Here is a 43,458-nt window from a genome sequence, read left to right on the forward strand (position 1 = left end):
TTTTGAAAATGATTGAGTATCAATATACTATCAATAAATAATATTATAGAAGCAACAATAATTATAATTTCACCTATCTGCGTCATTCTATTTCGAACTTTAAATATATGTTCTATCAAAAATACTTGAATCACACACATTATAGGAATGAATGTTTTTGAAATTGAAAAATATCCCAATAAATAAACTATAAACAACAATAATAGAACTATATTATATTTCTTATTCAAAACATTCCTCTCTATATTTTTGATTACCAATCTTAATCATTTACAACTACATTCTAACAAACTATAAAAGCATTTGTCGAATTGAATTTATCAAGCAAGCGACCAACTAGCTCATCTTTTTTCTATTTCTGCCAATATGCGTGACAGGTAGTAATGATAGCCAAAAATAGCAAGAGCAAGCAAGAGGATAAGAACTCCTACTCCCAAGCTGATGGCAAGGACAGGGACGAGAGACCGAACCAAGAATAAGCTCCCTATTACAAGGGCCATTAAGATTGCACTATAAATAAAAATCAAAACTATTGCTACTATACGATTTGAACGGTTTACCAGGTCCGTAATGCTACTCCAATTGGTTGACAGATTTTTCACGTCCTTAAAGTAATTGTGGCAAGAAAGGATGACACTGGCAAGGATCCATGCCACAAGGAGGTAAATCATCGAAAGAATGGGCAAGCCTAGATATAGAGAAAGGCCAAGTAAAGTCAGAACTGGTAAAAAGGACTGGACAGCAAATATAATCCAAAATTTCACTTTCACATAACGAGCAAAGTCAAAGGGTAAACTCTTAAGAAAATCAACATTTTCCCTCTCCAAGGACAAGGCAATTGAATGCAGGCTGGTGATATTGTTATTGACAACTGCTATAAACACTCCTACAAAAAACAAAGGTAACCAGTATGGAGGATGAATGTCTGGAACTATCTGAGAATCTCGGATTTTGGAAATCAGACCGATCATCATGAGATAAGGAAGGAAAGCACTTGTAAAAAGCACTGTAATCACGCCAGTCCCCTGTCCCAAGAGGGTGAGGTGGTAGCGTAAAACCATACGGAAAAATCCCTTTTTAGTAGTTGAAATTCTCTCCTTACTGCGACGTTCTTTCTTGACCTTCTCCTCACTGTTAAGCAGAATCACGTCATAAAAACGAGGAAAAACCTTCTTTTTGCTCAAGTAAAGCAAGAAGACAGTTAGTCCTATCCAAGCAAGCAGACCCAGGATGGCTTCTGTCGAAAAAGGCTCCACTGCTATTTTGTAAAAGAGATGAATAGGATAAAGGAGAAATGGAATGTCTCTAACTTTGTCAACAATACGTCCAGAAGTCGACTGTAGAAAGAAGACATATATTAAAGGTATGAGAACTCCTATCCCAATCATCACATTCGAAAAAATAGACTGATACTTTCTGAAGACCCTAGTCTGAGCCAAGAAATGTACTGCCACTACCATCACTAAAGTAACAGAGACAAATAATAGGGCCAAGGACAGTAGCATCAAAGGCAAGCCCAGCCAAAGAGAAGGTGCTAGCCTAATATAGAGGGCTAGAAAATAAGCTGGGATTGGTAAAATTCCAGTTAGAGCTGGCAAGAGAACAGACAGTCCTTTAGCGATTATAATCTCTGATTCTTTAAAGGCATAGGGCCTATAAGATGCCAAGTCCTTACTCTCATAAAAGACATTGTAAAAGGCAGTTAAAGAAGTTGAAAAGGCAAGCACTAGTAAAATAGCAACCATGAAACTAAAATAAACAGGCATTTCCTCAAAAGGAAAATGAATGGCTATAGTACTAAAAAAGATGAGCATCAAGAGACTGAAAAAAATGTAAGAACTTAGGACTCTAGCGGAAACATTTACTTTTTTCCCAGGATTCTTAGCCTGCTTCTTTCGTAGGTTAGCCAGATTAGCTTCTTGAGATGAATAGAGGATATTGATATCAACTAATTTTTTAATGACCTTGAGACGCATCTGAAACCTCCTCTTTTCTACCAGCAAGGCTAAGATAGATACTTTCTAAAGACTGGTCTGGATGGTCTTTTTGTACATGTTCCTTCATCATTTGCTTCAAATCAAAGGCAGCCTGGGGATCCAAACCAGTCAAGGGTTCGTCCAAAACCCAAATATCGGGATCAGACAAGAGTGCCCCAATGACAAAGACTTTTTGACGCATTCCGTGAGAAAGGGTTTCAATAACCTGATAACGATTTTCAGCAAAATCAAAAACGTTCAATAGCCTAGCTAGACTAGCCTCCAAGTCAGAGCTAGTCAGATCATAGGATGAAGCAATCAATTCCCAAAATTCATTGGCCGTTAAACGTAAAAATAAGTCAGGCGAGTCTGCTACGTAGCCAATCTTTCGTTTAATAGCCAAGCGATTTTCCGATAACTCCTGACCGTCTACCAAAATACGACCACTGCTGGGTGAAATGATACTGACTAGGGATTTTATAGTGGTCGATTTTCCAGCCCCATTATGGCCAATCAAGCCCATAATCTCCCCATTTTCAATCTGCAAATTGAGATTGCTCAAAGCCTCTTTATCACCATACAACTTACTAACATTTTGAAATTCAATCATGGGATGACTCCTATCTTTATCTATATCACATACTATTATACTAGCACTTTGATACAAAAAAATCAACACTTTATTTTAAGTAGATACAATAGTTTCCTTCTATTCTTACGCAAACGTTTGCGCCAAGAGATACTTTATGATAGAATAAAGAACAAGATTGACAAGTAAGAGGAAACATCATGCAAAATCAAACACTCATGCAATACTTTGAATGGTATCTGCCCCACGACGGTCAGCACTGGACACGTCTGGCTGAAGATGCTCCACACCTAGCTGATCTCGGTATCAGTCACGTCTGGATGCCACCAGCTTTCAAGGCTACCAATGAAAAAGATGTAGGTTATGGTGTCTATGACTTATTCGACCTAGGAGAGTTTAACCAAAAAGGGACTGTCCGCACCAAGTATGGTTTCAAAGAAGACTATCTTCAAGCCATTCAAACTCTAAAAGCACAGGGAATTCAACCTATGGCTGATGTGGTTCTCAACCACAAGGCTGCTGCCGATCACAGGGAAGCCTTTCAGGTCATCGAAGTGGATCCTGTAGACCGTACAGTTGAACTTGGAGAACCCTTCACCATCAATGGCTGGACTAGTTTTACCTTCGATGGTCGCCAAGATACCTACAATGACTTCCACTGGCACTGGTACCACTTCACAGGTACAGACTACGATGCCAAACGTCGTAAGTCTGGGATTTATCTCATCCAAGGGGATAATAAGGGCTGGGCCAACGAGGAATTGGTTGATAATGAAAACGGAAACTACGACTACCTCATGTATGCTGATCTAGACTTTAAGCATCCTGAAGTCATCCAAAATATCTATGACTGGGCTGATTGGTTCATGGAAACGACTGGTGTAGCTGGTTTCCGCTTGGATGCCGTTAAACACATTGACTCTTTCTTTATGAGCAATTTCATCCGTGATATGAAGGAAAAATACGGTGAGGATTTCTATGTTTTTGGTGAATTTTGGAACCCAGACAAGGAAGCCAACCTAGACTATCTTGAAAAAACGGAAGAACGATTCGATCTTGTCGATGTTCGTCTCCACCAGAATCTCTTTGATGCTAGTCGAGCAGGTTCCAACTACGATCTTCGTAGCATTTTCACAGATAGCTTGGTTGAACTCAAACCTGACAAGGCTGTGACTTTTGTCGACAACCACGATACCCAACGAGGTCAGGCTCTTGAGTCTACCGTTGAAGAATGGTTCAAACCAGCAGCCTATGCCCTCATTCTGTTACGTCAAAATGGCCTTCCATGTGTCTTTTACGGAGACTACTATGGGATTTCAGGGCAGTATGCTCAAGAAGATTTCAAAGAAGTCCTTGACCGCCTCCTAACCATCCGAAAAGATTTGGCCTATGGAGAGCAAACAGACTACTTTGATGATGCTAACTGTATCGGTTGGGTACGTTCAGGTGCTGAAAATCAATCCCCAATCGCAGTCTTGATCTCAAATGACCAAGAAAACAGCAAGTCAATGTTTATCGGCCAAGAATGGGCTAACCAAACTTTCGTAGATTTACTTGGAAACCACCAAGATCAAGTTACAATCGATGAGGAAGGTTATGGACAATTCCCAGTCTCAGCTAGATCCGTAAGTGTCTGGGCAACCAATACAATCTAATAACTCATAATAATCCAGCCAGATCCAATCGGATTTGGCTTTTTTGCATTCACAAAAAGACCTACCCAAATGGATAGATCTTTACTTGATTACAATTTACCTGCTACTGCATCCAACAATTCTTGGATTTTAGCTTGGTTGCTTCCTCCTGCCATGGCCATGTCTGATTTACCACCACCACGTCCATCGACGATTGGTGCTAATTCTTTGACAAGGTTTCCTGCATGAAGGTCTTTTGTCTTGCTGGCTACAAGGACATTGACTTTGTCACCGATAGCGGCAACTAGGACAAGAAGATCAGAGTAGTCTTTTTGTTTCCAGTTATCTGCAAAAGTACGAAGGGCACCGGCATCGGATACAGACACTTGACTAGCAATGTAACAATGACCGTTGACTTCCTTAACATCTTTGAAGATATCGCCTGCGGCTGCAGCTGCGGCTTTTTCTTTCAACTCAGCATTTTCTTTTTGAAGTTGACGAAGTTGTTCTTGAAGTCCTTCTACCTTGTGAGGTACTTCCTTGACTTGAGGTGCTTTCAAGGTTGCTGCGACAGCTTTAAGAGCATCCTCTTGTTCACGATAGGCTTCAAAGGCTTCCTTACCAGTCACTGCCAAGATACGGCGAGTTCCTGAACCGATTCCTTCTTCTTTGACAATTTTGAAGAGACCAATCTCAGAAGTGTTGCCAACATGAGTACCACCACAAAGTTCAATAGAGTAGTCACCGATAGTCACGACACGAACTTCCTTGCCGTATTTCTCACCAAAGAGAGCCATAGCTCCCATTTCTTTAGCAGTGTCAACATCCGTTTCAACTGTCTTCACTTCAAGTGCTTCCCAAATTTTCTCGTTAACTTGCTGTTCAATCGCACGCAATTCTTCAGCAGTCACTGCTTGGAAGTGGGTAAAGTCAAAGCGAAGGAATTCAACTTCGTTAAGAGATCCTGCCTGTGTTGCGTGGTTTCCAAGGATATTGTGAAGGGCAGCGTGAAGCAAGTGAGTAGCAGTGTGGTTTTTCATAACACGGTGACGACGATTTGTATCAATTGCTAAAGTATATTCTTGGTTCAAGGCAAGCGGTGCAAGGACTTCAACAGTGTGAAGAGCTTGTCCGTTTGGTGCTTTTTGAACATTGGTCACAGTAGCCACAACCTTACCTGACTCATCCAAGATTTGTCCGTGGTCAGCTACCTGTCCACCCATTTCAGCATAAAATGACGTTTCCGCAAAGATAAGAGAGGCAGTTCCTTCTGAAACAGCTTCTACTTCTGCATTGTCCGCCACGATAGCTACCAATTTAGAAGACAATTGGCTAGCATTGTAGTTGAAGACACTTTCTACAGTGATGTTTTGAAGAGTTTCATTTTGCATACCCATTGAGCCACCCTTGACAGCTGACGCACGCGCGCGTTCTTGCTGTTCTTTCATGGCTGCTTCAAAACCTTCACGGTCTACAGTCATACCAGCTTCTTCAGCGATTTCTTCAGTCAATTCAACTGGGAACCCATAAGTATCATAGAGTTTGAAGACATCTGAACCAGCGATAACAGATTGACCTTTTTCTTTCAAGTCTGCTACAATGCCTTGGGCAAAGTGTTGACCTGAGTGAAGGGTACGGGCAAATGATTCTTCTTCGCTCTTAACGATTTTCTCAATAAAGTCACGTTTCTCAAGCACTTCTGGGTAGTAGCTTTCCATGATTTTTCCAACAGTTGGAACGAGTTTGTAAAGGAAAGGCTCGTTGATACCCAATTTTTGACCATGCATAGAAGCACGACGAAGAAGACGACGAAGGACATAACCACGACCTTCATTTCCTGGAAGGGCACCATCACCGATGGCAAATGAAAGTGAACGGATGTGGTCAGCGATGACCTTGAAGCTCATGTTGTCGCCATCTTGGTCATAAACCTTACCAGACAATTTCTCGACTTCACGAATGATTGGCATGAAGAGGTCTGTTTCAAAGTTTGTCTTAGCCCCTTGGATAACCGCCACCAAACGCTCCAAACCAGCGCCCGTATCAATGTTCTTGTGTGGCAATTCCTTGTACTCGCTACGAGGAACAGCAGGGTCTGCGTTAAATTGTGACAAAACGATGTTCCAGATTTCGATGTAACGGTCGTTTTCAATATCTTCTGCAAGTAAACGAAGACCGATATTTTCTGGGTCAAAGGCTTCTCCACGGTCAAAGAAAATCTCTGTATCAGGTCCAGAAGGTCCCGCACCGATTTCCCAGAAGTTGTCCTCGATCGGAATCAAGTGACTTGGGTCCACTCCCACTTCAATCCAGCGGTTGTAAGAATCTTTATCATCTGGATAGTAAGTCATGTAAAGTTTTTCAGCAGGGAAATCAAACCATTCAGGGCTTGTCAAAAGCTCATAAGCCCAAGTGATAGCTTCGTCACGGAAGTAATCTCCAATAGAGAAGTTCCCCAACATTTCAAACATGGTATGGTGACGTGCAGTCTTCCCTACGTTCTCGATGTCGTTGGTACGGATAGCCTTTTGAGCATTGGTAATACGTGGATTTTCAGGAATAATGGTCCCGTCAAAGTATTTCTTAAGGGTTGCTACCCCAGAGTTGATCCACAAAAGAGTTGGGTCATTTACAGGAACCAAGCTCACTGATGGTTCTACTGAGTGACCTTTGGTCGCCCAGAAGTCAAGCCACATTTGGCGTACTTGTGCACTAGATAGTTGTTTCATATCGTCTCCTTATTTACTTGTTTAATGTGATTGGCTTTCTAGCATTTCCACATAGTCAATCGCGACACAGAGGGAAATGACTAGGTCTGCATAAGCGTCCTCCAGAACCGTTACGGTATAGGTAGAGGTCAGATGGAAGAGTTCCTTCTTAATTTCCGCAATCAGCTGATCGCGATCATCCAGCAATTTGAAATTCAAATCCCAGATATTGCCCTCGATACGAAGACCCAGATTATCAAACTCATACTTATCTCGCCAGAAGGTCAACTTCTTGCGAATGACAAAACTCGAGCCATCCCGAAGATGAATTTCAAATCGAGGAAGCAAGGTCAAGATTTCTTTACTGATCTGACTAACCTGTTCACCATTAGCGTCATAAATAGTAAAGGTTTTAGGAATCTTAAAGAATGATCCCTCCACCTGATAGGTGATTTCTCCTCTGTCATCCTTGATAGCGAAGCGTTCGCCTCCAAGACGAAACTTTTGTTTGACAAGAAATGTTTTCATCAACACCTCCAAAAATCAAAAGACAAGCTCATATCACGAAGGGCGAAAAACCGCGGTACCACCTTCATTCAATGAACTTGTCATTCTCTTGTTCTTATGCAATTGTTAAATTGAGTAGCATGACTTCCTAGCTTAGATGGCTCGCAGCACCGCCATTTCTCTGGACTAAGACAAGAGAAAATCAATTCTCAACTTTCTTATTATAACGTTTTTTTAAGCTGGCGTCAACTGGGAATGATTCTAACCAATAGTAGTGTGGTAGGAGAGAAGATATTTTGCAAATTTAACTACTATTTTCAAAATGTAAGTAGTAATATTTAATTTATTTCTAGTACAGTTCCCCCACATTCATACGCTTCCACTCAGAAAACTCTACCTTGAACAATTCTGGAGCTTTTTTAGTCTTATCATACACCACAATATAGTAACCTTTTTTATTCCAGAACTTACCCAAAATCTCAGCGTCTTCCAGTTCAGCCTCATAGTCTAACATCTCATATCGTTGTGTCTCTTTGGCTGTTTCTACCTTTTTATCACTATCAACCCCAACAGTCACGAAGTTGACTCCAATAAATATAACCATGTAAAACAATACCAAGGCAATGCCCAAACCCTTTAATAACTTCATTCTCTTTTCTCTACTTTCTTCTTTTGTGTTCTCTAAATATTAAATAATCTTATAAATAGTGTCTTTCTTTATTTGAATCTAATTTCAAATCCAATTTTTTCAATCACTTCTTGGATTTCATCTAGCGATACTAGAAACCATTCTTTAAAGTTAGGTAGGGATTTATATTCTTTCCATAACTTTCTCCCTTATCACTATATATAATTCTTTTCTTATCATTTTTATTTGAAAATCCAATAATAGTAACTGTGACCCCTGCATTATGGGCCGCACTATTGTTCCATTTAAAAGATTGATACGCAAAGGAAATTTGACCATATCGTAGAAGAACATTCCACAAAATTGAAACTTGTTCACCTTGATTTATTGAATTTGTTGTTACAAAAGCATATTGAGCATTTTTACCATAAATAAGGTGAGTTGCCTTATAAAACCATCCCGAAATATAATCTAATTTTTTAGAAGAAATTTCTGAACAAATCACATTTTCTAGTTCCTTCTTTTGTTCCAAGGTCATTTTTTTAGAGCCTATATACGGCGGATTTCCAAATATATAAACTTCGTCATCTGCCTTGACATTCAACACAGTTTCCCATTCAATTCTTAGAGCATTCCCACAAACGATATTTCCAGCTTCTCTTAAAGGTAATAGTCTTGGATGGACATCAGCAAGAGCTTCTTCCATTTCCACATTCATCTGGTGTTCTGCTATATACAAGGATAGCCTTGCTACTTCATGAGCGAAATCATCCAATTCAATTCCTGAAAACTGGGATAGAGAAATCTTAGATGCATCAGCAATCAATTCTCCTTGATAAACAGCTTTTTCATTCAAGGAGTCACGAATTTCACGCTGTTTGACTAAGATATTAATCTCTAAACGACGAAGTTCTTTATAGGTAATGATGAGGAAATTTCCAGAACCACAAGCAGGATCTAAAAACTTGATAGAGGCCATACGAGTGAGTAACTCTTCTAACTTGGGTAAGATTTATCGTAATTCCTTGCGACGATGTTCCTCACTAAAGTCACCACCTCCTATATAGTAATCAGCTCGTTCTTCTAATTCCGTAAATGTTGCTCGTAGATTATCTAAAAATAGTGGTTTGATGACCTTCATAATATTAGGCACGCTAGTATAGTGCATACCCGATGTTGATCTTGCTTCTGCATTTGCCACGGTTTGAATCATTGATCCCAAAATATCTGGATTGATTTCATTCCAGTTTAGCAATTCTCCTGCTTCAATGAGTAATTGACGAGTTCTTTTATTGAAAATAAGGTCATGATGTGGCTCTGAAAAAAGCTTACCATTTACATAAGGAAAATCTGATAACCATGACTCCAAATTCTGACGACTAAATTCAGGCATATCTAAAACAGTAAATAGTTTTCTAACACACTCATTCAAGTCAGAACCATCTTCGGATGTCCTCATCTTAATAACATTTGTGAAAGCTCCCTTGGAGATAATATTTGTATCTTCTGCAAATAGTAGAAAAAGAACACGAATCAAAAATAGATTAAATGATTTACCATCAGTTTCAGTGATTGCTAGTTCAGGATTGATAGAAATTAGTTCATCATAAAGTTTGGTGAAACGCTCTGCCGCTTTTACATCAGCAGGATTTTCCTTATCATAATCAATCTTTTCAATACCATTCCAAGGTAAGAAGAAATCACAATGGGCTGGTAAATCATTAAAAGAAATTGCTAGAGTTAGCCCTGTCTGTGTATCCTTTGCATATAATTCTTGAAAATCTGTTGTAATAATAAATCGAGATTTACGAACCTGATCCTCCAACTCTTTATCAATCTCAGTCAGAGTAAGTAATGGCTGATTTTCAACTTTACGAAAATACAATTTGTTTTTTATTATAAAATCATCAGATGCCACTTTACTTGCTCTTGTTATGGTCGTTTTAGTAATGTCAAACAATGAAACAAATTCAATAATGAATGTCGATTTATTAAGATTCTCTACTAAAACCTTAGTTCTATCCTCAATCTCAGTGATATTTAATAACTTTTTAGCCATTAGATACCTCCAAGAAACGCAAAAAGCCTACTGAATTTTCAGTAGGTTTCAATCTATATTTTTTGCATTTTTTATTAGGTTATATATATATATATATATATATGCATTTGCGTAGTCTGGCTCATTTTGAACTCCTTTGGAATTAAATTTTCAGAGATGCTATAAACAATACTAATAACTCTCTGCCTAAAACTATTATACCATAATTTCTATTTTTTCTAAAAAACGAACCAGCTTGACTGATTCGTCTTCTTACGTTTATCTCCTACTTCCGATACATTTTAAACTGTAGGAAGAGGTCGCTATATTTCCCTGTCCATTTATGGTCAAATTTCTCATAAATTTCTAGGTGTTTCATGGTTTCAACATCGGGATAGAAGGCCTTATCTTCCTTTGTTTCCTCTGGGAGCAGTTCCTTAGCTGGTAGGTTTGGTGTTGAATAGCCGACATACTCTGCATTTTTGAGGGCATTTTCGGGTTTCAACATAAAGTTGATAAAGGCATAGGCTGCGTCTTGGTTTTTGACTATTTTGGGAATGACCATATTGTCAAACCAAAGGTTGCTAGCCTCAGTCGGTACCACATAGCGTAGATTTTCGTTTTTTTCTAGCATTTGGCTAGCTTCCCCAGAGAAGGTCACACCGATAGCAGCGTTGTTCTGAATCATGTAGCCCTTCATCTCGTCGGCAACGATAGCCTTGATATTGGGAGTCAGTTTGTAGAGCTTATCCACTGTCTCTTCCAACTGCTGGGGATCCTTGGAGTTGAGGCTGTAGCCGAGGGAATTGAGCCCTAGACCCAGCACTTCACGCGCCCCATCAAAGAGCATGATAGAGTTCTTATACTCTGGCTTCCAGAGGTCATCCCAATGCTCAGGCGCTTCCTCTACCATGGTTTCATTGTAGACAATTCCCAGTGTTCCCCAGAAGTAAGGGATAGAGTATTTATTTCCTGGGTCAAAGGACTGGTTGAGGAACTCCGGTCCGATATTTTCAAGACCTTCAAGTTTTGAATAATCAAGCGGTACCAAGAGGTCTTCGTCCTTCATCTTGTTAATCATGTATTCACTAGGAATGGCAATATCGTAGGTCGTTCCACCCTGCTTGATCTTGGTATACATGGCTTCGTTGGAGTCAAAAGTCTCGTACTGAACTTGGATTCCTGTTTCTTCTGTGAATTGCTCCAAGAGTTCTGGATCGATATAGTCTCCCCAGTTATAGATAACCAGTTTTTGACTATCTCGGCTATTGATTTTACTGTCTAGATGCGTCGCAATTCCCCACAAGACCAGGATAATCGCTACAATTCCTGCTAAAAATGAATAGAGTTTTTTCATGCTTGCTCCTCCTTCTCACGTGAGATAAAGTAATATCCAACAACTAGGATAATACTAAAGAGAAAGACAAGGGCAGACAGGGCATTGATTTCTAGTGAAATCCCCTTTCGAGCACGAGAGTAAATCTCGACTGACAGGGTTGAAAAGCCATTTCCCGTTACAAAGAAGGTCACGGCAAAGTCATCTAACGAATAGGTGAAGGCCATGAAATAACCAGCAATGATAGACGGAGTCAGGTAAGGAAGCATGATTTCCTTAAACATCTGAAATTGACTAGCTCCCAAGTCATAGGCCGCATGAATCATGTCACCATTCATTTCCTTGAGTCGAGGCAAGACCATCAAGACCACGATAGGAATGGAGAAGGCCACGTGACTAGATAGAACGGTCAAAAAGCCAAGTGAAAACTTGAGTTGGGTAAAGAGAATCAAGAAGCTAGCACCAATCATAACGTCAGGCGCAACCATGAGGATATTATTGAGTGATAGAAAGGCTTCTTGGTATTTCTTACGAGACTGGTAGATGTAAATGGCACCAAAAGTCCCGATAATGGTCGCTATCAAGGCTGATAGGAAGGCCAAGAAAAATGTCTGAGCCAAAATCAGCATGAGTCTCCCATCTCCAAACATGGTTTCAAAGTGAGTCCAGCTAAAACCTGTAAAGCTATTCATATCATCACCAGCATTAAAGGCATAGCCAATCAAGTAAAAGATAGGCAGGTAGAGGACCAGAAAGACCAGTCCCAGATAAAGGTTGGCAATTTTTTTCATCGTTCTCTCCTTTCCTTGGTCACCCACATGGTGATGAACATGGTCAAGATGAGAATTACACCGATGGTTGAACCCATACCGTAGTTGTCATTGGTTAGAAAATTCTGCTCAATGGCTGTACCTAGTGTGATAACGCGGTTCCCACCAATCAAACGGGTCAGCATGAAGAGACTCAAGCTGGGGATAAAGACCGATTGGACCCCACTTCTCACCCCATTCATCGATAGAGGGAAGATGACATGACGGAAGGTCTCCCACTTGGTCGCACCTAGGTCATAGCTGGCATTGATGAGATTGTTGTCCATATCATCCAAGACATTGAAAATCGGCAATATCATAAAGGGAAGCTCGATGTAGCTTGCGACAAAGATAAAGGAGAAATCGGTAAAGAGCAACTGTTGTGAACCAATTCCGATGAATTCCAAGAATTGGTTAATAGAGCCATTTTGACCAAAAATCCCGATAAAGGCATAGGCTTTAAGAAGAAGGTTGACCCAAGTAGGCAGAATAATCAGCATGAGCCAGAGTTGACGGTGCTTGAGACGAGTCAAAAAGAGGGCTGTTGGATAGCTGATAAGCAAGGTCACAAAGGTCACAATTCCTGCATAGAGTACAGAGTTGAAACTCATTTTGAGGTAGGTCAAGTTTTGTGACGCAAAGTAAGATTTATAGTTTTCTAAACTAAACTGGCCTTCAATATTGAAAAAGGATTGTCCGAAAATCAAGACCAAGGGTGCGAGTACAAAGAGAGCAATCCAGAGCATGTAGGGCACTACAAAGAGTTTAGAGCTTGTTTTCTTCATCTCTTTCCTCCTCGATTGCATTGATCAAACCTGCTTCTTGCTCTTCGATTTCCACGTATTCTTCGATACGGGCATCGAACTCTTCTTCTGTTTCATTGAGACGCATGATGTGGATATCTTCTGGTTCAAAGTCCAGACCGATTTCCTCACCAACAATAGCCTTACGGGTTGAGTGGATCATCCATTCATTCCCAAGTTCGTCATAGGCGATAATTTCATAGTGCACCCCACGGAAGAGCTGGGTATCGACCTTAACTTGGAGCTTGCCTTCTTCAGGAAGGGTAATCCGCAAGTCCTCTGGACGAATAACAACCTCAACAGGCTCATTTGGTTTCATCCCACCATCGACCGCTTCGAAGCGTTTGCCGTTAAACTCAACCAAGTAGTCCTCAATCATGGTTCCTGACAAGATATTTGACTCGCCGATAAAGGTGGCAACAAAGTGGTTGATTGGCTCATCGTAGATGTCCACAGGGGTTCCAGACTGGACAATCTCGCCATCATTCATAACAAAAATCCAGTCACTCATGGCCAAGGCTTCTTCCTGATCGTGAGTGACAAAGACAAAGGTAATGCCCAATCGTTGTTGCAATTCACGGAGCTCGTACTGCATGTCTGTCCGCAATTTCAAGTCCAGAGCTGACAGAGGCTCGTCCAACAAAACCACACGGGGTTGGTTGATGATAGCACGGGCAATGGCTACACGCTGACATTGTCCTCCAGAGAGTTTACGGATGGAACGTTTTTCATAACCTTCCAACTGAACCATCTTGAGAACTTCCGCTACGCGTTTCTCGATTTCTTTCTTGTCAATTTTACGCAAGCGAAGTGGAAAGGCAACATTTTCAAACACATTCATATGTGGAAACAAGGCATAGGATTGGAAGACAGTATGAACGTCTCGCTTGTTGGTTGGGATGTCATTGATACGAACACCGTCCAGCAAAATATCTCCTGTCGTCGCATCCAGTAAACCTGCAATAATGTTTAGGATGGTTGATTTTCCTGAACCAGATGCGCCTAGAAGGGTGTAGAATTTCCCTTCTTCCAACTCAAAGTTGATGTCTTTGAGAACCTTGGTGTTGCTGTCTTCAAAAACTTTAGAGACGTTTTTGAATTCGATAATTGGTTTTTTCAATTGTCATTTATTCCTTCTTTTTCATAGATTAACAGATCAGGGCTCTGTCAGGCCGCCACTACCTCGTGTAGGAGATTAAACTGCCTACATTCTTCTGCACTAACGATAGGCTTTCACCCCCTTTCCATGATATAGCAGCAGCTTTTCAAATACAGCTTCCTACTTGCTTTCACCTAAAATACGGACTTCTCTCTCAAGAGTGACGCCAGAGTGTTCCTTGACTTTTTCAATCACAGACTCAATCAAGTCTTCGTAGTCTTTGGCCGTTCCATCAGCAACATTGATCATAAATCCTGCGTGCTTTTCTGACACTTCTACGCCACCGATACGATAGCCTTTCAAGCCAGCTTCTGAAATTAACTGACCTGCAAAATGCCCTACTGGACGCTTAAAGACCGAGCCACAAGATGGGTATTCCAAAGGTTGCTTGAGTTCACGCAGGTGCGTCAAGCGATCCATTTCTTGCTTGATGACCTGATGGGTTCCTGGGGCCAGGGCAAATTTAGCTGACAAGACAACTGCACCAGACTCCTGAATGGCTGAATGGCGGTAACCAAAAGCCAAATCTTTGGCAGATAGGGTCTCGATTTCTCCATCCTTGGTCAAGACCTTACAAGACTGCAAGATGTGGGCGATCTCGCCACCATAGGCACCCGCATTCATAAAGACAGCACCACCAACGCTTCCAGGAATGCCACAAGCAAACTCAAAGCCAGTCAAACTATGACGGAGGGCAATGCGAGTTGTTTCAATCAAGTTAGCTCCTGCTTCAGCTTCGATGGTATAGCCATCAACGGAAACATTATTGAGCTTGTCACACAAGATGACAAATCCACGAATCCCACCGTCACGAACAATGATGTTACTAGCATTTCCAAGAACCATCCAAGGAATATTTTCTTGGTTGGCAAATTTAACAACGCGCGCCAACTCAAAACGATTTCGTGGAAAGACCAAATAATCGGCCTCTCCACCTACTTTTGTATAACTATAGCTATGCAAGGGTTCCTTGAAACGGATATCAATCCCTTCTAAGATTTCAAGCATGTTTTCTCTTACAGACATGTTACTCTTCCTTTTACAAAATTCATTCCATTATACCATTTTTAAGACCATTTGACGACCCTAAAAAATCTTGGGCTTATTTTAAACAAAAAAGAGGTTTCCCCTCTTTTTATGATTTTTTACAAAAGATTGCCTTGGTTCCATAGGCAACTAGGATCAGTTCAACTAGTAGAATCACTTCAACCAAGACTGGATTTGTCAACCAGCCTACTTGGGAAAGAGATGGTGCCAGATCAAAGAAGGCATGCAAGCCATAGGCTGCTAGGAGATAAATCCATTTCTTCTGGCGAACAGCTTGGTAAACCCAAACAGTCAAGAGTAATTGGAAACCTAGCGCCAAGATTCGCTCAAAACCAAGCAAATAAATCTGCCAGACTGATAGCGACTGAATAGTTTTCAACATATTTTCAGACAGTAATTGCATGACCTGTGGATCCTGCGTTTGAACTGCTGAGAGAACGATGTAGAGATTAAGCAAACTAGCAAGACCTAGGAAAATCAACTCCAAACCACCATGCCCTAACCCATAGGCCAAGGCGTCTGCCTTTTCCAAACTTCTCTTTTTCTCCAACCATTTGAAGAAAATAAGACGAGCCGTTTCCTCAAAAAAATGCTGCCATGGCTAGGCCATAGATGATATAGACAAGCGGATGATCTTGCAAGAGAGCAATACTACCGTCTTTTTGAGGATGTAAAACTAAGATATGCACCAGTTTTTCCAAAATCTGCGAAGAAACAAAGAAAGCGACTGCACCCAATCCCAAGGCAGCTAGATTAGTCTGGTATTTCTTTTTGGCATACCAAACGCTCCCTAGCAAGAAAGCCAGCAACAGCACCATGGTAATGATAATATGAATGATCATTTTCTTCTCCTATTCTGCCTTTTCAATATCTTTTTTCATCTCGTCAACATTGAACTTAGCAAACAAGTATTGACGGTCTTGGACTGGGAAACGTTGGTCCAACTGGTCAATAGCTCCCACCTCGATAATGCCTTCCTTGATAACAAAGTCCATAACATGCCCACCGAAGGTCAAATCATCTGAGATAAAATGTAGATGATATCCTGCCAAACTGACCCCATTGAAAATCTCTGGCGTCCAGAAACCAACGATGGTTCCTCCCACATTGTCACGACTATATTCAGGTTGATGGGTTGCGACATCAGCAAACTTGGTATCTGGTGCCGACTTAGGAATCATGCGCACATGCATATGTGAAAATTCCCCACGAATCTTGATAGAGCGGAAAAGATTTTCCCCGTCATAATAAGACTCAATCCGTTCTTCCAATTCCTTGTCTGTCATCTCAAAGCGCTGGCGGAAAATGACCTCTGCCTGATGTGGTACTACTGCTGCGTAAGGAATAAGGGCATCTGGTGATACTTCTACAATTTCCGGTTGCTCTCCTGAGCCTTTGGCTTGATAAGCCTTGCCATCCAAGACAATCAATTCCCCATCAATGGAATCCAAGGTTCCCAAACCAAGGTCTCCATGCTCTAGCAATTCTCCTACTGTCATGGTGCCACCATAAAGGCCAGCCATCAAGGCTCCAAGGGTATTGTATTGAAATAATTTCACTGGTTCCTGCACGTTCTTATCCATTCTCTTTCTTATTTGTTATTCTATAAATGTTACTCCTAAGTATACCACATTTAGCTTTATATGTGAACGAGAAAAACACCTTAGACATTGCCAAGAAAGAAAAAAGGGTGCAATGTAACAAAATCAAGGGAGGTCTGGAATGAAGAAACAAAGCAAGTACCAAGAGGTCGTAGCTTATCTGAAAAATGGCATCGAGTCTGGACGCTTTCCGACGGGTAGCCTGAGATTTTGACAGAAACAAAACTTGAACTGGCACAACAACCCCTAAGGAACACACTTCCCTAGGGGCCTTTTTTTATTTAACTAAATCATTATTTATTTTTTGTTCCTAGCAAACATAAATATTGTATTAATAATTGCAAAAATAAATGCAAACAAAAGGATTTTCCAAAGGATAAATTTTTGTAACACTAAATATGCATATACAAATCCAATCAAAAAGCTAATAATCCCATCTTTTATTAAAAAGTTTTTATCACGCATTATTCCAGACCACACTGAACTGCCCAAATAGCCAACTGACCAGCAATGATATAAATATTTGTTTTAAGTCCATTAGCTTTAACAAATCTTAGTACCACTTTAGCTAATTCTAACCAAGCCTTTTTCTGCGCATACTTAACAATTAGCGAAACATTGGTCATAGCAAAAAATTCTTCTCGTATTTTTCTCGCTATACATCCTCCCATCTCATCCCAAGGGACTCTGTCATAGAGATTATTAATATTAGTTTCTAATTTATTTTCCGCAAGAGCAATATCTTTTTGAGAAAAGTTTTTATAAACATATTCAGTAAAATTTTTTTCATTAACTCCATTTCTAAACATTTGATCAAGAACATTAGCTACATCATCTATTTATTTTTGTTCTTGGGTACTAATTTCAGAAACTTCCGTAGTAGTTACATCATCAGCAAATACTCTAACAGAAACTATAGAAGGAGACATAATAGAAAATAGTGATAATACAACAAGAGCTGAAGTTACAGTTTTTTTAAATTTCATAAAAAACACTCCTTCAAGTCACAAATATATATTACTGATAAAATAACTTGATTTTCTGATTTAAAACTCCTTTCTAACAAGTCATTCGTATACTTTTATTTTTCAATTCTATTATACCACAACTAGAAAACGGTTTCAAGTTTTTTCCTAAAAATATGTGCAAGTAATACGGGGAAATTAGCATGAAAACTTTTTAAAACAAACCAACCCCAGATAAAAATACATATTTTGTTTTAAAGAGAAAAAAGTTCCGAAAAACTGTCACATCTGCATTTGGTTGCTCTTTGATTTCAAAAAAAGTATTAAAGATGGGAATATACCACATTTGCTCTTAGATGTGAACGAGAGAAACACCCTAGACATTGCCAAGAAGGAAAAAAAAGGGTACAATGTAACAAAATCAAGGGAGGTCTGGAATGAAGAAACAAAGCAAGTACCAAGAGGTCGTTTCCTATCTGAAAAATGGTATCGAGTCTGGACGCTTTCCGACGGGAAGTCGCCTGCCTTCTATCCGTCAACTAAGCCTTGACTTTCACTGTAGCAAGGACACCGTTCAGCGCGCCCTGCTGGAATTACGGTACGAACAATACCTCTATGCCAAGCCCCAGAGTGGCTACTATGTCCTAGAACAAGGGCAACACCAAGACCTCGAAATCGAGGTTACGGATGAACACGCCAGCGCCTATGACGATTTCCGACTCTGTGTCAATGAAACTTTGATTGGCCGGGAAAACTACCTCTTCAACTACTATGAAAATCAAGAAGGTTTAGAAGACTTAAGACAATCCATTCACCAACTCCTCTTTGACCAAGCCCTCTACTGCAAGGCTGACCAACTGGTACTGACTTCTGGAACCCAACAAGCCTTGTTTATCCTTTCTCAAATTTCCTTCCCTAGCCAAGCCAAGGAAATCTTGATGGAACAACCGACCTACCATCGAATGAATCGCCTCTTGATTGCTCAGGGTCTGGACTATCAAACGATTGAACGAGGCATTGATGGGATTGACTTGAAGGAACTGGAAGGCCACTTCAAAACAGGAAAAATTAAGTTTTTCTATACCATTCCTCGATTTCACTATCCTCTAGGCCATTCCTATTCTGAGCAGGACAAACGAGCTATTCTTGACTTAGCAGCCAAGTATGATGTCTATATCGTAGAGGACGATTATCTGGGTGATTTGGACTCCAAGAAGGGCCAAACCTTCCACTATCTTGATACAGAGGAGCGTGTCATTTATATCAAGTCCTTCTCGACCAGCCTCTTTCCAGCCCTTCGTATTACAGCACTCATTCTTCCAAATGCTATCAAAGAAGCATTTGTGGCCTACAAAAATATCCTAGACTACGACAGCAACCTCATCATGCAAAAGGCCTTATCACTCTATATCGATAGTCAATTGTTTGAGAAAAATCGTCTGACTCGCTTGAATAATCAAGAAACTTACCAAAAACAAATCAAGGAAAGACTAGCTTACAGCCCCTGTCCTCTTCCTCATTTTCCTCTTCACGATGGTTTATTGCTAGACCTGAGACAGTATCCTAAAATCGCCAATCTCAAACACAGTCAACTAGGCTTGGACTTCTTTGAAGAGGCCTATTTAAGCACCTGTCCTTATCAATTTGCCAAGGTGTCCCTAGACAATCTGGAAAAGGTTTTAAACTATTTAAAAGCAGAATTGGAATGACATCCAACTCTGCTTTTTCTTATTCTTCAACTTCAGTTAGACTTGCTGCTTTTTCAAGATAGCTTTGGTAAATTCCTTCATCCTTGAGTTTTTGGATGACCTTGTCTACCACTTCTCTCAAATCATCACTATTTTTTCTAAGAGCAACGGCATTGGCGTCGCCGTCCTTCATCTTCAAGCTGACAATTGCGACAGCTAAGTCAGCGTTTTTAGCAGCATAACTAAGTGCAACAGGCTCATCCATATGAACAGCATCTACTTTTCCAACCTGCAATTCATTGACTGCTTCACCCATATTAGTTAGGGAAGTTAATTGAGCTTTTGGCAATTGTTCCTTGACCATTGATTCTGGAACAGTCCCTTTTTGAGCCGCAATATTAGCACTTTCAAGGCTAGTTAAATCCTTGTATTTTTCTACATCAGCCTTACGAACCAAGAAACTAATCTTGTTTTCATAGTAAGGGATTGAAAAATCAAAGACTTCTTTTCTCTCGTCAGTAGCGCTAATTCCCGCAACTGCCAGGTCAGCCTTACCTGTTTGAAGACTGGTCAAAACATTGTCAAAACTCATGCTTGAGATTTCCAACTTAACCCCAAGTTCATCAGCGATAGCCTGAGCCATGTCGATGTCTGCACCGACTACCTGGTTCTTTCCATCAACCAATGATTGAAATTCAAAGGGTGCATAGTCAGGACTTGTCGCCACAACCAATTTCCCCTTTTGCTTAATGGCCTCAACAGCTGACTGAGAACCATTAGAACCTGACTGGCAAGCTACTAAGAAGAAACTTGCAAGAAAATTACATAAAACAAATATCCATTTTTTTGATTTCATAAATAAACAACCCCTCTGTTAATTTTGTATAATTATAACGATATCTAAGTTGCTTGTCAAGTGTTTTCTTGCATTTTCATAAAATATATTTACTAAAAAATAGAAATACAGTGGTTAGTTTATCTATCTATTGGGAACTTATTTTCAAAAAAATCATTTATCATATCTTGATGCTGCTGGTTTACAATTGCAATATTTTGTATGTCACTATGATCAAAAAATCCTAATTCTAAAGTTTCATCACTTGTAAAAAAATTTGTAGAGATAGAAGTTTCAGATGAAACTAAATACAAGATTGTAAGAACTTGAGCCTCATCACCATTCGGATAACTGTCTGAATATTTTGTATAAACATTTAAGAGTTTTTCCACCCTCACTTCGACTCCTGTTTCTTCATAAAACTCTCGCACTAAAGCTTCTAAAGCCGATTCTCCTAATTCAAGAGCACCACCTGGTAATCCCCACGTTCCTTTATCTGCTCGTTTTTGTAATAAAATTTTTCCTGATTGACTTAATATTCCACAGGTAAAATTTAAAATAATCTTATCTTTTCCAACTTTTTTCTGATATTCTGTATGTAGTTCATTATTCACCTCTGACAAAGTAAACTATCTATACAATGAAAGCTTACTGTATTAAAAAGTAAGCTTTCACAATAATTTTATCCTTTGAATACTTTATAATTCGACAATCTTACCTGTTTCAAAGTAAACAACCCATTCACAGATATTTTTAGCATAGTCACCGATACGCTCCAAGTAGGAAATAACTTGGAAATAATCACGACCCGTAACAATGGCTTCTGGATTTTTCTTAATCTCTTCAGTCGCAAGGTCACGGATAGTTTCAAAATAGTGGTTAATTTGCTCATCCATGGAGGCTACCCGGTATGCGTCGTCAACAGAACCATTAAGATAAAGATCAAGTGCTGCTTCAACAACGCTTTTAACTTCACGTCCCATTTTTTGAATTTCTTCCTCTACAGCTGGGATGCGCTCTTCCCCCTTCATACGGATGGTTGCCTGGGCAATGGCTACAGCGTGATCCCCCATACGCTCCACATCTGATACAGCCTTAAGGACAGTCAAGACTGTACGCAAATCTTGAGAGACTGGTTGTTGGAGTGCAATCATTTCAAATGATTTCTTTTCCAGTTTCACTTCGTATTCATTTACTTCTGCGTCATCTTCGATGACCTCTTTTGCCAGGTCACGGTCATGCGTGACAAAGGCACGCACCGTACGATTGATTTGTGAGAGCACTTCTTGTCCCATAGCGTAGAACTGGTTATGTAATTTCTCTAAATCTTCTTCAAATTGAGATCGTAACATCTTTCATCTCCTTATCCAAATTTTCCTGTAATATAGTCTTCCGTTTCCTTGTGTTGGGGATCAAGGAACATCTGCTTGGTATCATTAAATTCAATCAAATCTCCATCTAGGAAAAATCCTGTCTTATCAGAGATACGTGAAGCTTGTTGCATGGAACGGGTTACCAGAAGCATGGTGTACTTGTCTTTTAGACCATACAAGGTTTCCTCAATTTTACCAGCTGAAATCGGATCCAAAGCCGAAGTTGGCTCATCCAAGAGGATGATTTTAGGACTGGTTGCCAAGACACGGGCCACACAGACACGCTGCTGTTGACCACCTGACAATCCAATAGCTGAATCATGTAGACGATCCTTGACCTCATCCCAGATAGAGGCACCTTGCAAGGCTTTTTCTACGGCTTCATCCAGAACCAGCTTATCCTTAATTCCATTGATACGAAGCCCGTAGACAACATTCTCATAGATAGTCATAGGGAAAGGATTAGGTTGTTGGAAAACCATTCCGATTTCCTTACGTAATTCAACCGTATCTGTACGCGGACTGTAGATGTTGTGACCATTGTACACCACGGATCCAGTTGTGGTCACCTCTGGATTGAGATCTCCCATGCGGTTGAGAGACTTGAGGAGGGTTGACTTCCCTGATCCAGATGGACCAATCAAGGCTGTAATTTCCTTAGGTTGGAAAGATAGGGAAACACTATTCAAAGCCTTCTTTTTATTATAATAAACGGACAGGTCTGATACCTGTAAAATCGCATCTGTCATACGGTTTCCTTTCTAACCAAAGTGACCAGATACATAGTCATTGGTGGACTGTAGCTTGGCATTTTGGAAAATAGTTGCAGTTTTGTCATACTCAATCAAATCACCCAAGTAAAAGAAGCCTGTATAGTCACTTGCACGAGCAGCCTGCTGCATATTATGCGTTACAATGATGATGGTAAAGTCTTTCTTGAGCTCAAACATGGTCTCTTCTAGTTGCATGGTCGCAATCGGATCCAAGGCTGAGGCTGGCTCATCCATTAAGAGGATATCTGGCTTAACAGAGATGGCACGAGCAATACAGAGACGTTGTTGCTGACCACCTGATAAGGTCAAGGCTGACTTGTGGAGATCGTCTTTAACCTGATCCCAGAGGGCAGCCTGACGAAGGGAGGTTTCTACGATTTCATCTAGGACTTGCTTATCCTTAACTCCAGCACGTTCATGCGCAAAGGTAATATTACGGTAAATTGACTTAGCAAATGGATTAGGGCGTTGAAAAACCATTCCAATGTGTTTACGCATTTCATAAACGTTGATTTCTGGACGGTTGACATCAATTCCACGATAGAGAATCTGCCCAGTTACTTTAGCAATATCAATAGTATCATTCATGCGATTGAGACTGCGTAAGTAGGTAGATTTCCCCGATCCCGACGGACCAATCAAAGCTGTAATTTTATTTCTTTCAAATTGCATATCAATCCCCTTAATGGATTCATTTTTACCATAGTAAACATGGACATCCTTAGTAGAAAGGGCTACTTTTTCTTCAGGAAAGGTAAGGATATGCTTCTCATCCCAGTTATATGTTGACATGGCTTCTCCTTTAGACAGCGGTTAATTTCTTGTGTAGATAGTTTCCGAACTTACGAGCTCCAAAGTTAAAAATCAGGATAAAGATTAGGAGCACAGCGGCAGAACCTGCTGATACAATAGTTCCATCTGGAATAGTGCCTTCACTATTGACTTTCCAGATATGGACAGCCAAGGTTTCTGCTTGACGGAAGATAGAGATGGGGCTAGTCACACTGAGGATATTCCAGTTAGACCAGTCAAGAGCTGGCGCCGATTGCCCTGCTGTATAAATCAGAGCTGCAGCTTCGCCAAAGATACGACCAGATGCCAAGACGACACCCGTTACAATACCTGGAAGCGCTTCTGGAATAACAACATGAACCACTGTCTCCCAACGAGAAATCCCAAGAGCCAGACCAGCCTCACGTTGGGTATGGTGAACATGTTTCAAACTATCCTCTACATTACGCGTCATCTGAGGCAAGTTAAAGACTGTCAAGGCCAAGGCACCTGAAATGATTGAAAATCCATACTCAAACTGGACTACAAAGATCAAGTAACCAAAGAGACCCACCACCACTGATGGTAAAGAGGACAAGATTTCAATACAAGTCCGCACAAAGTTGGTAACAGGACCTTTTTTAGCATACTCAGCCAAGTAAATCCCAGCTCCCATAGAAAGAGGTACAGAAATAATCAAAGTAATGACCAATAGGAAAAAGGAATTGTAAAGCTGAATGCCAATCCCACCACCTGCTTGAAAAGCAGAAGACCTTCCAGTCAAGAAAGACCAAGAGATATGGGGCAAGCCCCGAACCAAGATATAGAGAATCAAGGAAGCCAAGATTGTCACAATGATGCTAGCAATCGTATAGAGGACAGCTGTTGCAAGTTTATCTAATTTCTTAGCGCGCATAATTTTTCTTTCCTCTTTCTTTCGTAATCAATTTAATCACACTGTTAAAAACTAAACTCATCAAGAGCAGTACCAAGGCCAGTGACCAGAGAACATTATTATTTACAGTTCCCATGACAGTGTTCCCAATTCCCATAGTTAATATAGAAGTTAAAGTTGCAGCTGGTGTGGTCAAGGAAGTTGGGATAACAGCTGAGTTTCCGACAACCATCTGGATAGCTAGAGCCTCACCAAAGGCACGCGCCATCCCAAAGACCACTGCAGTGAAAATACCAGAACGGGCCGCCTTCAAGATCACACGCCAGATAGTCTGCCAGCGAGTGGCTCCCATAGCGAAACTGGCCTCACGATAATAACGAGGAACCGCACGCAAGCTATCCGTTGTCATAAAGGTTACGGTCGGCAAAATCATGACAAAGAGGACGGAAATCCCTGACAAAATCCCAAAACCAGTCCCACCAAAGACACTGCGAACAAAGGGAACGACGACTTGCAAGCCAATAAATCCGTACACTACTGAAGGAATCCCAACCAGGAGTTCAATAGCTGGTTGCAAAATCTTCGCCCCTTTTGGTGATACTTCGGTCATAAAAACTGCTGCACCAATAGCAAAGGGTGTTGCGATAAGGGCTGAGAGAATGGTAACGATAAAGGAACCCAAAATCATAGGAAGGGCACCAAATTCTTTACTAGAAGGATTCCAAGTTCCTCCCAAAAGAAAGTCAAAGATATTCACACCATTGACAAAGAAGGTCGACAAGCCTTTTTGCGCTACGAAAACCAAAATCATGGCCACAAGGATGACTATCAAAGAAAGACAGGCAAAGGTCAAACCTTTTCCTAATTTCTCCAGACGAGAATTCTTTGATGGAAGCAACATTTTCTTAGCTAATTCTTCTTGATTCATTATTGTCTCCCTTCCAACACTGTCACAGTTCCGGCAGCATCTTTTTCAACCTTCATTTCCTTAATCGGAATATACTTCAATCCTTTGACAATCCCTTCTTGGGTCTCATCCGAGAGAACAAAATTGAGAAATTCTGCAGCTAACTCATTGGGCTGCCCCAATGTATACATATGCTCATAAGACCACAAGGGCCAATTATTGCTACTTATATTTTCTGGACTTAAGTCATAACCATTCAACTTCATGCTTTTGACCGAATCATCTATATAGGTAAGAGATAAATAAGAGATAGCTCCTGGACTTTTTGATACGATTGATTTTACCGCTCCATTTGAATCCTGCTCCTGACTTTGCATGGCAGACTGACCTTCCATAATGACAGTATCAAAGGTAGCACGAGAGCCAGAGCCGGCTGCCCGATTGATAACAGAGATGGGTAAGTCCTTACCACCAACCTCTTTCCAATTGGTTACCTCACCTATGAAGATTTGACGAAGTTGCTCTGTCGTTAGGTTATCAACATCAACCTCCTTATTGGCAATCAGAGCCAAGCCAGCTACCGCGACCTTGTGGTCAACAAGAGCAGAAGCATCAATTCCGTCTTTTTCCTCAGCAAATACATCTGAGTTTCCTATATCAACTGCCCCAGACTGAACCTGGGACAAGCCTGTACCAGAACCTCCCCCTTGGACATTGACCGTTTTTCCAACATGGATCGTGCCAAATTCATCTGCCGCTACTTCAACCAAGGGTTGCAAGGCAGTTGAGCCAACAGCCGTTATGGATTCTCCACGATCAATCCAGCTAGCACAGCCTACTAAACAAGCCGTCAGCCAAAAAGCGATAAGAGACAGAGCAAGCTTTTTTCTTTTTTTCACTGTTTTTCTCCTCGAAAATAATTATGAATACTGTGAATTTTTTAAGTAGTTCTTTATGAGTTGACGCATGAATTCTTACCAAATTTCTGCGCAATTGATTATTTATATAATATAGGCTATATTACTCTTTTCTAACCTCCTTTTTTCATATGTGGATAAAATCTCTTGTCTATCCCTTCCCCCATTGTCACCCATTATAGTCATTTCGTGTCTCTTTTTCCCCTTTTTAATGCAAGGAAAAGGTTACTCTCCTTAGATGATAATCCAAAAGCTAGAAAGGTATCTCAAACCTCTCTACTCTCCCAGACTAGTTTACAACTAAAAGGAAAAGATTCTATTTTATGGGAAATCTAGTTTACAAGCGGTAAGAACGCTAATAACTAAACTTCTTGTACTCTTTGAAAATCTCTTCAAACCAGGTCAGCCTTGCCTTGTTATAGGTATGTACCTATTTGGTCAGTCCTATCTACAACTTTAAAGCAATGCTTTGTAACTGACTCCGTCAGTCCTATTTGCAACCTCAAAACAGTATTTTGAGCTATCTATGGCTAGCTTCCTAGTTTGCTCTTTGATTTTCATTGAGTAGTAAAACTACATGTGATGGCAATCAAGATATCAAGAATCATCCTACTAAAAAAATCCATACTTTCACTATAACATAGAATAAGATATTTGACTAGCATTTTCACTTGAATCTGAGGCCTTTTGGAAAATAATTTTTCAAAACATTTCCAGTAACCTTTGCAAAGCCCAAGCCATTGCCTTTAACCAAAACTTGGTACCAACCATTTGGCAGACTTTCTGCCAGCTGAACAGTTTCTCCAGCCACATACTTGACAAACGCTTCTTGGCCAATTTCAACCGATTGTTCGACCTGACTCGGTTTCAAGGCTAGACCAAGAGCAAAACTGGGCTCAAAGCGTTTCTTCTTAAAAGTGCCCAGATGTAGTCCATTGCGAGCAATCTTGAGCTTACCTAAATCTGGCAAGAGTTCTGGTAAGAGATAGAGTTGGTCCCCAAAAGTCTGCAAGATTCCCGGTAGATTGACCTTCAAATGGTTTTGGGCAAATTCTTGCCACAAGGCAACTTGTTCTCGACCAAGATTGCTCTTACTTGCCTTACATTTAGGAGTTGGATTGTTACCCTTAAACTGTAGATGGGCTACAAACTGACCCTCTCCCTTAAACTGATGAGGGTACATCCGAGCCGTTTCTGGCAGGTCAATACCAGCTACCATTCCATTGATATGCTCTACTGGCAACAAATCAAAATCATACTCTTCCAGCAACCACTTAACAATCTCTTCGTTTTCCTCGGGTGCCCAGGTACAGGTTGAATAAACCAGACGACCACCTTCAGCTAGCATGGTTACTGCATCTGCTAAAATTTCTCTTTGCAAGCTAGCACATTGACTCGGATACTCTAAGCTCCAATAGTTCATAGCATCTGGTTGCTTACGAAACATTCCTTCACCAGAGCAAGGGGCATCAAGGACAATGAGGTCAAAATAGCCTTTAAAGACCTTGGCCAAGCGGTCAGCAGATTCATTGGTCACCACAACATTTGTCGCTCCAAAGCGCTCCATGTTTTCTACTAAAATCTTAGCCCGTTTGCTTGAAATTTCATTGGAGACGAGAAGGCCCTCTCCAGCTAGATAGGCTGCTAGTTGAGTTGATTTACCTCCCGGTGCAGCTGCCAAGTCCAAGACCTTCATACCAGGACTGGGCTGGGCTACCTGAGCAACCATCTGAGCAGCAGGTTCTTGCGAATAAACTAAACCAGTAGCATGCTCAGGCGATTTCCCTGAAACCTTCCCATAATGTCCCCAAGGAGTTTGAGGAATGGTATCAGAAAAGGAAAGTTGCGCTTCTTTTAAAGGATTGACCCGAAAGGCCGAAACCGCTTCCTCCTCAAAAGAGGCAAGAAAATCTCTTGCCTCATCTCCTAGTATCTCTTCATATTTTTCAACAAATCCTTCTGGAAATTGCATTTAAGTTCTTTTCCTTTCGTAAATATAGGACTGAATTTCCTCCTGCATCTCAAGAGGTAGCATCATGACCGGTTGTCTGGTTTGAAAATCAAGCGGTTGACCAGATAGGGTCACCACCCGATAGCCCAGACTTTCCCCTAAAATACTAGCCGCAGCATAATCCCATGGTTGCAGATAAGTGACATAGGTCAACAAACGCCCTGACAAAATCTTGGCAAAACTAATGGCCGCACTCCCATAGACACGAACACCGAGGACGGCTCGACTCAAATCAGCTAGTCCCCATTCATTGGTTTCTAGCATACCACTATTTCCTGCAATGAGAAAATCTCCAAGTGGTTTTGGTTTAAAGGGAGCTAGGGGCTTATTATTTCGACAAACTGGAAAGACCCCACCACCGTGGTAACAATCCCCTTTGACCACATCATAAATTAGGCCAAACTGTCCCTGACCATTTTCAAAATAAGCCATCATAACAGCAAAATCTTCCTGCTGGGCTACAAAATTATTGGTCCCATCAATGGGATCAATGACCCAAACCTTGCCCTCTTGAACTGAAGCTCGCAGACACCCTTCTTCAGCACAAATCTTATCCTCAGGATAACGGGACAAAATCTCACCAACCAAGAGTTCCTGAACTTCCTTGTCCAGTCTGGTCACCAAATCTGTTGGAGAGGACTTGGTCTCAACACGCAAGTCTTCCTGCATGTGGTCAAGGATGTACTGACCCGCTTTCTTAATTAGCTCTTTAGCAAATTCAAATTTACTTTCCAAGAGAAATCTTTCCTTCCCCTTTTTCCTTAGCCGCCTGAACTGCTCGGTAAAGCGAATAGCCACTGACTGTTTCAAATTCTCGTCCCAAACGTTTTTCTTCACTCTTTCTTGGCACAACCGCCTTGAATCGCTTATAGGAGTCCAGTAACTTTTTAGCCTCTACCTTGCCTTCATAGGCAGCTTCAACATCATTAAAAAAAGAAAGCACTGAAGCAAGTTCTTCAGTGCTCCACGACAAATCTAGTGGGTAACTATACTGTTTGTTCATTAACTAATACCAGCTCTCATTCTTGCTTCTTTTAGTTCTTGCTTACGGTAACTACGAGGGAGAAAAGCACGAATCTCATCTTCATTAAAACCGATTTGCATGCGCTTGGCATCAATAATAATTGGACGACGCAAAAGACTAGGATACTGCTCAATCAAATGAAGCAATTCCGATACCGAAATACTCTCTACATCAATATTCAATTTTTGAAAAATTTTTGAACGAGTTGAAATGATGTCATCAGTACCATTTTCGGTCAAGGAAAGGATGTGTTGCAATTCTTTTCTTGTTAAAGGACTGGTCATAATATTGTGTTCCACAAAGGGAACCTTATGTTTTTCTAACCAGGCCTTAGCCTTACGACATGATGTACAGCTCGGTGATAGAAATAGTGTAATCATGCTTTTCTCTTCTTATCTATACTTTGCTACTTCTATTATACAAAAAAATAAAGCGCTTGACTAGAGATTTTTAGAAAAAAAGCCTATTTTTTCAAGAAAAATAGACTGTTCGCGAACGATTGCCTTTGTTTGAATTTGATTAATTCCTTCTTAACCATGGTTTCAAACAATATGCATTTTTATATACGTAAATTAAAAACAGCTTTCATTTCACTTCCTACGACTTTTCAGATAAAGATAGCCAAAGAAGCTTTCATATAGGGCAAAAAAGAGGAGGAAGGCATGAAGGAAGAAGGTCTCTGGCAAAATCAGAATCACTGGATCCTTGGCTGGGTCAAAAAGCCAGGTATCATCTCCCACAAAGAGAATTTGATGGAAAAGAGTAAAGAATTGGTCAAAACCAATCAAAACTCCCCCAAGACCAATCAGCAAAGGAAAAACCACTAGGGTCAGGAGCCCTTTACTAAATAAAGATAAAAAGCCCTTTTTTACAATCTTATTGACAAAGAAATAGAAACTTGGAAGTGTCACTAGAGCTACTAGCTGAACCAAGTGAAAGAGGTTCTTGACCACCTCAAAGTGGTGCAGACCAGCTGCTGACGAACGAAAATCTGGCATCTCTAGGACCTGACTAAAAGGATTGGTCAGGTAATTCATCAAGATATGAAAGTTGTACTGAATGGTTTCTGGTTTTAGATAAACTCGATCCGTTAAGTTCAACCACTTGATTTCCAGCGGATAAAAAATCCAAGCCAGATAAATGGTCAGAAGGATAAAAAGAGAGAGGAGAAAGAGCATAGAGCTCCAAAAGGTTAATTTAGTTTTCATCAAAGTTCCACTCCGCAAGGCTAGAAACCACATGAGTCGGTGCGATTGGCAGGTCTGCTACTTCTTCTGCCTTGGTAAAACCTGTCGTCACCAAGAGCGTTGGAATGCCATTGTCAATCCCAGCCCGAATATCAGTCAGATAATTGTCCCCAACCATGATCAACTCTTCACGTTCCAAACCTAAGTGCTCAACCGCCTTGTCCATAATGATGGCATTTGGTTTTCCAATATAAACAGGCTTCACTCGTGTTGCTACTTCAAGCAGGGTAATCAGTGAACCAGCACCAGGCAAAAGACCGCGCTCTGTCGGGATATTGAGGTCAGGATTGGTTCCGATAAAATGAGCTCCCTTTTGGATAGCTAGAGTTGCTGTGGCAAATTTTTCATAGTCGACTTGCCAGTCCAGACCTACTACCACATAGGCAGGATTTTCCTTGTCTTCCACATAGCCAGCCGCCTTGATGGCTTCCTTGAGCCCTGATTCTCCGATAACATAGACAGTCTTTTCCAGTCCCAAGTCATTCATATAGTCGATAGTTGCCAAAGTCGCTGTGTAGACAGTCGATAGAGGCGTATCGATATTAAAATTCTGAGCCAACATTTCTTGAACACTCTCAGGAGTACGGGTTGTATTGTTGGTCACAAAGAGATAGGGGATGTCTCGCTTTTGCAATTCATGGACAAAAGCCTCTCCTGCTGGGATTCTGTCTTTGCCCTTATAAATGGTTCCGTCTAAATCAATTAAATAGCCTTTATATTTCATCTATTTCTCCCTAAGCCTTTTTTATTTCTTGCCAAGTAATAATAGCCTGTGCATTGGTAGCCCCGTCGCTTGTAATTTCATGCTTGCTTTCCAGTCCAGTCCGTTCAACAGACGATATGATTACCCCACCTGGTCGAACTTCCTTGACATACTTGAGGTTGATTTTCTTGGGAATATAGTGGGTCAAAAAATCCGCTCCCATGACCTCAAAAATCCAGTCCAAGTATTTACTGTTATTGACATGACCATTCATATCCAAGTCGTAAAAACGAACATGGTAATCCTTGCTGATCGGCTTTTCCAAGGACTCATACTTCGGTCCACGGATAAGTTTTTTATCAAAATCAGACTGGTAAGGAGCCACAATCTCAGGTTCAACAGCATGGACTTTTCGACTGTCGCGGTCCATGAGAACAAAAGTCGCCATCATGTGGATGAGTTCCTGACCTGCTTCATCATAAATGGTAAAGCGACGGTAGCAAAAGAGCCGATTGTAGCTCAAAGCTTCCGTTTCGATGGTGATTTCTTCCCCAAAACGAGGCAAACGAACCACCTCAATATCGTATTCTGTGATAATCCAGACCAGATTATGATCTTCTAAAATGGCCTTATCACTAACTCCCAGTTCAATCGACTGCATCCCTGAAACTTGTAGGGACAGCAAAATCACATCTGGAAGTTTGATATGACCGTTCATGTCAGCCATATCAAAAGGAATTTTCATGTTCATTTGATAAGTTAAGCCCATCATCCTACTCCAAAATAAATCGTTCTGCTACGGTGTCTCCTAAGAAGAGACCTCTTTTTGTCATGCGAACTCGGTCACCGTCTATTTGCATGAGACCCTGTTGAACCAAGTCTCTGACAATTTCTCCATAAAGTCCATCAAAAGACCGTCCAAATTTTTCCTCAAATCGCGCCATGGAGACTCCTGATTTCTTGCGGAGTCCCAGGAACATTTCTTCTTCCATTTGCTCTTTTTGACTCAGGTACTCCTCTGTGATACGAGCATTGCCTTCCTCAACCGCATTAAGATAATGGCGAATGGGACCATGATTTTTATATCGAATACCATTGACATAACCAGATGCTCCAGCACCGATGCCATAGTATTCAGCATTGTCCCAGTACATAAGATTGTGGCGACTTTCAAAACCAGGTTTGGAGAAATTAGAAATCTCATAATGCTCAAAGCCTGCTCGCTCAAGCTCAGTGATGATGTACTCAAACATCTCCGCTTCCAGTTCCTCCTTAGGCAGAGGCAATTTCCCTCGTCGCATACGGTTCATAAAGACCGTATGATTTTCCAAAATCAAGCTATACAAACTCATGTGGGGAATATCCAGTCCAATGGCCTTAGCCACATTTTCCTGGACCTGCTCCATGGTCTGACCAGGCAGCGCATAAATCAAATCAATGGAGATGTTGTCAAAACCAGCCAATTTCAGGCGGTCGATATTTTCATAAATATCCTTCTCCAAATGACTGCGCCCAATCTTTTTCAGCATCTTGTCGTCAAAGGTCTGCACGCCTAGCGAAACACGATTGACAGCCGAGTTTTTCAAAACAGCAATCTTATCCGCTTCCAAGTCGCCTGGATTGGCTTCAATGGTCAACTCTTCCAAGGCAGACAAGTCCAAGTTTTTAGTCAAGCCCTTCAATAACACCTCCAGTTGCGGAGCTGACAAGGCTGTTGGTGTCCCACCACCAATGTAGAGGGTCCGCAACTTTTGAATATCATAAGAACGAAACTCTTCTAACAGATGCTCTAAATAACTGTCGACTGGCTGATTCTTAATAAAAACTTTTGAAAAATCACAATAATAACAAATCTGGGTACAAAATGGGATGTGCACATAGGCTGACGTTGGTTTTTTCTGCATAGTACTTATTATACCACAAAAGCGAACAATACTTAGAATTCCCTTTAACAAAATCCTAGCATTGTTCGCTTTCTTTATCTAAACATTCTTTTTATTTTATGACGAACACGATTCCCAGAACCAATCTAGTTTGTCTTTACAATACAAAAGAATGAATGTTCATTTGACTAAATTTTTAGTCTTCTTTTTTCTTTCCAAGAGCAAGTCCGAGACCGCCTAGCAGACCAAGAAGTTCTAGAGATGCAAGAGTCGCATTTGATTCTGTTCCTGTATTTGGCAATACATTTTGAGAATCATTTGATTTAGCTCCGTTATCACTATCACTAGCATCTGTAGTATCTTCATGATTTTCATTCGGAGTAACTGCATCTGGAATTGGAGTTGTTGGTGCAGGTGTATCTTGATCAGAACCTCCATTAGTAGCAGGTGTGACTGGAGTTGCTGGAGTGACTTTACCTGGTGTTACCTTAGCTGGTGTTGTTATATTATTAGCAATGTGTTCTGTGATATGACCGTCCTTTGAGTCTACATCATAAGTGGTTGTAGTAACTGTTTTACCTTTAGCTCCTTCAATACGTTCATTAGGTGTGTCAACTTCTCGTTCACCATCTCTAACATATTCAACTTCAGGTTCAATCGGGGTTTCTACTACTTTGTCCTTGGCTGCGACTTTGACGACTGTATTCGTTGGTTCTTTCGTTTTCCCATAAGTTAGCACGGTTGTTGGAGTTATCTTACCTGTTTTTGGATTAACTTCATAGGTAGTGGTCTCAATCACATCACGACCTTCAGAATCTTTAGATTGTTCAACCTTAGTTTTAGCTCCTACTTTAACGATTGTCTTACCTGCTGGGGTGACGACTGGGGTGCCAACGTGTTCTGTGATATGACCGTCCTTTGAATCTACATCGTAAGTGGTTGTAGTAACTGTTTTACCTTTAGCTCCTTCAATACGTTCATTAGGTGTGTCAACTTCTCGTTCACCATCTCTAACATATTCAACTTCAGGTTCAATTGGTGTTTCTACTATTTTGTCCTTGGCTGCGACTTTGACTATTGTTGCTGTTGGATTTACTACTACTGGTTTTCCTACTGTTTCTGTAATAGCGCCTGTAGTAGAATCAACACTATATGTTGTTGTGATAGTACTTGAACCTGCTTGGCCTGCTTCTTCCACATTTGGTTGATTTTTGTCGCGTGTATCATCTTTCACATATTTCTTAGGTGATGAGATTTCTGTTTTTTCTACTTTGTCCTTGGCTGCGACTTTGACGACTGTATTCGTTGGTTCTTTCGTACGAACTGGTTTACCTTCACTTGCTGTAATCTTTCCAGTATTAGTGTCCACAGTGTAAGTTGTTGTGATAGTGTCTTCACCATCTTCACCTTTAACAGTAGTTGGGACTGTACCTTTTTCTTTCGTATCATCTTTTTCGTAAACTACTGGAGATGGTACTACCATCTTCTCAATCGTTAGTTCTTTCCTTGTCCCGTAAGTAGTTACTATTGTAGAAGTTACCTTACCTGTTTTTGGATCAACTTCATAAGTTGTAGTGTTGATAACTTCACGACCTTGGTCATCCTTGCTACTCTCAACCTTAGTTTTAGCTCCAACCTTAACTATTGTTTTACCAGCTGGGGTGACCACTGGCTTACCAACCTGTTCTGTGACTGTTCCATTATTTGGATTAACGTCATACCTTGTAGTCGTTACAGATTTTCCTTTTGCTCCTTTTCTAGGCTTGTCTGGTGTACCAAAGTCACGAGTGTCATCTCTTTCATAAACCACTGTGGGCTCAATTGGCGTTTCTACTACTTGATCCTTAGCCGCGACTTTAACGATTGTTTCTGTTGGATTTACTATTACTGGATTTCCTTCATTTGGAGTAACTTCCCCATTGTCTGGATTTACTGTGTAAGTCGTGGTGGTTGTCTTACTTCCGTCTTTTCCTGGGACAGTAATATTGGCTTGGCCTTTTTCTCGACTAGCATCTTTTTCGTATTTTACTGGAGATGGGATTGTTTCTACGTCTACTTTATCCTTAGCTCCTACTTTTACAACTCTAGCTATTGGTAGAGTTACGACTTCTGATCCCCCTTTTGTTGGAGTTAGGGCTCCATTTACTGGATTTACGCTATAGGTTGTGGTGACTTTAGATTTTCCTGATCTCCCTAGAAATTGAACGGTATCAGTACCTTTTGGACTGTTTTCATCTTTTAAATAAACTGTTTTGGGTTCAACTGAATTATACTCAACTATATCCTTCGCGCCACCTTTATTGACTACTTCTTCCTTCTTAGTCGAAGTAAGGCTGCCAGTTTTTGAGTTTACTGTGTAGCTTGTTGTCTTCTTAACAACGTCGTCTCCTTTTTTAATGTATTCTACTTCATCCTTGGCTGCGACTTTGACAACTGTTTCTATTGCCGGTTGCTTAACTACTGGTTGTCCTACATGTTCAATCAGATCTCCAGTGTTAGGATTTACACTATAAGTTGTTGTTACTGTACTAGTACCTGAAGTACCAGTTGTTGTTACATTAGCTTCACCTTTAGCTCTTGTGGCATCTTTTTCATAACGTACACTTGGCTCAAGTTGGGTAACGACAACTGTAGATTTGGCTCCATCTTTCTTAAACACTTCATCAATTGTATTGTTAGTAATCTGTCCTGTATCGAGATCTTTCATACTCACAGTTATTGACTTAATGATGTCATCTCCGCGTTTACTATATACAACAGTTTCTCCAACTTTTTCTACAGATTTAACTGTTGCAATGTTTTTATCTTGATAACCTGTCCCATCTAAGGAAATTCGTTTCCCAGATATAAACTCTGATCGTCTATTAATCATATCAGCTTCAAAATAAGAACGTGAACTGTGACCTCCACTGGTTCGTCCAACATTTATAACAACATCACTATCATTGCTGACGCCTTTTCTTATCGCCAAATCATTATCAACAATATAATGAGTCATTTTACCAGACTTGGCTATTTTTTTGCTATCTAAACCTTTTTGCCAAAATTCACGACTGGAAAGCAAATTGGTCACAACTTTTGGAGCATTAAAGGTTGTGCCTTTTTTTAATACATTATTATAAACGTTTCTATAAACCAACTGTTCTTTAGGAGACATGACTCTGCTGTCAGAATATGCCAACTGATAAGCTTCAACCATTGCCCGTTGTACTAAATATCCTCCTAAAGAATGACCTGTCAAATAAAGATTAGTAATACTCTTATCTTTAGCTAGTTCATGCATAATATTTTCTGCATCTATCCCTTGTTGAGGATTGCTTCCTAATCCAAGTGTTATATCAGCTCCTATATCTTTCGCATCACTTGTTCCACGAAAGGCTAATACTTGTGCAGTTCCATTTGGTAAATATAAGAAATCACTCTTCGTTTCATACAAGACAGCATCTAGTCCACTGGAGGTATGGTAACTTTTCTTCCTTTCCCAATAAGGCCCCAATTCCTTATTCATCATCATATACTCATAACGTGGTTTACTGTCACCATTCTTTTTATATAACTCTGACTCTGTTAAGGGTCTCTTATGATCCAGCACTCTATCAATATAATTATCATCACGGTAGGATAATTCCATGAACATAATCATATCGCGCTCACTTACATTCCATTTTAATTTTTCATCTGGCTTTTCTTTACTGTCAATAATACCATCACCATCAGTATCTTCTAATAAGGGATGACTATTATAACCTACATACTTTTTCCCACCTTTTTCATAAATATAAAGTTCTTCTTTATCCTTCAAGTAATCATCATCTGTATAGGCTTCTGGACTTAACTTAGAGCCGTTTAACAATAAACTATCAAGCTTATTACCTTCTGAACCGATTACTCCTGCTTTTATTTGCTTAGCATACTCATCAGTTAATTCATACTTTTTAACCTCGGAAGGATTTGATGCTGCTCTCACCGCTGGAGTGCTTGATCTGTCTTCACCCGCCACGAAATCCCTTGTGGTCAAGCTATTATTTTCCTTATTCCCAGATCTGACGGGTTCTGTAGTCCTTGTAGATCCTATTGGAACATCTCTGGTATCTAACTCAGAAGAAGGATTATTTTGATTATCTAGTATAGGTTGAACTTCTTCTCTTTTATCCACAGAAGATGGAGAATTTTCCGTAGAAGCAAGTACTCCCTGGGATGGTGTAAACAAAGCAATGCCTATTAATACAGAAGCCACTCCAACAGAAAACTTTCGAATCGAAAAACATTGACGTTTATTAAAAATATCTTTCATTTTACCAACTTTCTTTCTAGCTATTTTTTACAAAATAGAGAGTTCTACTATTTTCCCTTGACAAAATACTAAACCCTTTCTTGACTAAAATTTTAGAACTTTTCCTCTGCTTGATTATAAACTACCACATTGATTTCTAATCATAAAAAAATGAATTGCTTAATATTAATAAAATATCAGTACAATATAAAAAATGTAAATATTTCACTTTCAACACTGCCATTATACCATAATACTCAATGAAAATCAAAAAACGCATAATATCAGGCCTTGAAAAACCTTGATACTATGCGTTTGATTATGGGAAGATCTACTTCATTTTCTCCTAGAATTGAGTTTTTGCCCAGTCTCATCAAATCTAGATTTTTTCTTCTTTGATATCAATCACAATCTCTTCTGATTCATCAAGAATTTCGGCCTTTTCTTGCCATTGCTCTTTGAGATTATTGAATCGATATTTTGATACTTCTGTCGCTTGACGAGCACATGATTTGGCTTGAGCAAGGACGCTGTCCACAGTGATTTCACCCGACTCAACCTGTTCTTTGGTTTTAAGAACAAAATCTGTAGCCTGCTCCTTGACTTCTGTCAGTTTTTCACAGACCTGCTCCTTGGCATACTCTGGATTTTCTCTCAAATCATCCAGAAAATCTTGAGCCTGACTGCAAACTTGTTTGCCCTTGTCGCTTGTTAAAAACAAGGCAAGAGCTGCACCTGAAACGGTTCCTAAAAGGATTGAGGATAATTTACCCATAAGGATTCTCCTTTTTTATTTTTTTAAAAATTTACTTGCAAGACGAAGAGCTGATAAACTTGCCCCAGTCTTGAGTGTTTTTGAACCAGCTGATGAAGCTTTCTTGCTCAAGACACGCGCATGGTCATTGAGGTCTGAAACAGATAGAGATAAATCTGCAACAGCACTAAAGAGTGGATCAATCGTTGCCACCTTGACATTAATATCATCTGCCAAGACATTGATCTTAGACAGCAATTCATTGGTATGATGCAAGGTCACATCCACATCTGAAGTCAAGGTTTTAATCGTCTTCTCTGTTTCATCGATAACACGGCCAAGCTTTTGTACAGTAATGATTAGATACACTAAAAATACAATCAAAGCAAGGGCAACAAAAATATATGCAACTTCTAACATTTAGTTTTCCTCCTCTGTAACATAGTAAGGGGCCTTCTTTCGATTTTGATATAGAATGATAAAAATACCCAGTCCGATAAGGACAACTGATAGCCATTGAGACACTCGAAGGCCAAAGAACATGAGACTATCTGTTCGCATGCCTTCGATGACCATACGACCGAAACCATACCAAATCAAGTAAAAGGCCGTGATATGACCTCGTCTGAGACTTTTCCATTTTCGTCTAAAAATCAGAATCAAGGCAAATCCAAGTAGATTCCATAGGGACTCATAAAGAAAGGTCGGCTGACGGTAGCTCCCCTCAATATACATCTGGTCACGAATAAAGACAGGTAGATAATCCAAATTATCCACTGCTGCACCATAAGCTTCTTGGTTAAAGAAATTGCCCCAGCGACCCAAACTTTGGGCAATCATGACGCTAGGCGCCGCAATATCTAGAAAATCCCAAGTGTTAATGAGTTTACGATCAGCAAAGATATAGAGTACAAGTGCCCCAGTTATCAAACCACCGTAAATGGCCAAACCACCATTCCAAATGGCAAAAATCTCTCCCAAATTCTGACTATAATAATCAAAACGGAAAATGACATAGTAGAGACGAGCTCCTAAAATAGCCAAGGGAAAGGCTATCAAGATAAAATCTAAAATATCGTCTGGTATGATCTTCTTTCTAGGCGCTTCTTTCATGGTCAAATAAACCGCAAGAATCAAACCTGTAACAATACACAAGGCATACCAACGAATGGCTAGAGGGCCTAGTTGAATAGCAATTGGATCAAGCATTAGGCACCTCATTTCGAGCGATGAGACTTGTCAGTCGTTCTTCGAACAAACGGGTCGCATCAAAGCCCATTTCCTTGGCACGATAATTCATGGCAGCTGCCTCAATCACGACAGAAATATTACGACCTGTTTTAACTGGAATGCGGATACGAGGAATGGCTACGCCAGAAATTTCTATTTCCTCTGCATTGTTTCCAAGACGATCAAAAGTCTTATGTGTATCATAGTTTTCCAAATAGACAGCAAGTTGAACCTGTGAAGAATCCTTGACGGCACTGGCACCGTAGAGGCTCATGACATCGATAATCCCAACCCCACGAATTTCAATCAGGTGTCTCAAGATTTCAGCCGGTTCACCCCAAAGAGTAATCTCATCCTTGGCAAAGATATCGACCCGGTCATCAGCTACCAAGCGGTGACCACGTTTGACAAGTTCCAGACCTGTCTCACTCTTACCAATTCCACTATCTCCCTGAATCAAGACGCCCATCCCATAGATATCCATCAAAACCCCATGAACACTGGTACGTTCTGCCAAACGAGAATCCAGATAGCTAGATAACTCTCCAGATAAACGACTTGTCGCTGTACGGCTGGTTAAAATAGCAATCTTACATTCTCTGGCTGCTTTTAACATCTCCTCTGGAACCACCAAACCACGGGCAACAATGACCGCTGGTGTCTCAGGTAGAAACATTTTTTTCAAAACTTCATAACGGCTGTTGGAAGGCATGCTGATCAGATAAGACCACTCCTTCATCCCCAAAAGTTGAATCCGCTCTGGCGTGTAGTAGTCAAAATAACCTGTCATTTCAAGACCAGGTCGCGTAATATCTGCTGTATTGATTTCCTTTTCAAGCAATTCTGGTTCGCCATAGACAATGTCTAGTCTAAGCTTTTCAATCACTTCTTTTACTAAAACCGACATCATTTCCTCCTTCAATCGAGTTCTTCTCTCTATTATATCAAATTGTAGGAGGAAGTTTCAGATTTTTGCAGGCTTTGGAGTATTTATTTATACTCAATGAAAATCAAAGAGCAAACTAGGAAACTAGCCACAGGCTGCTCAAAACACCGTTTTGAGGTTGTAGATGGAACTGACGAAGTCAGCTCAAAGCACTGCTTTGAGGTTGTAGATGAAACTGACGAAGTCAGTAACCATATCTACGGCAAGGAGACGTTGACGTGGTTTGAAGAGATTTTCGAAGAGTATTAAAAGAAAAAGGACTAGATTTCTCCAGCCTTTCATTTCAAATTAGAATTTTTTACGTTTACGAGCTGCTTCTGATTTACGTTTACGTTTTACAGAAGGTTTTTCATAGAATTCACGTTTGCGTGTTTCTTGAAGAGTACCAGCTTTAGTAACCGCACGTTTGAAACGACGAAGTGCGTCGTCAAGAGATTCATTCTTACGTACTACTGTTTTAGACATTTTTTTCACTCCCTTCAAGTTCAATATCTATTTTATTCTACACGTAAAAGGAATAATTGTCAAGCAAAAATGCGGTTTAATTTTGATTTTTTCTTACATTTATACAAGAGTTGAAAGCGTTCAATAGAACATTGCTTTTTATTTTTCAAGTAAGCTAAGCGCTTCAGCATCCGCAATAATGGTCACATCAGGGTGATTTTGGAGACTACTTGCAGGTAGATTCTCAGTCACTGGGCCAGACACTGTTCCGGCAATGGCTTCTGCTTTCGACTCACCGTAGGCAAAGAGAAGGATTGACTTGGCATCCAAGATGTTCTTAATCCCCATTGAAATAGCTTGGGTTGGGACGTCTTCAATCTTGTCAAAAAAGCGCGCATTGGCTTCAATAGTAGACTGGTCAAGTTCTACTAGATGCGTTTGACTGTCAAATGGAGTACCAGGCTCATTAAAGCCGATATGCCCATTGCGACCGATTCCCAAGATTTGCAGGTCAACTGGATGGTCAGCCAAAATTTGGTTGTAGCGTTCAACTTCAGCTTCAGCATGATCCTTAACACCACGAGGCAAGAAACTTTCTTTAAATGGTTTTTGGTTGAACAAGTTTTCTTGCATGAAGTGACGGTAAGACTGTGGATTGTCGCCATCAAGGCCTACATACTCATCAAGGTTGACACTGGTTAGATTTGAAAAATCGAGGTCACTTTCAACAATTTCCTTATAAAATTCAAGTGGACTACTTCCTGTCGCAAGCCCTAAGGTTTGAGCGCCATTGGCTAATTTTTCCTTCAAAATCTCAAAAGCAACTTTTCCACCTTCGATTTGGTTTTCAACTTTAATAACTTTCATCTTTTCATCCTCCATTTCTATCTATTTTTATTATATGGTATAGACCAATTTTTGTCAAGTGAAAACGATTTAATTTCTAAAAAAAGAGCGTCTATACTTGAAACATGTTATAATGGATAGGATTAGAACTTAGAAAGAATGAACAGATATATGAATACAGCTGATTTTGACTTCCACTTACCTGAGGAATTGATTGCCCAAACACCCCTTGAAAAACGAGATGCCTCTAAACTCCTCATCGTCAACCGTGAGACAGGAAAAATGCAGGACAAACACTTCCACTCCATTATTGATATGCTGGAACCTGGTGATGCCCTCGTTATGAACGACACCCGCGTTCTCCCTGCCCGCCTCTATGGTCAAAAGGAAGAAACTGGAGGCCATGTGGAACTTCTCCTGCTCAAAAATACTGCTGGAGATGAGTGGGAAGTTCTGGCTAAACCTGCCAAACGCCTCAAGGTCGGTACTCGTATCAGCTTTGGTGATGGTCGCCTCAGCGCTGTCATTACAGAAGAATTGACCCACGGAGGCCGCATTGTCCGCTTCGAATACCACGGAATTTTCCTAGAAGTTTTGGAAAGTCTGGGTGAAATGCCGCTGCCACCTTATATCCACGAAAAACTGGATGACCGTGAACGCTATCAAACAGTTTACGCCAAGGAAAGCGGCTCAGCTGCTGCACCAACTGCTGGACTTCACTTCACCAAAGAACTGCTAGCAGAAATCCAAGCTAAGGGTGTTCATCTAGTCTATCTGACTCTTCATGTCGGACTCGGAACCTTTAGACCCGTTTCTGTGGACAATCTAGACGAACACGAAATGCACTCAGAGTTCTATCAACTTTCTGAGGAAGCAGCTGCAACTCTCCGCTCTGTTAAGGAAAATGGTGGTCGTGTCATCGCTGTCGGAACCACTTCTATCCGCACCTTGGAAACTATTGGTTCCAAGTTTGAGGGGCAAATCCAAGCAGATTCTGGTTGGACCAATATCTTTATCAAACCTGGGTATGAGTGGAAGGTCGTGGATGCCTTCTCAACCAACTTCCACCTGCCAAAATCAACTCTGGTCATGTTGGTTTCTGCCTTTGCAGGCCGTGAATTAGTCTTAGATGCCTACCACCATGCCATCCAAGAACACTACCGCTTCTTCAGTTTTGGTGACGCCATGTTTATTTATTGAGAAAGAATTTCTCTAAATCTTCTAATACCAATAAATCGCTAAGATATTATTTCAAAGAACATCTACAATTGAAACTCTGGCTAACTGTAGAAGACGCCTAGTACATTAAAATTAAAATGTTTCCCCCTAGCTGCGAAAATATTGCCATAGATTGCGTTGACTCTCCAAATCGATTCATCTATATTTTATTTCAGCTTCCTATATTTTCTTCGCTGTTTGTAAATCAAAATACAAGATACATGAGTAGCACCATATTTGTTACTCTTATCTGTCCTCTCAAGAGACTATTATGAGTGGTTTCAGAATCATTCACTACTTTGACCCTGACTCTCCTTAGTCTCAAAATCAAAGACTTATGGCTCTATAATATTTGTAGTGGGTAAATCCCCTATAGATATTATGGAGCCTATTTTGTGTAGAAAAAAGTCCCATATGACCTATAATGAAAAGCGACAAAATAACTCATTAGAAAGAATCATATGGAACAATTACATTTTATCACAAAACTACTCGATATCAAAGACCCTAATATCCAGATTCTAGACATCATCAATAAGGATACACACAAGGAAATCATCGCCAAACTGGACTACGACGCCCCATCTTGCCCTGAGTGCGGAAGTCAAATGAAGAAATATGACTTTCAAAAACCGTCGAAAATTCCTTACCTCGAAACGACTGGTATGCCTACTAGAATTCTCCTTAGAAAGCGTCGATTCAAATGCTATCACTGTTCAAAAATGATGGTCGCTGAAACTTCTATCGTCAAGAAGAATCACCAAATCCCTCGTATCATCAATCAAAAAATTGCTCAAAAGTTAATTGAAAAGATTTCTATGACTGATATTGACCATCAGCTTTCCATCTCAACTTCAACTGTCATTCGAAAGCTCAATGACTTCCACTTTGAGTGTAATGTTAGAAATCTGCCTAAGATT

At 40.4% G+C, this 43,458-nt stretch carries 41 protein-coding genes and 2 pseudogenes; 5 read left to right on the top strand and 38 right to left on the bottom strand.

Features of this window, described 5'->3' with window-relative positions:
• Positions 1-341 precede the first annotated feature (341 nt).
• Both B4W83_RS10485 and B4W83_RS10490 read right to left on the bottom strand, forming a co-directional pair.
• Positions 342-1,976 (bottom strand): hypothetical protein, encoded by a 1,635-nt coding sequence (locus B4W83_RS10485; RefSeq protein ID WP_001237552.1) that lies wholly within the window; start codon positions 1,974-1,976, stop codon positions 342-344.
• Complete coding sequence (locus tag B4W83_RS10490) at positions 1,957-2,586, bottom strand: ABC transporter ATP-binding protein (protein ID WP_000569199.1); 630 nt, start codon at positions 2,584-2,586, stop codon at positions 1,957-1,959. The genes B4W83_RS10485 and B4W83_RS10490 overlap by 20 nt, the downstream gene beginning before the upstream one ends.
• A gap of 179 nt (positions 2,587-2,765) precedes the next feature.
• On the opposite strand from B4W83_RS10490, the gene B4W83_RS10495 reads away from it, so the two are divergent.
• On the top strand, positions 2,766-4,220 hold the full coding sequence (locus B4W83_RS10495) for an alpha-amylase (RefSeq protein WP_001181041.1): 1,455 nt from the start codon (positions 2,766-2,768) through the stop codon (positions 4,218-4,220).
• An 89-nt stretch (positions 4,221-4,309) separates the two neighbouring features.
• On the opposite strand, the gene alaS is transcribed toward B4W83_RS10495, so the two are convergent.
• The 13 genes and pseudogenes from alaS to B4W83_RS13560 form a co-directional block, all read right to left on the bottom strand.
• Positions 4,310-6,928: an alanine--tRNA ligase gene (gene alaS / locus B4W83_RS10500; RefSeq protein WP_000811769.1), complete on the bottom strand. Its 2,619-nt coding sequence runs from the start codon at positions 6,926-6,928 to the stop codon at positions 4,310-4,312.
• Between the two features lie 21 nt (positions 6,929-6,949).
• Complete coding sequence (locus B4W83_RS10505; protein ID WP_000847073.1) at positions 6,950-7,435, bottom strand: LURP-one-related/scramblase family protein; 486 nt, start codon at positions 7,433-7,435, stop codon at positions 6,950-6,952.
• A gap of 328 nt (positions 7,436-7,763) precedes the next feature.
• Positions 7,764-8,063 (bottom strand): hypothetical protein, encoded by a 300-nt coding sequence (locus B4W83_RS10510; RefSeq protein ID WP_000770989.1) that lies wholly within the window; start codon positions 8,061-8,063, stop codon positions 7,764-7,766.
• A 151-nt stretch (positions 8,064-8,214) separates the two neighbouring features.
• A pseudogene (locus B4W83_RS13970) lies at positions 8,215-10,101 on the bottom strand (DNA methyltransferase); the annotation flags it as partial.
• A gap of 265 nt (positions 10,102-10,366) precedes the next feature.
• Positions 10,367-11,437 carry an ABC transporter substrate-binding protein gene (locus tag B4W83_RS10520; RefSeq protein ID WP_000737959.1) on the bottom strand — a complete coding sequence of 357 codons (1,071 nt, stop codon included), beginning with the start codon at positions 11,435-11,437 and terminating at the stop codon, positions 10,367-10,369.
• Positions 11,434-12,207, bottom strand: a complete 774-nt coding sequence (locus B4W83_RS10525; protein WP_000717323.1) for an ABC transporter permease — start codon at positions 12,205-12,207, stop codon at positions 11,434-11,436. Before B4W83_RS10525 ends, B4W83_RS10520 begins: the two co-directional genes overlap by 4 nt.
• Positions 12,204-13,010: an ABC transporter permease gene (locus B4W83_RS10530; protein WP_000753803.1), complete on the bottom strand. Its 807-nt coding sequence runs from the start codon at positions 13,008-13,010 to the stop codon at positions 12,204-12,206. The genes B4W83_RS10525 and B4W83_RS10530 overlap by 4 nt, the downstream gene beginning before the upstream one ends.
• The gene (locus B4W83_RS10535) at positions 12,991-14,148 is read right to left on the bottom strand and encodes an ABC transporter ATP-binding protein (protein WP_000742894.1); all 1,158 of its coding nucleotides are present in this window, start codon (positions 14,146-14,148) and stop codon (positions 12,991-12,993) included. Before B4W83_RS10535 ends, B4W83_RS10530 begins: the two co-directional genes overlap by 20 nt.
• A gap of 159 nt (positions 14,149-14,307) precedes the next feature.
• Positions 14,308-15,213 carry a UDP-N-acetylmuramate dehydrogenase gene (murB, locus tag B4W83_RS10540; protein WP_000116193.1) on the bottom strand — a complete coding sequence of 302 codons (906 nt, stop codon included), beginning with the start codon at positions 15,211-15,213 and terminating at the stop codon, positions 14,308-14,310.
• A 109-nt stretch (positions 15,214-15,322) separates the two neighbouring features.
• A pseudogene (locus B4W83_RS13555) lies at positions 15,323-16,076 on the bottom strand (YhfC family intramembrane metalloprotease).
• A 9-nt stretch (positions 16,077-16,085) separates the two neighbouring features.
• Positions 16,086-16,817, bottom strand: coding sequence for an acetolactate decarboxylase (gene budA, locus B4W83_RS10555; protein ID WP_000360310.1), 732 nt, complete (start codon positions 16,815-16,817; stop codon positions 16,086-16,088).
• 482 nt (positions 16,818-17,299) lie between these two features.
• Complete coding sequence (locus B4W83_RS10560) at positions 17,300-17,644, bottom strand: hypothetical protein (protein WP_000489503.1); 345 nt, start codon at positions 17,642-17,644, stop codon at positions 17,300-17,302.
• 30 nt (positions 17,645-17,674) lie between these two features.
• A complete protein-coding gene (locus B4W83_RS13560; RefSeq protein WP_000669513.1) occupies positions 17,675-17,821 on the bottom strand; it encodes a hypothetical protein in 147 nt (48 codons plus the stop codon).
• Positions 17,822-18,237: 416 nt separating this feature from the next.
• Between B4W83_RS13560 and B4W83_RS10565 the strand changes: the two genes are divergently transcribed.
• Positions 18,238-19,509, top strand: coding sequence for an aminotransferase-like domain-containing protein (locus tag B4W83_RS10565; protein WP_000744853.1), 1,272 nt, complete (start codon positions 18,238-18,240; stop codon positions 19,507-19,509).
• 19 nt (positions 19,510-19,528) lie between these two features.
• Here the strand turns inward: B4W83_RS10565 and B4W83_RS10570 are convergent, their stop codons facing one another.
• The 21 genes from B4W83_RS10570 to hprK all read right to left on the bottom strand — a co-directional run bounded on the left by B4W83_RS10570 (position 19,529) and on the right by hprK (position 39,991).
• Positions 19,529-20,344 carry an ABC transporter substrate-binding protein gene (locus B4W83_RS10570; RefSeq protein WP_000837363.1) on the bottom strand — a complete coding sequence of 272 codons (816 nt, stop codon included), beginning with the start codon at positions 20,342-20,344 and terminating at the stop codon, positions 19,529-19,531.
• A gap of 119 nt (positions 20,345-20,463) precedes the next feature.
• Positions 20,464-20,937, bottom strand: a complete 474-nt coding sequence (locus B4W83_RS10575) for an NUDIX hydrolase (RefSeq protein WP_033605139.1) — start codon at positions 20,935-20,937, stop codon at positions 20,464-20,466.
• A gap of 84 nt (positions 20,938-21,021) precedes the next feature.
• Complete coding sequence (gene phoU, locus B4W83_RS10580) at positions 21,022-21,675, bottom strand: phosphate signaling complex protein PhoU (RefSeq protein ID WP_000946465.1); 654 nt, start codon at positions 21,673-21,675, stop codon at positions 21,022-21,024.
• Between the two features lie 11 nt (positions 21,676-21,686).
• A complete protein-coding gene (gene pstB, locus B4W83_RS10585) occupies positions 21,687-22,445 on the bottom strand; it encodes a phosphate ABC transporter ATP-binding protein PstB (RefSeq protein WP_000128635.1) in 759 nt (252 codons plus the stop codon).
• A gap of 12 nt (positions 22,446-22,457) precedes the next feature.
• Positions 22,458-23,261 carry a phosphate ABC transporter ATP-binding protein PstB gene (gene pstB, locus B4W83_RS10590; RefSeq protein ID WP_000109215.1) on the bottom strand — a complete coding sequence of 268 codons (804 nt, stop codon included), beginning with the start codon at positions 23,259-23,261 and terminating at the stop codon, positions 22,458-22,460.
• Positions 23,262-23,271: 10 nt separating this feature from the next.
• On the bottom strand, positions 23,272-24,156 hold the full coding sequence (pstA, locus tag B4W83_RS10595; RefSeq protein WP_001201787.1) for a phosphate ABC transporter permease PstA: 885 nt from the start codon (positions 24,154-24,156) through the stop codon (positions 23,272-23,274).
• Positions 24,146-25,063 (bottom strand): phosphate ABC transporter permease subunit PstC, encoded by a 918-nt coding sequence (gene pstC, locus B4W83_RS10600; protein WP_001070908.1) that lies wholly within the window; start codon positions 25,061-25,063, stop codon positions 24,146-24,148. Before pstC ends, pstA begins: the two co-directional genes overlap by 11 nt.
• Positions 25,063-25,941, bottom strand: a complete 879-nt coding sequence (pstS, locus tag B4W83_RS10605; protein WP_000746334.1) for a phosphate ABC transporter substrate-binding protein PstS — start codon at positions 25,939-25,941, stop codon at positions 25,063-25,065. Before pstS ends, pstC begins: the two co-directional genes overlap by 1 nt.
• A 685-nt stretch (positions 25,942-26,626) precedes the next feature.
• A complete protein-coding gene (locus B4W83_RS10615; protein WP_001160256.1) occupies positions 26,627-27,931 on the bottom strand; it encodes an RsmF rRNA methyltransferase first C-terminal domain-containing protein in 1,305 nt (434 codons plus the stop codon).
• Positions 27,932-28,705 (bottom strand): inositol monophosphatase family protein, encoded by a 774-nt coding sequence (locus tag B4W83_RS10620; RefSeq protein ID WP_000444027.1) that lies wholly within the window; start codon positions 28,703-28,705, stop codon positions 27,932-27,934.
• Positions 28,695-28,973, bottom strand: coding sequence for a UPF0223 family protein (locus B4W83_RS10625; protein WP_001041980.1), 279 nt, complete (start codon positions 28,971-28,973; stop codon positions 28,695-28,697). The genes B4W83_RS10620 and B4W83_RS10625 overlap by 11 nt, the downstream gene beginning before the upstream one ends.
• Positions 28,973-29,374: a Spx/MgsR family RNA polymerase-binding regulatory protein gene (locus B4W83_RS10630; RefSeq protein WP_000631259.1), complete on the bottom strand. Its 402-nt coding sequence runs from the start codon at positions 29,372-29,374 to the stop codon at positions 28,973-28,975. Before B4W83_RS10630 ends, B4W83_RS10625 begins: the two co-directional genes overlap by 1 nt.
• Positions 29,375-29,584: 210 nt before the next feature.
• Positions 29,585-30,202 (bottom strand): TIGR01906 family membrane protein, encoded by a 618-nt coding sequence (locus B4W83_RS10635; RefSeq protein WP_000850638.1) that lies wholly within the window; start codon positions 30,200-30,202, stop codon positions 29,585-29,587.
• On the bottom strand, positions 30,192-30,965 hold the full coding sequence (locus tag B4W83_RS10640) for a TIGR01457 family HAD-type hydrolase (protein ID WP_000875447.1): 774 nt from the start codon (positions 30,963-30,965) through the stop codon (positions 30,192-30,194). The genes B4W83_RS10635 and B4W83_RS10640 overlap by 11 nt, the downstream gene beginning before the upstream one ends.
• 10 nt (positions 30,966-30,975) lie before the next feature.
• Positions 30,976-31,713 (bottom strand): acyl-[acyl-carrier-protein] thioesterase, encoded by a 738-nt coding sequence (locus B4W83_RS10645; protein WP_000524808.1) that lies wholly within the window; start codon positions 31,711-31,713, stop codon positions 30,976-30,978.
• Positions 31,714-31,717: 4 nt separating this feature from the next.
• Positions 31,718-32,848, bottom strand: a complete 1,131-nt coding sequence (hemW, locus tag B4W83_RS10650; protein ID WP_001170091.1) for a radical SAM family heme chaperone HemW — start codon at positions 32,846-32,848, stop codon at positions 31,718-31,720.
• A 175-nt stretch (positions 32,849-33,023) separates the two neighbouring features.
• Positions 33,024-37,121, bottom strand: coding sequence for a G5 domain-containing protein (locus tag B4W83_RS10655; protein ID WP_000651639.1), 4,098 nt, complete (start codon positions 37,119-37,121; stop codon positions 33,024-33,026).
• A gap of 358 nt (positions 37,122-37,479) precedes the next feature.
• Entirely contained in the window at positions 37,480-37,875 is a 396-nt protein-coding gene (locus tag B4W83_RS10660; protein ID WP_000517395.1) for a YtxH domain-containing protein, read from the bottom strand.
• 15 nt (positions 37,876-37,890) lie between these two features.
• On the bottom strand, positions 37,891-38,274 hold the full coding sequence (locus B4W83_RS10665) for a DUF948 domain-containing protein (RefSeq protein WP_000895020.1): 384 nt from the start codon (positions 38,272-38,274) through the stop codon (positions 37,891-37,893).
• A complete protein-coding gene (lgt, locus tag B4W83_RS10670; protein WP_000886657.1) occupies positions 38,275-39,063 on the bottom strand; it encodes a prolipoprotein diacylglyceryl transferase in 789 nt (262 codons plus the stop codon). It lies immediately after the preceding gene.
• Positions 39,056-39,991 carry an HPr(Ser) kinase/phosphatase gene (gene hprK / locus B4W83_RS10675; protein ID WP_000115147.1) on the bottom strand — a complete coding sequence of 312 codons (936 nt, stop codon included), beginning with the start codon at positions 39,989-39,991 and terminating at the stop codon, positions 39,056-39,058. The genes lgt and hprK overlap by 8 nt, the downstream gene beginning before the upstream one ends.
• 96 nt (positions 39,992-40,087) lie before the next feature.
• On the opposite strand from hprK, the gene B4W83_RS13565 reads away from it, so the two are divergent.
• Complete coding sequence (locus tag B4W83_RS13565) at positions 40,088-40,279, top strand: hypothetical protein (protein ID WP_000693406.1); 192 nt, start codon at positions 40,088-40,090, stop codon at positions 40,277-40,279.
• A gap of 39 nt (positions 40,280-40,318) precedes the next feature.
• Here the strand turns inward: B4W83_RS13565 and rpsU are convergent, their stop codons facing one another.
• Positions 40,319-40,495, bottom strand: a complete 177-nt coding sequence (rpsU, locus tag B4W83_RS10685) for a 30S ribosomal protein S21 (RefSeq protein WP_000048054.1) — start codon at positions 40,493-40,495, stop codon at positions 40,319-40,321.
• A gap of 138 nt (positions 40,496-40,633) precedes the next feature.
• Positions 40,634-41,341: a glucosamine-6-phosphate deaminase gene (locus tag B4W83_RS10690; protein WP_000864588.1), complete on the bottom strand. Its 708-nt coding sequence runs from the start codon at positions 41,339-41,341 to the stop codon at positions 40,634-40,636.
• A 150-nt stretch (positions 41,342-41,491) separates the two neighbouring features.
• Here B4W83_RS10690 and queA point away from each other — a divergent pair, with 150 nt between their 5' ends.
• Both queA and B4W83_RS10700 read left to right on the top strand, forming a co-directional pair.
• Entirely contained in the window at positions 41,492-42,520 is a 1,029-nt protein-coding gene (gene queA, locus B4W83_RS10695) for a tRNA preQ1(34) S-adenosylmethionine ribosyltransferase-isomerase QueA (RefSeq protein ID WP_001090168.1), read from the top strand.
• A gap of 479 nt (positions 42,521-42,999) precedes the next feature.
• On the top strand, positions 43,000-43,458 hold a 459-nt coding region (locus B4W83_RS10700), incomplete at its 3' end, for a transposase family protein (protein ID WP_142246449.1).

Origin of the sequence: Streptococcus pseudopneumoniae ATCC BAA-960 = CCUG 49455 (assembly GCF_002087075.1) — a bacterium.
Classification (GTDB): Bacteria; Bacillota; Bacilli; order Lactobacillales; family Streptococcaceae; genus Streptococcus; species Streptococcus pseudopneumoniae.

Coding starts and splice junctions, on each gene's coding strand:
- B4W83_RS10665 (WP_000895020.1), bottom strand. CDS start 38,274: ATGTTAGAAGTTGCATATATTTTTGTTGCCCTTGCTTTGATTGTATTT.
- B4W83_RS10560 (WP_000489503.1), bottom strand. CDS start 17,644: ATGTTTAGAAATGGAGTTAATGAAAAAAATTTTACTGAATATGTTTAT.
- B4W83_RS10645 (WP_000524808.1), bottom strand. CDS start 31,713: ATGGGCTTAACTTATCAAATGAACATGAAAATTCCTTTTGATATGGCT.
- B4W83_RS10525 (WP_000717323.1), bottom strand. CDS start 12,207: ATGAAAAAAATTGCCAACCTTTATCTGGGACTGGTCTTTCTGGTCCTC.
- B4W83_RS10690 (WP_000864588.1), bottom strand. CDS start 41,341: ATGAAAGTTATTAAAGTTGAAAACCAAATCGAAGGTGGAAAAGTTGCT.
- B4W83_RS10630 (WP_000631259.1), bottom strand. CDS start 29,374: ATGATTACACTATTTCTATCACCGAGCTGTACATCATGTCGTAAGGCT.
- B4W83_RS10495 (WP_001181041.1), top strand. CDS start 2,766: ATGCAAAATCAAACACTCATGCAATACTTTGAATGGTATCTGCCCCAC.
- pstB (WP_000128635.1), bottom strand. CDS start 22,445: ATGACAGATGCGATTTTACAGGTATCAGACCTGTCCGTTTATTATAAT.
- phoU (WP_000946465.1), bottom strand. CDS start 21,675: ATGTTACGATCTCAATTTGAAGAAGATTTAGAGAAATTACATAACCAG.
- B4W83_RS10505 (WP_000847073.1), bottom strand. CDS start 7,435: ATGAAAACATTTCTTGTCAAACAAAAGTTTCGTCTTGGAGGCGAACGC.
- B4W83_RS10485 (WP_001237552.1), bottom strand. CDS start 1,976: ATGCGTCTCAAGGTCATTAAAAAATTAGTTGATATCAATATCCTCTAT.
- B4W83_RS10625 (WP_001041980.1), bottom strand. CDS start 28,973: ATGAACAAACAGTATAGTTACCCACTAGATTTGTCGTGGAGCACTGAA.
- pstB (WP_000109215.1), bottom strand. CDS start 23,261: ATGTCAACATATAACTGGGATGAGAAGCATATCCTTACCTTTCCTGAA.
- B4W83_RS10660 (WP_000517395.1), bottom strand. CDS start 37,875: ATGGGTAAATTATCCTCAATCCTTTTAGGAACCGTTTCAGGTGCAGCT.
- B4W83_RS10615 (WP_001160256.1), bottom strand. CDS start 27,931: ATGCAATTTCCAGAAGGATTTGTTGAAAAATATGAAGAGATACTAGGA.
- B4W83_RS10510 (WP_000770989.1), bottom strand. CDS start 8,063: ATGAAGTTATTAAAGGGTTTGGGCATTGCCTTGGTATTGTTTTACATG.
- pstC (WP_001070908.1), bottom strand. CDS start 25,063: ATGAATCAAGAAGAATTAGCTAAGAAAATGTTGCTTCCATCAAAGAAT.
- B4W83_RS10655 (WP_000651639.1), bottom strand. CDS start 37,121: ATGAAAGATATTTTTAATAAACGTCAATGTTTTTCGATTCGAAAGTTT.
- B4W83_RS10490 (WP_000569199.1), bottom strand. CDS start 2,586: ATGATTGAATTTCAAAATGTTAGTAAGTTGTATGGTGATAAAGAGGCT.
- queA (WP_001090168.1), top strand. CDS start 41,492: ATGAATACAGCTGATTTTGACTTCCACTTACCTGAGGAATTGATTGCC.
- B4W83_RS10635 (WP_000850638.1), bottom strand. CDS start 30,202: ATGAAAACTAAATTAACCTTTTGGAGCTCTATGCTCTTTCTCCTCTCT.
- B4W83_RS10640 (WP_000875447.1), bottom strand. CDS start 30,965: ATGAAATATAAAGGCTATTTAATTGATTTAGACGGAACCATTTATAAG.
- pstA (WP_001201787.1), bottom strand. CDS start 24,156: ATGCGCGCTAAGAAATTAGATAAACTTGCAACAGCTGTCCTCTATACG.
- budA (WP_000360310.1), bottom strand. CDS start 16,817: ATGGATAAGAACGTGCAGGAACCAGTGAAATTATTTCAATACAATACC.
- B4W83_RS10530 (WP_000753803.1), bottom strand. CDS start 13,010: ATGAAGAAAACAAGCTCTAAACTCTTTGTAGTGCCCTACATGCTCTGG.
- B4W83_RS10520 (WP_000737959.1), bottom strand. CDS start 11,437: ATGAAAAAACTCTATTCATTTTTAGCAGGAATTGTAGCGATTATCCTG.
- B4W83_RS10565 (WP_000744853.1), top strand. CDS start 18,238: ATGAAGAAACAAAGCAAGTACCAAGAGGTCGTTTCCTATCTGAAAAAT.
- B4W83_RS13565 (WP_000693406.1), top strand. CDS start 40,088: ATGAAAATCAAAGAGCAAACTAGGAAACTAGCCACAGGCTGCTCAAAA.
- B4W83_RS10570 (WP_000837363.1), bottom strand. CDS start 20,344: ATGAAATCAAAAAAATGGATATTTGTTTTATGTAATTTTCTTGCAAGT.
- alaS (WP_000811769.1), bottom strand. CDS start 6,928: ATGAAACAACTATCTAGTGCACAAGTACGCCAAATGTGGCTTGACTTC.
- hprK (WP_000115147.1), bottom strand. CDS start 39,991: ATGTCGGTTTTAGTAAAAGAAGTGATTGAAAAGCTTAGACTAGACATT.
- hemW (WP_001170091.1), bottom strand. CDS start 32,848: ATGCAGAAAAAACCAACGTCAGCCTATGTGCACATCCCATTTTGTACC.
- rpsU (WP_000048054.1), bottom strand. CDS start 40,495: ATGTCTAAAACAGTAGTACGTAAGAATGAATCTCTTGACGACGCACTT.
- lgt (WP_000886657.1), bottom strand. CDS start 39,063: ATGCTTGATCCAATTGCTATTCAACTAGGCCCTCTAGCCATTCGTTGG.
- murB (WP_000116193.1), bottom strand. CDS start 15,213: ATGTCTGTAAGAGAAAACATGCTTGAAATCTTAGAAGGGATTGATATC.
- B4W83_RS13560 (WP_000669513.1), bottom strand. CDS start 17,821: ATGAAATTTAAAAAAACTGTAACTTCAGCTCTTGTTGTATTATCACTA.